Raw genomic sequence first — 57,671 nt, forward strand, 5'->3', positions numbered from 1 at the left:
CGGCGATGGCTTTATACGCAATCTCAACGGCATTTTCCACCCCATAGCAAAAGCCGAAGTGCCGGGCAATCAATATCCGGATTGGGCCAAAATCAAGCATTGTAGGCGTAAAATCCCGCTTTAGCTTGTCCCGCTTCCGCCGAAATTCTTTCAGTGGGGTAATAATGCTACTACGGTAGTATTCGGGGATGTCGAATGATTTCATAGATAAAGGTCGCGGGTCAGCCAGTCGGTGAGTTTATCAGTCAGATAAGCAACAATGTCTTTTTTACCTTTGTTCACTACTACCTTCCTGTCTCCCTAAACTCATTGATTCCCCACCTGATCAACTGCCCTATCATGGCTAAGAGACTGTTAAAGTACAAAAACTACGATGTTCACAGCATCACCACCCGAACAACTGATGGCCGGCAAAATGCTAATATCGCTACCTGGGTGATGCAAACGGCCATGGACAGCGCCCATCTCGTAGTGGCTCTCTACAAACCGGACTATACCATTGAACTGGCCCGGGAAAGTAGCCTCCTAAACGTCAACCTGCTGGCGATAGACCAGACCAGCCTGATTCGAAAACTGGGACAACAATCGGGCCGGACGAAGGACAAGTTCAAAAATCTGCCTTATGCGCTTGATGAGCGGGGTTGCCCCTACCTCACGGAAGCCGTTGGCTACGCTCAATGTCAGGTGTTACACACCACCGATGCCGGGGACCATGAGCTATTTATCTGTAAAGTTTTGAAGCAGGTCGTTTTGAATCCCGATAAAACCGTACTGACCAATGACTTCATCAGAGAAAAGAAACTGATTCGGGGATAAGACCACCATTTTACGGCCGTTGGTATCTGGTTAGTTGGGCCAGAATATCATCTACATATTCCCGCGTATTGGCCAGCCGGGGCACTTTATGCTGACCACCAACTTTGCCGCGCCGTTTCATCCAGGCATAAAATGTACCCACTGGTACAACATGAATACGAGGCCGTTTTAACACCATGTCGTTGTACCTTTTGGCGTCATAATCGGAGTTGATTTGCCGGAGCGTTTCGTCCAGAATCCGGTTGAATTGTTCCTGATCGTCGGGTCCCTGAGTAAACTCAATCACCCATTCGTGGGAACCGTTTGCTCCATTGCTCATATAAACCGGACCAGCCGTGTAATCTGAGATGACAGCACCGGTTGCTTCACAGGCGCGGGTAATGGCCGTTTCGGCATTTTCCACGATTACCTCCTCACCAAAGGCATTGATGAAGTGCTTGGTTCGTCCGCTCACCTTCAGCCGGTGCGGATATAACGACGTAAACCGAACCGTATCTCCCACCCTATACCGCCAAAGGCCGCCGTTGGTCGAAACAACCAGTGCGTAGTTTTTGTCCAGTTCAACGTCATCAACAGTCAACGTAGTTGGAAAAGGCTGTTCGACCTCCTGCAAGGGAACAAACTCGTAAAAAATGCCGTAGTCGAGCATAAGCAGCATTTCACCCACCCGGCTCAGGTCGTCCTGAATGGCAAAGAACCCTTCCGACGCATTATACACTTCCTGATACCGTACCTTTGCCGACGGGAAAACCTGCTGCTGGAACAACTCCCGGTAAGGCTGAAAATTGACCGCGCCGTGCATCATCACCTCAAAATTGGGCCATACCTCCAGGATATTCGATTTGCCGGTAGAGGACAGAATTTTATCAATAAGTACTATGCCCCAGGTGGGTGTACCCAGCATACTGGTTACGTTTTCCTGGGAAGTGATTTCGGCCATCCGTTCCAGTTTGGCTTCCCATTCATCCATCAGGGCAATATCGATGGATGGCGTACGGATGTACTGTGCCCAGCTGGGCAGGTTTTTCATCACCACGGCCGATACATCGCCAACTGCACTATTAGTGCTATAGGGGTTTTGGTGAAGGCTTCCACCTATAGATAGCCCTTTACCTTCAAAGGCCCGGCTATCGGGGTTGTTGGCTATGTAGAGGGCCATCATATCCTTACCCCCTTTGAAATGGCTTTCGTCCAGTGACTCGGTGGTAACGGGGATAAATTTGCTCCGGGCATTGGTAGTACCGGAAGATTTGGAGAACCAGCGGACGGGGGATGGCCACAGCACGTTGTTTTCCCCTTTCATGACCCGCTCAATGTACGGAAACAGATCTTCGTAACTCGATACGGGAACCTGCTGTTGAAATTCGCGAATAGTCTGGATTGATTTGTAACCGTATTTTCTCCCCCACTCCGTCCGTCGGCCAGCCCGAATCAGCTGGTTGAAAACGGTATGCTGTGTGGCACCAGGGTTTTGCATCATAGCCTCAATGCGGGGTATTCGCCGTTGCAGGAGCCATTTGAGCGTGGTGTTGAAGACAGTCATGGGGCTAAAATACAATAAACCAGCTAAATTGAAGTGGTCAACTATTAAAACTCAATCCAATGGTTTAGGTTTATAATCCAACAGCCCGGTTAGGGTAATCGGTAATCAGGCCATCGACGCCCCACTTCTTCAATCGGACCATATCATCCTGCTGATTCACTGTCCAGGGAATAACCCTGATGTTTTTTTCGTGTAGCCGGGCAATCTTATCCTGACTCAGCAACTTAAAATAAGGGCTATAGATGTCGGGTTTGAAACCCAGTTCTTCCAGATTCTTTTCCGGGCTACGCAGGTTTTCGACCAGAGCCGACAGGCGTACATCGGGGTATTTTCCGGCCTGAACGCCTTTTTTCCACTGCTTCAAAACGGCGAAGTCGAAACTTTGAATGACTACCCGTTCGGGCGGTAGCCGTTTGGCAATGATTTCCTGCACGAGGTCACAGAAAAGGGCTGGTTCAGGCTGGCTTTTGTTGTATCCCGACGGTTCACTTTTTAGCTCGATATTATACGAAAAGGCAGGCAAGTTTTTCGCTTTTCGATAGGTTTCTGCCTGCTCGATTACCTCACTCAGCAATGGCTTGTAGGTCTTTAATTTTTGCTGCTCCGGGTAGGTCGGGTTGCCGTTGGACCCTGTATCGTATTGTTTGATGTCGGCGTAGTTCATCTGGTATAACACCAGGTCTTTCTGTTCTTTTTTGTCGACGGGTGTCCCATTGGGTTTGATACTGAAAGCCGCGTTAAAGTACGGCTCGTGCGAAACAACTACCTGCCGGTCTTTACTGATAACCACGTCCATTTCGAGCGTCGTTACGCCAAGGTCCAATGCTTTCAGAAAAGCGGGGATGGTGTTTTCGGGCATTAGCCCCCGGCAGCCCCGATGACCTTCAATATCGAACGGTACGGGGGTTGATGAAAAAAAGGCAGTAGCAATCATGCAGATGAATAGTAGACTAAAGCGCATACACCTTACTGGAAGTGGGGCTTAAAAATACGCTTTCTTTTTAAGTTCAGCTTATCTCCGGACTTTGTCCCTTCCTGTACGCCCCATCGTGCCCCGTACAAACAGCGTTATCATCCGGCGCAACGACAAAAAACTTACTTTGCGAAAAGAATTGCTTTGGCGGTAATAAGAACACTTTTTATTTGCTGAATGCAATGGTAAACTTGCATACCGAAAGACCGGCCTCCATTTACTTCCTTATGCGTTACGCAAAAGCTATTCTCCTTCCTGCTTTCACGCTTTTACTAATTTGGGCATTAAATCGCTCCTGGGGCAGCATTCCCGCTTTTGGACCACTACTGAGTCCGTTCGTTGGGTTCTGGCAAAATGCGGAATCAGTCAACACATCGGATGAGGAAATAACCCTGAATGGCACTCAGGCACCCGTTACAGTGATAATAGATGACAAAGCCGTTCCGCACGTTTTCGCACAGAATGACCATGATGTCTACTTCGCACAGGGGTACCTGACTGCCCGCGACCGGCTCTGGCAGATGGAGTTTCAGACCCATGCCGCAGCCGGACGGGTGTCGGAACTGGTGGGGGAACGGGCACTGGAGCTGGACCGCTACAACCGACGTCTGGGCATGGGATTCGGGGCGGAGAAATCCGTAAAAGCGATGATGGATGACCCGCGTTCGCGCGAGTCGGTGGAAGCGTATACGGCTGGTGTCAACGCCTGGATTAGTCAGCTGAAACCGGCGCAATACCCGCTGGAGTACAAACTCCTCGGCTACGCTCCGGAACCCTGGCAACCTATAAAGTGCGCGTATTTCCTGAAATATATGTCCGGGGTGCTGGCGCTCGGAGCCGATGACCTCAACATGAGCAATGTTCTCCAGAAAGCGGGGCCTGCCGTAACAGCCAACCTGTTTCCCGATTATCCATTTCGGGAAGACCCCATCATTCCCGTTGGTACAAAATGGGATTTTAAACCGGTTAAAATTCCGGCAGTGCCCCCCGCTTCGGTGTCGGCTGTTGGCTCGCTCAGTATGAACTGGGCCGAGCATGACCCAGCCATTGGCAGTAATAACTGGGCTGTTGGTCCACAGAAATCGGCCACGGGTTATCCCATTCTGGCTAATGACCCCCACCTCACGCTTAGCCTCCCATCTATCTGGTATCAAATGCAGTTGGTAACGCCAACCATGAACGTGTACGGCGCTACGATGCCGGGGGCTCCGGGTGTTATAATCGGTTTCAACAAGCAGGTAGCATGGGGTGTCACCAATGTCGGAGCCGACGTACTGGATTTTTATCAGATTAAATTTCGGGACAACCGCCATCTGGACTACTGGCACGATAACCGCTGGAAACCCGTTACCCGCCGAATCGAGCGGATAAAAATAAAAGGGCAACCCGACAAAGTCGATACGGTATTATACACCCACCACGGACCGATAATGTACATGGAAGGTCAAAAACCTTTCGCCAGAAACGTGCCGGTAGGCTATGCTGCACGCTGGATTGGCCATGAGGAATCGAACGATTTCCTGACGTACTACCTGCTCGACCGGGCCGCTAATCACGCCGACTATCGCAAGGCGCTAAGTTATTACGGCGCCCCGGCGCAAAATTTTGTGTTTGCCGATGTAGCCAAAGACATCGCCATTTCACCAAATGGCCGTTTCCCCCTCAAATGGAAAGACCAGGGTAAGTTTTTGTTGGATGGTACGAATCCTGCCCACGATTGGCAGGGATGGATTCCGGCCGAGCAAAATCCACACGTTAAAAATCCACCCCGGGGGTTTGTCAGTTCGGCCAATCAGTCCTCTACTGATACAACGTATCCGTATTACATAAACTGGCAGTTTGCCCCCGCTGAGCGCGGCACGCGCATCAACCAGCGGCTGACAGCTATGCAGCAAGCGACCCCGGATAGCCTGCGCATGTTGCAGAACGATAATCTGAACCTACGTGCTCAGCAAGCCCTGCCCATTTTTTTACCTTATGTGCGGGTGGAGAAGCTCACTGCCGAACAGAAAAAAGCGGTTGATATCCTAAAAAAATGGCGTTATAACCACGACATTGCCGAGATAGGTCCGACCCTGTTTACCGAATGGATGCGCCAGTATATGGATGGCGTATGGCGCGACGATTTCCCCAATACTGACAGCACAACGTTACGATACCCCAGTTTCGACCGGACACTTCAGATGGCCGAGCAGGAACCCACCGCTCATTGGTTTGATGACGTGACAACCACCGCCCCCGAAACCATTGGCGACGTATTAACCCAGACCTTAAAGCTAGCGGTTGATTCACTCGCCCGGCAGCACGGTCCTCTGGGTGAATCGTGGCAATGGGGCAAACATAAAGCAACCCGCATTGCCCACCTGGCCCGACTCGATGCGCTCAGTGCGCTCAATGTGCAGATTGGCGGAGGGGCGGGCATTGTAAATGCCACTACTGAGCGAACAGGGCCATCCTGGCGCATGGTCGTTGCCCTCGGTCCGCAACCGAAAGCGTATGGTGTATATCCGGGCGGGCAATCGGGTAATCCGGGTAGTCCGTACTATCTGAACATGCTGGAAACCTGGCGGACCGGCCAACTGAATGAGTTACTGTATCTGCAATCCGCCCAGGATAAAAACCCGGCAATTAAACGGCGTATTATCCTGAAGTGACGTTAATTTCCCGTTGCAATGACAGCTCCCGGCAATCGTGTACAGCATAAAAATAAACCTTAAAGCGGCTTTTCATTCCCTCCTGAAACTATGATTCAACTTCTTCTGATTGCAATTTTAGGTCTATTAGCTCAGCTGATACTTCCCTGGTGGAGTTTAGCCCTTGTGGCATTTCTTGTGTGCCTTTGGCGGTCTCAAAGCGCAAGCCAGGCATTCCTGTACGGCTTTTTGGGTGCGGCACTGGTGTGGCTGGGCTACGCTTTACTTATTTACCTACGGACTGGCGGAGATTTTACCGGTCGGATGGGTGAACTACTCTTTAAGGTAAACAACGCGGCCCTTCCTATGCTGGCAACGGCTTTACTAGGTGGACTGGTAGGTGGACTAAGCGGTTTATCAGGATTCTTTATACGCCAGGCATTCGGAAATCAGGTTGCCAGTCATGCCGCTGGGCACACTCGCCCATAATTCAACAATTCCCCATACCTTTGTAAAATAAACTTGTAACTAACTGATTTATTTACTGTGAAGAATGCCTCGTTGATTCTAAATGTCATCCTGACTATTGCCGTAGCTGTACTGTACTACCTGCATTTTAAAGGCCCCCAAACGGAAACGTCCCCGGTCGCCAAAGCACCAGTTGAAGCCAAAGGGAAAGCGATTGTTTACGTGAATGTTGATTCGCTGTTAACCAAGTATGAGTTTTTTAAAGACACCCAGAAAGTACTGGAAAGTAAACGTTTTCAGTTGGAAAATGACCTGGCTAACAAAGGGAAAAACTTACAGAATAAAGTAGCTTTCTTTCAGCAAAAAGCCCCAACCATGACGCAGGAGCAGGGTCGTGCTACCGAAGCTTCACTCCAGAAAGAGCAGCAGGATATCATGGCCTACCGCGACCGGGCCGCGCAAAATCTGGCAACCGAGGAGCAAAACAAAAACCGGCAGTTGTACGACCAGATTTACGATTACCTGAAAAACATAAATGCTCAGAATAAATATGAGTTTGTTTTAGGCTACACAAAAGGAGGGGGCATCCTGTTTGCCGACCCATCTGCCGACCGGACAAGCGTGATTCTGGATGGGCTGAATAAAGAATATGAGGCTAAACAGACACCTAAAGCGAAAAAGTAACCTTGTCCTCTTTCGTTTCATGCAAAAACCCGGCTCACTGGTTAGCGAGCCGGGTTTTTGCATTCGGTCGTCTCCCCAGGTCCATTCGAGAAGGAACGGGGGTTTAGGGAATCGTCCAGTAATTGCTAACGTCTGCTTTCTCCCACGCGCCATAGGATGGTTGCCAACCCAACAAAGGCCAGCGCGCCCAGCAACATGTACCCACCCTCACCCAATACGCTAGCCAGAGCCGGTTCCAGCGTTAGGGATGCCAATCCGTTATAAACGGTTTCATTAACCGATAGCAAAGCGACCAGTACACCGGCCAATGCCCCCCCCGCTACCAGGCCAGTTGCGAACAGGTTACCTTTCCCAAGGTCGGGATCTTCCTCAACCGTTCCTTTCCGTTTGGCATTCCAGTCAACAATTGACTTCACCAGGCCACCCGCAAAAATAGGGAGGGTAGTAGAAAGGGGAAGGTACAGCCCCACGGCAAAGGCCAGCGCACTAACCCCACATAATTCAAAAACGAAAGCAATAAAAGCCCCCACCAGCACAAATTGCCAGTCGAGGTTGAACGACAGTAGGCCTTTGATGAGGGTGGCCATCAGCGTTCCCTGCGGAGCCGGAAACTTATCCGAACCAATAGCGTGCGTAATGCCCTGCGCCAGTAAATCGGGGGTGGGCGTATCCAGCACTTTCACCGTTGCCCCAATGACAAGGGAAGAAACGATAACACCGATAAACAGGGCTATCTGTTGGTATTTGGGGGTGGCTCCCACCAGATAACCGGTTTTTAGATCCTGCGAGGTAGCCCCGGCGTTGGCAGCTGCTACGCAAATCATACTACCCACTACCAGTACGGCAGGTTCGAACGCTTTACCGGTCAGCCCGAACGCGATGAAAATAAGCGACGTGCCCATGATGGTCGCAATGGTCATGCCCGACACCGGCGATGAACTGGACCCAATCAAGCCCACAATCCGGCTGGCTACGGTGACGAAGAAGAAGCCAAATACCAGCACCAGCACGGCAATTAGTAGCTTAGTCAGGATGGAGTCGCCGGGAATTTGGGGAAGCACAACCATCAGCAGGGTAAGTACTACGCTCCCAATAATAACAATCCGAACACTCAGATCCTGTTCGGTACGGGGGGTGTGGGTTCCAGTGCTTAATGCCTCTTCCTCTTCAATTGCCTTGACGGATGGCCGGCTAAAGCTTTGTTTGAATGAAGAAATAATGGTAGGAATCGTTTTAATCAAGGTCATAAAACCACCCGCCGTAACGGCTCCGGCCCCAATCTGCCGGATATACGCCCGATAGATGGCGGCAGCCGTATCGGCGAAGGTATGTGTTGTGGGATTCCAGCCGCCCGGTCCGCCCGCCACTTGCAAATCATCAAGGTAGCCCAGCTTCTGCAGTTGCAGAGCAATTGTATCGCCCGGCACAACCGATGCCAGCAGGGGAATCAATCCCAGCCAGGCCAGAATACCGCCACCAACCAGCACGGCCGAAATGCGAAAACCAATAATGTAACCGACACCCAAGTACTCCGGGGTTATTTCTCCCGCCACTTGTGCCGATGGGAAGTACCGATTCGTTTGGCGAGTAGCCCAAACTGGTACCTCGGCAACGACGTGCAGTACTTTTTGCAGAAGAGCATATAAGGCCGCAGCTCCCAGCCCCTGATAGGCGGTTTTGGCAAAATCGCCCCCGCGTTCACCAGCTATCAATACTGATGCACAGGCAGTTCCCTCGGGGTACGGCAGGGTACCATGCTCCTGCACAATCAATGGCCTCCGAAGCGGAATCATCATCAGCGTGCCAATCAGCCCGCCCAGAATGGCCAGTGTCAGAATAGTCCAGTAGTTGAAGAAGTCGGCACCGGTTCCGTTGGTCAGGAATAGAAAGCCCGGCATAGTGAACACCACGCCCGAAGCAATGCTCTCCCCAGCCGACCCGGTGGTCTGGATGATGTTATTTTCGAGAATGGTAGTGTTCAAAAACCGACGTCCAAGTGAAATAGCTAGTACCGCAATGGGGATGGACGCGGATACCGATAGACCGGCTTTTAGCGATAGATAAACCGTGGCGGCTCCAAACAGTACCCCGAATACCGCCCCGGTAATAATGGCTTTCAGGGTAAACTCAGCCGGTGATTCAGTGGCGGGTATAAATGGCTTATGGGCGGGTACGGGTTGAGACATAGTCTGGTACTTTGTGAAGTGCTGTACTTGAACGTCACAAAGTAAGACATTCCCCGCTTATACCCAATCCCGTTATATAGGCCGGGTTGTATACTGGTCCATTACGTCGCTGGGATGGATTTCGAGCACATTGGCCAACACCAGCAACACCAGTGTGCGGGACGCTATCCGGCGCGAAATACCAGCAATGGATGCAAATAAATCGACCGTAATGCTATTATGCTCACCCAGATGCTGCATGAGCCGGTGCTCTTTTTCTCCATATGTAAAGCGAATGTGCCGTTCGGCCTGTTCCCCTTTCAGGATTTCGCGCACCTCCCGGCTGGCTTGAACCGATTTGTCGGCTACGCGTACGTAAACCTTCTTGTCTTCGGGATTTGCCGGGTCAGGAATAAGGTAGTGAGGCCGGGTGGGGCTGCGGGGCACGCGAATAACGAGAACTTCCCGTTCATCGAGAAGCTGCACCCGGTCTATTGTGTAGGAAATGCGCGGAAAACAGAATTTGTTGATGGCCCGGACGAGCAGATATTCGTCCTCGTCGGCGTACTTCAGTCCCGGAATCCTTTTGTCGTCGGCGACGCCGATAAGCATGATGCCGCCGTTTGTATTAGCGAAGGCTACCACGCCCCGAATTATTTTCTCGGGATGATTTGTTTTCAGCTTAAACTCTAAACTACTACTCTCTCCCCGTCTGACCAGGTTTTTGAGCGCCTGATAGTCCATAACCGATGGGTTCATCTGGTTGAGCACTGACTTGCAATAAAGATACTACTTTCGAATAAACTTGCAACTCTTCTGTATATATCTCTATTTTTCGGTAAAAAGTTAACCAGTAAAAGCCAACTTCTCAACAAATCAATCTGTTAATAAAACGAATTATACTGCTCAAATAACACGAATATGCTGGTAAACATTGCGCTGGTTGCAGGTACTTTTCTTTTTGTGGAAGGTGTGGCTTAGTTTACGGATAAGTACGTCATGCATAGTTTCTTATAGAGTTGGCACCGCGATCACCATAATCACCACAATGGTTTTGACCTTTTTGCCGTCGTCCTCAAAATACAGTCAGAAGAAGGAGCCGAAGCGTTCGGGTTTCTTTACGCCCCCGAAAAATATGACCGGCCCGTAAAGGAAAAGAAAGCGGTGACGCAGGCAAGTAACTGATGGCAAACTACAGTCTGGCAGGTACCACGGGGTTTGGTCCCAGAAACACAAAACTTAAAAAGGCGTAATTCTTTCCGAATTACGCCTTTTTAAGTCGAATGATACCTGGATGCCTTAGTATTCGTCCTCGTTGAAGAAGAAATCGTCTTTGGTTGGATAATCAGGCCATATTTCTTCAATACTTTCATAAGGCTGACCATCGTCTTCAAGTTCCTGAAGATTTTCTACTACTTCGAGGGGGGCACCTGAGCGAATTGAATAGTCGATCAATTCGTCTTTTGTGGCGGGCCAGGGGGCATCTTCCAGGTAGGAAGCTAATTCGAGTGTCCAGTACATAGTATGTCTTTTAGTTAATAGCTATTTCCAATGAGGGTGCAAAAGTAAAAAAAACGGTAATATCCAAGCTATTTTTGCCAAAAATGTTTGACGTATCTGGTTTACCGGGATTTAGGCGATAAACGTGCTGAAAGTTTTTTTGTTTTACGTTTGAGTTTGACTGACGAAAAATGTTTCTATTATATTTTTCATAACCTGAAAATGATGTTTGTTGAAGTTTGTGTATACTCGCTAGAATCATGCCAGACGGCACAACGGGCTGGAGCCAGCAGGGTAGAATTATGCGGTGGAATGGGCGAGGGAGGTACTACACCCAGTGCCGGATTGATCCAACAGGCCCGGCAGCACCTATCCATTCCAATCCATGTGATGATTCGGCCCAGAGGAGGTGATTTTCATTATTCTGAAACCGAATTGACGGTTATGAAAGCAGATATTGAGGTGGCTAAAACATTGGGAGCGGACGGACTGGTGTTTGGTATATTGAATACTGATGGTACCGTAAATGAACCACAAACGAAGGAATTGGTCGACTTAGCAAATCCACTACCCGTAACGTTCCACCGCGCATTCGATATGACCCGCAACCCATTGGAAGCACTGGAAGCGGTAATCAGAACCGGAGCTACCTGTATTCTTACCTCTGGCCAGCACCAGACTGCCGAACAGGGGTTACCTGTGCTTAGACACCTAACCGGGAGAGCGGCTGGCCGTATCACCATTATGGCTGGGGCGGGGGTGAATGCGCACAATGCAGGTCAATTCATTAAAGCAGGTGTCGATGCGCTGCACCTGAGTGGCAGTCAGAAGGAAGATAGCTGGATGACGTACCGGCAACCAGCCGTATCCATGGCTTCGTCAATACCAGGTGAATATGAATACGTAGAGGCTAGTGAAGCTAAGATCAAAAGCCTGCTTCTCTCTTTATCGATGCCAAACCAGTAATTTCGTTCATGATGGAACCGAAAGAGATTGAGAAAACAACTGCCGCAATAGCAGATAAATACCAGCTCTCGATCCTACTCGAACTGGCAAAAAGGGGAGTATCACCGGAACGGTAGCACAGGAAATTACGGGACTATAACAATCATGCGTTCCTCATCACGTAAAACTACTGGTAGATAGCGGGTTAGTCGTTAGCCAAAAAAATGACCGCTGCCAAAACCTTTCGCTCAATAAAATAGCTTTCGATGAATTGGCCGGTTCTCTAAAAAAATTAGGCTAATAACCGAAAATACATTCAAACTCTTCGACATATCAACAGGTTCACATACCAAAATTTAACGAACCGTTTCGGTATGTCACAGCAATTATTATCCCCAGCCTCGCTGGGTAAATTACCCTATAAAATCATATTGTCATGGCTCCCATGACTCGTAACCGGGCTACGGTAGACCACATTCCGACGCCAATCATGGCGGAGTACTATTCCCAGCGTGCTTCGGCTAGTTTGATCATTACCGAAGGCACATCACCATCACATAATGGCGAAGGCTACGCCCGTATTCCGGGGCTTTACAACATAGAACAGGTGAAGGCCTGGAAACCGGTAACCAACGCTGTACACGAAAATGACGGCAAAATATTCGTTCAGCTTATGCACACCGGGCGCATCGGGCACCCGGCCAACCTGACCAATGGTGGCGAAGTAGTAGCCCCATCGGCCGTAGCAGCAAGCGGGAATATGTACACCGATACTAAAGGTATGCAACCCCACCCTACACCCCGCGTCCTGACGACCAAAGAGGTGAACGCTGCGGTTCAGGAACATGTAACGGCCGCAAAAAACGCTATTGAAGCTGGTTTTGACGGCGTGGAACTGCACGGAGCCGATGGGTATCTGTTAGAGCAGTTTTTGAATCCCGATACCAACCGACGAACCGACGAATACGGTAGCTCGGTTGAAACTAACCCCGATACGTTCTATACACCCGGCGAGGAAGGCTACACCGATTACCCTACCTTACAGAACGACCGTTCTGTTACTGTAGATGAAAACGCGGTCGTTGAACACTAACTTCAACGCTCTGGCCAGTACCTGCTTTTCTACTTCGTGGCCTTCCGTAGCCATGTCGGCAGCCGTATACCGGTGATTTACCTCTGTTACGCTCTGCGCAATAATGGGGCCTTCGTCCAATTCGTTATTCACGTAATGGGCGGTGGCCCCAATTATTTTTACTCCCCGTTCGTACGCCTGCCGGTATGGATTTACCCCTACGAAAGCGGGCAAAAAAGAGTGATGAATGTTGATAATCCGGTTCGGAAAGTAGTTGACAAAATTGGCGGTCAGCACACGCATATACTTCGCCAGTACCACATACTCCGGTTCGTAACAGGAAAGCGTTTTCAACATGGCATCCTCATGCTCTTCGCGGGTTTTACCTTCGTGCGAAATATGGTGAAACGGAATCCCAAACTTGTTAACCAACGGGTGCAACGTAGCGTAATTACTAACAACCGCCATAATATTAGCATCCAGCTCATCGAATGCGTAGCGGATTAGCAACTCGCTCAGGCAATGATGTTCTTTGGTGACCAGTACTACTATATTTTTCTTCTGTTTTGGATTCAACCGGAACGTAATGGCCGATGGGGTTGAGGAATCAGGCAAAGTGCTTCTTAACTCCTGCAGCAATACCTCACGCTCAAATGTCCCTTCAAACTCGGTGCGCATAAAGAACTGGCCAGCCGGAGTAACGTACTCATCGTTATGAATTACATTCAGGTTGTGTTTCAGCAATACACCCGTTACGTGATAAATCAGCCCTTTACTGTCGGGGCCGTCCATGAGTAGAATGTGTTTGTTCAAAACCATCCTTTGTACTTTTGATTAATTCCCTTAAAAGTAGTAATTGCCACCTGTTTATTCGTTTATTTTGAGCCAGAAGCAAACTACTTATGCTAGATCGTCGCCGTTTCCTTACGCTCAGTTCCCTGGCTGGGCTGATACCTCCTCTATCATTTGGCCTTGCGAAACCAGCTATTAGCACAAACAAGGGTAATGCCCCAACCCCTGTTCCATCAATTACTGAGCCCTCCGCTAATCGACCGTTCGTTATCTCTACTTGGAATCAGCCCAAAGCTAACGCAGCCGCGCAGGCCGCTTTAAATAAAGGAGGTAGTGCCCTGGATGCCGTTGAAGCAGGTGTTAAAGTACCCGAAGCCGACCCCGAAGACATGAGCGTTGGCTACGGTGGTCGACCCGACCGCGACGGTCATGTTACGCTTGATGCCTGTATTATGGATGAAAAGGGCAACGCTGGTTCCGTAACGTTTCTGGAACACATTAAGCACCCGATTTCTGTAGCGCGGGCCGTAATGGAGAAATCGCCCCACGTCATGCTAAGTGGCGAAGGTGCGCTGGCATTTGCGCTGGCGAATGGGTTTAAAAAAGAGAGCCTGCTCACACCAAAAGCCGAAAAAGAATGGCGCGAGTGGTTAAAAACAGCTAAGTACAAACCTGTTGCCAACATTGAACGGCACGACACAATTGGCATGCTGGCCATCGACAGTAAAGGTAATATCTCCGGGGCTTGTACTACCAGTGGATTAGCATACAAGATGCGGGGCCGGGTCGGTGATTCGCCCATTATTGGGGCGGGCTTGTTTGTCGATAATGAATTTGGCGGTGCCTGCGCTACCGGTTTAGGTGAGTTGGTTATGCGCACATGTGGTTCTTTCCTAGTAGTTGAGTTGATGCGACAGGGGCGCACACCCCAGCAGGCCTGCGAAGAGGCTGCCCTCCGAATTGTAAAAAAGCAGGATTTTACCGATATACAAGTAGGTTTTCTGGCAGTAAACAAGCAGGGGGAGTACGGCGCATTTAGCATTCAGACGGGTTTTAACTATACTATGACCTTAAACAAAGTCACACAGGTAATTGACGCAAAATCATATTTAAAATAAACAAATTTTTCTTTTATTGTTTATACTAGTTATTTGCGAAGTGAACGTGTACAGTACGTACCCACACTAACCTACTACTTTAAATCAGTAACTACTTTGGAATCAGTCTTTTCAACATCGAAGCGGAAACTCCTACTCGAAATAGCCTGGGAGGTATGTAATCAGGTAGGTGGAATTTATACGGTTATCCGGTCGAAAGTACCGGCAATGGTCGAAAAATGGGACGACAACTATGTAGCCCTGGGGCCTTACTTTCCACAGCGGTCAGCCGCCGAATTTGAACCGATTGTTGAACTGGACGAAACTGAAATTGGACAGACCGTTCGGAAAATGCGTCAATTGGGCTACGGAGTCGAGTATGGTTACTGGCTCGTTACAGGCCGCCCCAGGGTGGTGCTGTTCGATATTGACAGCATCAGTACAGAGCAATTGAATACGATAAAGACGCAGCTATGGATAAACCACCAGTTATCGACACTGAACGTTGAAGACCTCGTTAACCAGACGATTGCTTTTGGCGAAATGGTGCGTCGGTTTATCACCCTGCTGGCCGAAGGGCACTCAAAACGGGTTGATATTGTGGCCCATTTCCACGAATGGATGGCCAGCACTGGCGTACCTGACCTGCGTCGCGATAACGTTAAAGTCGCTACCGTTTTCACAACTCACGCTACTATGCTGGGCCGTTACCTGGCCCAAAATGAGCCGGGCTTCTACGGTAAATTACCCTTTTTCGACTGGAAACGGGAATCCCAGCATTATGGAATTGAAACACAGGCTACCATTGAGCGGTTAGCCGCACTGCAATCGAATGTATTTACAACGGTTAGCGACGTAACAGCGCGTGAATGTGAGGTTTTTCTGGGTCGAAGTCCCGATCTTGTCCTTCCTAATGGGCTTAATGTGACGCGTTTTGCTGCCGTTCACGAATTTCAGAACCTGCACGTCCAGTACAAGGAAAAAATTCATGAGTTCGTAATGGGCCACTTTTTCCAGAGTTACTCATTCGATCTGGAAAAAACGCTGTACTTCTTTACCTCGGGCCGTTTCGAGTTTTCCAATAAAGGGTACGACATCACGCTGGAAGCACTTGCCCGCCTGAATCATCGGATGCGGGAAAATAACATGGATACGACGGTAGTCATGTTTATGGTTACCAGGCAGCCATACACTTCCATAAACCCCGAAGTACTTCATTCGCGGGCACTACTCGAGGAAATTCAGGAAACCTGCGAAAGTATCGAAAAGCAGGTAGGTGACCGATTGTTTCATGCGGCAGCCTCGAACACGCAAAGTACGAAACTGCCCGATCTGAACAATTTTGTGGACGAGTACTGGCGGCTTCGCCTTCGGCGGACGGTGCAGAGTTGGAAAACACACCGGCTCCCGCCCTATGTAACCCACAATCTGGTTGCACCCGACGAGATGACCCGGTTTATCGAAAAAGCGAACCTGGTCAACAATGAATATGACCGGGTCAAAATCGTTTATCACCCCGATTTCATTGCCTCTACCAATCCATTGTTTGGCTTGGATTACAGCCAGTTTGTTCGGGGTTGCCACCTCGGTGTATTCCCGAGCTACTACGAACCATGGGGGTATACGCCCCTGGAATGTGTTGTACGAGGGATTCCGACCGTTACCAGTGACCAGTCGGGTTTCGGCGATTTTATCATGCAGATCATGCGTGATTACGAAAACCGGGGTATCTACGTCATCAACCGGCGAACCCAATCTTTTGATGAAGCCGCTGACCAGTTGACCGATGTGCTGTACCGATTTGTCAGAATGGCTCAGCGAGATCGTATCAAGCAGCGAAATCAAGTGGAAAGTATCGCCGATGTATTCGACTGGAGCAGTCTTCGCTCCTACTACGATACAGCGCACGATTTAGCCTTGAAACGGAAGAAGCCGTAACTTAGTTAGGTTGGTTAGGTTGACGTTTGTTGTTCGTAGTTTGACGTTAAACTGGTTCGTGAAACGTCAAACTACGAACAACAAACCGCACCGGCGGACCGGTCAACCTATTTTCCATGATTAAAATTGGTATTATTAACGTCTCAGATCGGGCGAGTGCGGGTGTTTACGAAGATATTCCCGGAAAGGCAGTCGTTGGCTTTTTGACCGAATGGCTCAGTTGCAACTGGCAACCCGTTTACCGCGTCATTCCCGACGAACAGGGCCAACTGGAAGCAACCCTGATTCAACTGGCCGATTCAGAAGGGTGCTGTTTAGTCGTTACAACCGGTGGTACCGGCCCTGCCGTGCGGGATGTAACACCCGAAGCTACAGAGGCCGTTTGCCAGAAAATGATGCCTGGTTTTGGCGAATTAATGCGGCAGGAAAGCCTCAGGTATGTACCAACAGCCATTTTATCCCGCCAGACAGCCGGAATTCGGAACCAGACACTCATACTGAATTTGCCGGGCAAGCCAAAGGCCATAGGGCAATGCCTGTCGGTCGTATTTCCCGCCATCCCTTATTGTATCGACCTCATTGGCGGTCCTTTCCTGACTACCCACGAAGACAAAATGGCCGTGTTCAGGCCGAAATAAGGTATCTACAGACTTCAGTCCATAATTTCATGCATTGGAGCGATACGGACTTCAGTCCGTATATACCTTATTTGGGAAAACTTACTTTCCCCATTGTTACACTGGGTACGCCCTCGCGTTCGCCGAAAGACGTACGACCACCAGTCAGGCTTTCGTTCGCTAACACAGCGAATAGAACGGCTTCTTTGGCATCACCGTTGATACCAAGCTCATTTGTTCGCCCGAAGGTACAGTTGGGCAGTAGTGTCTGGAGCATTCGGATGAGCACAGGATTGTGCACCCCTCCCCCACTCGTGTAAATTCGATACGTTTGGGGATCGGCACTTCTCCGGACTCCCTTTTCCTGTATAGTACGGCTAATTGCATCAACAATCGTTTCGGCGCTGAACTGCACCAGTGTAGCCATCAAATCGGCGTTTGACAGAGCCTGGGTCTCACTCCTATCCTGAGCATCGTTGACGTAATCCGTATTAAATACCTCCGGGCCAGTTGTTTTCGGAAAAGGTGACTCAAAGAACGGATTTGTTTTCATTGCCTGAAGCAAAGCATTATTAACATTTCCAGAAGCCGCCAACAGACCGTCCTCATCATATGGCTTATTCAGAAACTGGCGGGCGTAAGCATCTAATAACGTATTACCCGGCCCGGTGTCGGTGGTAAAAACGTTGGTGGCGTCGCCCCCGGCTGGCAGGTAGGTAAAATTGGCAATACCACCCATGTTCAGCAGAATCCGGTTCTCATTCGGGTCAGAAAACATGAAGTAATCGCCATAGACAGCTAAGGGTGCACCTTCGCCCCCGTGGGCTACGTGTTTCTGCCGAAAATCGCTAAAGGTGATTATACCCGTTACGGCCGCAATGTGGTCACCATCACCAATCTGGAGCGTAGCATTGGGAAACATCTCCTTTCGATGCTGGCTTTTAGGAGCGTGATAAACGGTTTGCCCGTGACTGGCCACGCAGTCAATTGTAGTCGGCTGGACACCCCAAGTCTGTAAACAATCGAGAATCATTCGCCCGTGTAGCCTACCAATGTACGAGTTTAGCAAACAGAGGTGTTCAAAACTGATCTGGTCTTTGGCAAAAATCAGGCGAATATCAGCTTTCAGCTCATCGGTGTAAGGTACCGTAGCAAACGCTTCGAGTATAACGCTGGTATCGGGACCGTTGCCTGAAATTCGGCATAGTGCTACGTCAAGCCCATCGAGCGAAGTGCCAGACATCAGACCAATGATTCGACGTTCTGGTTTTCGGGCGATATCGTATAAATGCTGAATTTGTGCGTTCATAGTAAAGACTTTGTTGACTGAGGTTTATTTTGGCGTTCATTGGCTCCTTTTCACATTGGTGAGCAAACAGTGCCGGAGAAAACGCCGAACAGCAAAGTAAAAATCTGAAATAGAATATGAATTTCTGGGGTGATGAGCAGTTTACGTTTTTTGAAAGCATCCTGTTTTCGGCATTGGGGAAATCAGTTGATGTAAATGACGTACAGTTTATATCCGGTGGCAATATTAATACTTCCGCGCAGGTATCTTCTTCGGCGGGTGTTTTCTTCATAAAATGGCATCAACTCGAACAGGATGTCTCGCCCGACATGTACGAAACGGAGGTTGAGGGGCTATCTCTATTACGTCATACCCATACCTTTTACATTCCGCAGGTCATCGGCCACGACCGTCACCTGGGCAAATCCTTCCTGATTCTGGAATTCATTGAGGGCGGTTCACCCAATAGAACCTACTGGGAAACGCTCGGTCGACAACTGGCGCAATTACACACACATACGCAACAGGAATTTGGTTTACGGTTCAACAATTACATTGGCACCTTACCACAAACCAACACGTTGACACCAAATGGGTATGATTTCTTTTTTGACCATCGCCTGCTCCCCCAGGCCGGCCAGGCTCTATATGAGGGTTTGCTACCTAAGAAGGCCTACGACGCCCTATTTCGTCTGCGTGATCGATTACCGGAACTGCTGCCGAATGAACCACCTGCGCTGCTTCACGGCGATTTATGGTCTGGTAATGTTCTGCCTACCCAGCAAAAACAGCCCGCCCTAATCGACCCTGCGGTTTATTATGGATTTCGGGAGGCTGAACTCGCCTTCACCAAATTATTTGCCGGATTTGACACCCGCTTTTATGACGCTTACAACGAGGCATCCCCACTAAACAGCGGTTTTGAAGAGCGCGTAGCTATCTATAACCTATATCCACTCCTGGTTCACGTGAATCTGTTTGGGTCAGGTTACGTTAGTGGCGTAGAACGGGTATTAAAACGGTTCTAGACCTAGTTGTGAGTCATAAAAGGCGAAGTGGCTGACCAAAGTGCTGGTTACCAATGCTGGCCGCTTATGAAATGTACAACTTGCAACTCCCACGACTATCTTCATTTATGGAAATTACTTCTTTCGAGCAATTCGACCTGAACCGGCAACTCTTAAACGCAGTGGCTGATTTAGGGTATACCGAACCCACGCCCATTCAGCAGCAAACCATCCCGCTGAGTCTGGGAAACCACGATGTGCTGGGCATTGCCCAGACGGGTACCGGCAAAACGGCGGCTTATCTGTTGCCGTTGCTCATGAAAATAAAATATGCACAGGGGCAAAACCCAAGGGCACTGATACTGGCACCAACGCGGGAACTGGTCATGCAAATAAACCAGGCCGTTAGTGAGTTGGGGAAATACACTGACCTGCGGCATCTTGCCCTTTTTGGAGGATTAGGCCCAAAAACCCAGATTGAGACCCTGCGTAAGGGTGTCGATTTGATTGTTGCTACGCCCGGTCGCTTTATGGATCTCTATCGGTTAGGGGAGATTGTAACGAAAGAGATTAAGACCATGGTGCTCGATGAAGCCGACAAGATGATGGATATGGGCTTTATGCCACAAATCCGGTCTATTCTGGAGGTAATTCCAACGAAGCGTCAGAACCTGTTGTTCTCAGCTACTTTTGGTGGTCGGGTAGAACGGCTCTCGTCTGAGTTTCTGGAAGCGCCCATCAAAATAGAGGCAACTCCGCAGGCATCCACTGCTGACATGGTTAATCAAATCATGTATGAGGTACCAAACTTTCGGACCAAAATTAATTTGCTGGACACATTAATTACGAACGACGCTTTTCACCGGGTTATCATCTTTGCCCGTACCAAGGGTACTGCCGAGAATATTTATAAGTTTCTGATCCGCAAAGTTGTTGAACCCGATAAAGTGCGGGTCATCCATGCCAACAAGGGCCAGAATACCCGCATCAACGCGATGGAAGCTTTTAAGGAAGGTAATGTGCAGGTACTGGTTGCTACTGACGTGGCCGCACGGGGCATCGATGTAGCCGAGGTTAGCCACGTCATCAACTTCGATTTGCCCCTGATTTATGAGGATTATGTACACCGTATCGGCCGGACCGGCCGCGCCATGCACACGGGCGAAGCGATAACGTTTCTGACAACGGCGGAGGAATACCATGTACAAAAAATTGAAAAGATCATTCGCATGACCATTCCGCGCCACCCCTTACCCGCTGGCGTTGTGGTTACCGAAACCCCCTTTGACGAGCAGCAGGCCATGCTCCGTGAAATTGATGAGCAACGCCGGAAAGAAAATCCAGACTTTTTGGGCGCCTTTCACGAGAAAAAGGCAAAAAACGCACACGGCCCCAAAGTACGCTCCAGTGACCGATCCGGGGCTACTGCGGGAGCGAAGTCAACGCCACGCACCGCAGGGCAAAAACCGGGTAGACCAGATCGTAGGACGTCTGGTTCAGCAAAGGGCAAATCGGGCGGACCAAAACGGGGCGGTAGTAGACGGTAATTTGCCGGTAATGTACTAACTTGGATTCCCCTTTCGTTGTATCGGGAGACAAACCGTATGCAGTACCGTCCTTCTATGAGTGTTCGCATAAAACTGATACAGTGGGCTTTAGTTGCTTTACCGCTTTTGTCGGCAGCGCAAACAAAGGAGTTCATCATATCAGCTCGTTCGGGCGATTCGGTTCGGCAGGCAAACGCCAGCCGTGACCGTTCGGAATCAGTTGCCCACTCAAAAGAAACCGTTCCGGCTGACGGATTGACGACTGAAGCCTCCATCAATACGCTGCCCCTTTTTGGCGAACGCGCCAAAACAACTGCCCAGATTGATGCAGACATTCACTTCCTGAATGACTGTGACCGAAACTTTGCCAGCCGACCCGAAGCCAGCAACTTTTTTGCTGCTCGTGGCTGGGATTATATTGCCGATGGGCAGCTGGATACGGCGACCCACCGCTTCAACCTATCCTGGTTGCTCAATCACAAAAATGTAGACGCCTATTGGGGACTAGGCGTTGTTTGTTACCAGAAAGACCAGTTACCCGATGCCATACGCATGATGCGCAAGGGACTTGCCGTTGATGATAGCAACACGGTGTTACTGACAGATTTAGCTACCGTGGAGATCAAGCAGTATCAGCAGAAGCCAGCCGATGAAATGCTGGCTCAGGCGGAGAACCATCTACACAGGGCAGTAGCAATAAATCCCTCCGCTTCGTCCTATCAAAAATTGTCGGTTGTTTATTATCTGAAAGCCAACTACGGCAAAGCGTGGGAGTACTACCATCAGGCCCGTACGCTTGATCTTTCATCCCTCGATATTGGGTATTTGAACGAGTTGCTGGCCAAGCAGCCTGATCCCCAAGGGGTATTCAAGTAGCATAGAGAGGAAGAGAAAGTAATCCTAGTTCTCTGCTTCTTCTTCCTCCACAACCTTTTCCTTCGACCGCTGGTACGTCACTTTCCCTTTCTGATCCCATTCCGTAATTACGTATGGGTCAAACTCGGAATCCCACTGGTTGGCTGGGTACTGCGTGAGCTTTCGACGCATCCGCCGACCGCTTGGGTTTATAGGGTAGAACTCAGTCCATCGCCCTATTTTTACTCCGTTGTCATACTTGCCCTCCTCGGCCACCAGCCCATTTTCATGAAAAGCCATGTAGGTCCCATTCAGTTTGCCATACTCTACAGGTATGACCTCCTTAATTTTTTGGTGGGTTGAGTCATAGTACGATAGTCTCGATCCGGACGGAACGCCCTGATGCCAATAGCTTTTGTCAAGCAGCATAAAATTAGCATCATACTTCTCCCAGCGTCCATCTTTCATACCGGCATAATAGTAGCCCTCTTCCAGCAAATCGCCGTTCTGGTAGCGTTTGTATGGCCCATGCAGCAGTAAGCCATCTCCCTCATTCCGAATAATGGAACTTGTCACCCGCCCCGAGCGCTGGTAGTACCGGACAATGTCCCGTACGTAAGGCAGTGGTTTAGTCGCATCGTTGTCGCGCAGTACATAAAACTCTTCCACAATGGTTCTGTCGCCACTACCAAACTTGGTATATGCTTTCACCATCGACAACCCTTCGTATTCCGTTTTAGACAGTTTATTTTTCGACTTGCGGTCGGCCTTCTGTTTTTTGAGCTGTTTCACCTTCAGACCCAAATCGGGCATGATACCCGCTACGTAATCATCCTTTTGCTTCTTTAGAGACGACATAGTTGGTATACCAAGTGTTGTCAGTGACGAAGGAACAGAGGAGAAACCTGATAACGGGGAAGCAGGTGCGCCGGAAGGAGCTAAAACGGGCTTTGATGACGTGGTAAGCGATGCAGGAGCCGATGGCGAAGGGACCGTTTGTGCACGTACTGAAACCATCAGTGCCATTGAAACCATTAAATAAGTTAATCTATATACAATAGCAAACATGGCTAGAGAACTGTTTGATGCCTGAAGTTTGTTAAGTTTGCAACTTCAATTTTGCAACGCTGTAAAAAGCCCTATTATTTTATCCATTCATTCGCCTGGCTTTCAGGCGGCTAAGCTTAGGTTCAATTTTCGTGGAAAAACAGGCTCGTATTTATGTTGCCGGACACCGGGGGATGGTCGGCTCAGCTATCGTTCGTAAGCTTCAGGACGAAGGGTATACTACCATTATTACCCGTACATCATCAGAACTGGATTTACGAAATCAGGCGGCAGTTGCTGATTTCTTTGACCAGGAAACTCCCGACTATGTTTTTCTGGCCGCGGCTAAAGTTGGCGGTATTTTAGCCAATAACACCTATCGTGCCGAATTTCTGTACGATAACCTGATGATTGAGTCAAATATTATTCATAGTGCCTATAAAACAGGTGTTAAGAAGCTGTTGTTCCTTGGCTCTTCCTGTATTTATCCCAAGCTGGCCCCTCAACCGCTCAAAGAGGAGTATCTGCTGAGTGGTTATCTTGAATCGACCAACGAGCCGTACGCCATCGCTAAAATTACGGGAATAAAACTGTGCGACGCTTACCGGAGTCAATATGGCTGTAACTTTATTTCGGCCATGCCTACCAACCTGTACGGACCAAACGACAATTACAACCTGCAGGGGTCTCACGTGTTACCCGCTCTCATCAGGAAGTTTCACGAAGCGAAGGTGAACGATGAGCCAACCGTTGAGGTTTGGGGTACTGGTTCGCCCATGCGCGAGTTTCTGCACGCCGATGACCTGGCCGATGCGTGTTTTTTCCTGATGGAAAATTACAACGATGAACTTTTCGTCAACATCGGCACGGGCGAAGATGTGACCATTCGTGAGACCGCTGAGCTTATAAAGGACATTGTAGGTTTTGAAGGCGAACTACGCTGGAACACCGAAAAACCGGATGGAACTCCACGCAAGTTAATGGATGTGTCCCGGCTGCACGAAATGGGCTGGAAACACAAAACTGAACTGCGGAAAGGCCTTGAAATGACCTATCAGGATTTTCTGGCGAACGAAGTGCTTTATATCGAGTAAATTGCTCTGCGACTCCTGTCAATCAGTAAGTTACAACATAGTATTTTGACGGTGACCTGCTCGCTACATTTTCTTTGCCGGGTTACCGAATACGGTATCCCCGGCCGCTACGTCTTCTACGACTACGGATCCTGCTCCAATGCGGGCATTTTTGCCGATTTTAACGCCGGCTATGATAGTGACGCCCGTGCCAATAAAAGCCCCGTCTTCCACTACAGCATCGCTATTTAGTATACTTCCAGTTCCTACCATAACATAATCACCCACTTTTGCCCGGCTTTCAATAATGGCTCCGGCCTGAATAATGCAATGTTGTCCTACCTCAGCAAAAGGATTAACAACTGCCCGGGCGGCTACCAAATTTCCATGTCCGATAATGGCAAGTGTCGAAACGGTTGCGGTATCATGAATCGCGTTGACCGGCTGTACTTTTCGCCGTTCATTCAGTAGTTTGACCAGACGTTTCCGGACGCGGATATCCCCAATGGCAACGAAGGCTTCGCATTTCTGCCCAATCAGCTTCAGGAAGCCGTCGTCATCCGTTTCGCCCAGTACCGATACAGCGCCAAACTCCTGGCCGTGCAATTCTTTGTTGTCATCTAACAGGCCGTAAACAACAACACTATTACGTTGAAACAGGTCTAAAGCCGTCAGGCCTAAACTTCCTGCTCCGAAAATGAGCACTGGATTTTCCATTTGTCGTGGTTTATTAAGTCAATATGAACAAGTGCTTCCTTAGCGCTATAACCTTGTCAATTTGGTAACATTTGAATAAATCTTACGTTACAATCAGCCTGTACTTTCGCCTATGCAATCAAACACGCAATTCCGGACGATCGTACTTTCTGATATACACCTTGGTACTGCCGGATCGAAAGCGAAAGAAGCTACTGAGTTTTTACGCTACTACTCGTGTCAGAAGCTTATTCTCAATGGTGATATAGTGGATGGCTGGCAATTGAAGCAATACGGTACCTGGAAAAGAAAGCATACTGCTTTTTTTAAAACAGTTTTGAAGCAAATCGTTCGTCATGACACGAAAGTTATTTACCTGCGGGGCAATCATGATGATTTTCTTGACCAGATAATGCCCCTGAAGGTAGGAAGGAATTTTTCTATCCGTAAAGAGTATACCCTGACTTCCGGCACCAAGAAATTCTATATTACACACGGCGATGTTTTCGACTCGATTACCTCGCAAATGAAATGGCTGGCCTACCTGGGAGATGTAGGCTACACATTTCTGCTTTGGGTAAATAAGTTTTATAACAACTACCGTAACTGGCGTGGCTTGCCCTATTACTCCCTTTCGCAACAGGTAAAATCCCGCATAAAAAAAGCCGTTAGCTACATCTCGGACTACGAACAAAAATTAACTGAACTGGCCCGCGCCCGCCAATGCGACGGCGTTATCTGTGGCCACATCCATCAACCTGCTATCCACACCATTGATGGTATCATCTACATGAATTCGGGCGATTGGATAGAGTCGTTGAGTGCGCTGGTTGAAGATCACGAAGGCAACTGGAGTCTGCTTTACTATACGCCGGAGTTGACGGGTAACGAGTCTGGCATTACGGAAAAATTAGTAGATGCCATCGAACAACTCACTGATAACACAGTCCCGGTTTAAACTCATAAGAACCTCCTTATTATGCGTATTCTATTTCTGGTACAAGGTGAAGGTCGGGGACATCTAACACAAGCACTATCACTGTCCCAAATTTTACAAACGGCAGGCCATGAAGTTACCGGTGCTATTGTTGGGGTGACGGCCGAGCGGGCCGTTCCTGCTTTTTTCAGTGAAAAATTTACGGCTCCGGTTATCCCCATTTTTAGCCCCGGTTTGGTGTATAATGCAGTAACAAACGCATTGGAACCTACTAAAACCACCATCCGTGCCCTCCGAACCATTCGACCCTTTTGGAAGAGTTTGAAGCAGGTACGGGCTATTATCAATGCACATCGGCCCAATGTAGTAATCAATTTCCACGAAATGCTGGGTGGTATGACGTATGCCTTGCTGCGCCCTCCGGTACCCATGATATGTATCGCCCACCAGTACATGGCCTTTCATCCCGATTTTCAGCGGCCTAAAGGACAATGGTTTTATCGGCAGACGTTTAAATTCAATACGCTGCTAACCTGTTTTGGGGCACATGAGCTGTTAGCTCTCTCATTCGATAAACAGGCAGATGCACCTGAACAGCGTGTGCGTATCGTCCCTCCCTTACTTCGTCGGGAGATCACCGAGATAAAACCAACGCAGGGCGATTCGCTGCTAGCCTACGTCACGCAGCCTGGCCTGAAAACCGAGCTACTCAAGGCACATGAGCAACACCCGGAAATCCGGATGGATGGCTTTCATTCGGGAGTGAGCGTACCGAATCAGATCATTGATGATACTCTGAGTTTCCACGCCATTGATGGTCAGCGTTTCCTAGAGTTTATGGCCCGGTGCAAAGCCATCGTTACAACGGCTGGGTTTGAGTCGGTTTGTGAAGCGGCTTATCTGGGTAAGCCTGCTATGATGATTCCACAACCGAACCACTACGAACAGGCGTGTAATGCCCTAGACGGACAGCGTGCCGGGGTTGGAACAGCTGCAGACCAATTCGATCTAAATCAACTACTAGCTTACTTACCTGAATACGATACGCAGTTAAGCGAACACTTCCGGGCCTGGCACGGGCAAGGACATTTTATGTTCCTGGCGGCCATAAACCGGGCAGCTGCGTCATCAAAAAGTTCATCGGGTGGATTTTTCTCAACGCGTATGCGTCATCTACTCCGTTCCTAGTCGGTAGAAAAATTGCAGCGGGTCAGGATAGCGAAATGCGTATTGTGTAGCTTGAAGTAGCTTTTCTACACTGACAACTTTGTACGGAACGGGTTGCTCAGGCTGTTCAAACGCTGGCTGTTCGTAACCAAAATCCGCACAGCTTTTTTGATAGATGTCTTTCCGAACCGGATGCTCGGGAGCTACAGCATTAAAGACTCCATCAGTACGCTGTTGAATCAGCGTGAGCAGAATGCCCACGGCATCATCCTGATGCAGGTAGTTAACGGGGACGTCTCCACTGTCTACTGTTTTACCGGCAACATATTTTCCCGGAATACGATCGTACCCCATCAGACCACCACACCGCAGCACCGTAAGAGTTTTTTTGGGTGCTAACGCCAACACGAGTTGTTCAGCCTTAACCAGAGCAGGCGCGGCTGATTCATCTGGCATTATAACATCATTTTCTACAACCATTCGATTTAGTTCTGGATAGACCGACGTAGAACTAACATAGATAACGTGCTTTACTTCTGATACGTCAATAGCATCCGTTAGATGCTGGATTTGTTTTGGATGAAAATCCTCGCCAAACTTCCCCGCTTTAGGAGGTACGTTGATGATAAGGGTGTCGGCATCAAGTAAATCGTTTAGATTACCCTCGGGTGCCGGATTCAATTGTAGCTGATAAGCGTCGATACCAGCCTGATTCAAATCAGTAACCTTGCTGGAGGTAGTACAACTACCTTTCACAGTACAGCCTACACGCTGTAGCTGTTTCGCTAGTGGCAATCCAAGCCATCCTAATCCAATGATAGAAACGGTTGTATGTGACATCAATTAGAATCCAATTCCAAACGTAATTGTGCGAACATCTGGCCCCTTGTCAGGCTGAAAAAGTGGATTTAGGTCGTATTTCACGAAAAAATTCAGGCTTTGAATCCCAATGTGCGTCATAACCCCATATCGTAAATCATTGAGGTAATAATCCGAATGCCGCCGGTCTTTACTGCCATCGGCCTCTTTTATTTTCCGATAGCTGTCAAGCCGGTAATTGGCATAGCCTCCTATACCAATGTGGCCCACTTTCCGACCATCGTCGTTGTAGAATACAACGCGTGGAACCACTGGAATGCCAATTGTACATACAGTCAATTTACTTTTTTGTAAATCACGGCCGGCGTCGGGAAAAGCAACAGCAGTTGCTCCTTTCTCTACCATCTTATTCCCTTCGAACATAAAATTGTTCCAGGCTACTTCAACACCATAATAGAGTTTTAATGATGCATGTTTCCCCCCAATTATAGTTGGCATGGCACCTATCGATAAAGCGATATAACGGGAACCGAGGGGCCGCAGATTATAACTCCCTTCAGGGTAAGTAGGATTGGCCGATTGCTGAATGAAATTATCCAGACCAATGCTTAGGCCATAATCAAAACTGTTCCCGTCACGTCTCCGGCGTTTTGCCTGCGCGTAAGCCCGATTGCTGCTATCCTGGCTGGCTGGTTTTGTTTTGACGGTGTCCCCCTTGCTATTGATGACGATAGTAAATCCATCCTTCTTTTTTGTTACGACAAGCACAGTATCTTTCAGAAAACGTTCACCATCCTGCGAAATAGCCGTTTGACCACCCGGCACGGAATCGAGTTTCATACCCATTTCCCGGACTATTTTATTCAAATCGTAATTCGACAATGCCTGAATACCGGCTTTGTCCGGGGCATAGATGACCAATCGGGTACGATTAGCAAATCGAATTACCAATGAATCTGTCGGGCTTACGGGTCCTGCGTTAGCTCCTGACGTGACGATTGTCAACAGCAGTACAGTTATCCCGGCTATGATGGTAAACAGCCTGTTCATTATTTTTCGGATTTATCCTTTTCAAAACTCTGTTTCAGCCCGCTGTAAGCACGGCCCAATAGCCCCTGGTCCTCATTACCGGGGTTATCGTGCCGGGCAAACACTTCGCCCTGTTTGATTCGTCGGACCTGCTGCCATAGATTACCTTTTGCCTCCTTTTGAGGCTCTTCCCCTGTTAAAGCCACAGTGCCAGATTCTCTCTTGGTAGCTTGTCGGGCAGCTAACAGTGATGCGGGTTCTTCGATTGTTACCGTTAACACGCGTTCGATAGGGGCAGCAGGTTTAACCGTATTTTCAGCTACGCGTTCCGTGTTTGTATCAACTGAATTAATGATTTTTACATCTGGCAGCGTTGTATCTGTCAATTTTGTCTTGTTGTTATATTGCGGTATTTGCGTCAGAACAGATTGCTCATTTTTGGATGTCAAGAGTTCCTTATTGCTATTTTCACTCTGCAGAGAAGGGGGGTTCGTTGACGAATTCTTTTCCTTCCGAATAACTTCAACAGGCTTACCAACGGTAGCTAAATGATTTTCCGTTTCTGCCGGAGCGGGTTGTCCATCTGGCTTTTTATTCATCGTGTTTTTATTAGCTGGACTTCCGACCTTGTCCACCTCCGGTCTTGGTGGTTTGCCAACGCTGTTCGCTACCTGTTCACCTACTTTTGTAAGCGTAGAACTGGACTGAAGATAGAGCCAGCCAAACAGGCAGACCAACGCTAGGCTAGCAGCTATCGCCATATACCGTTGCAGGGCTGGATTACGCCAGATTACAACTCGCTGTTCCGGTTGTGCCTTATTCATTCGTGCCTGCAAGCGCTCAAAGCCGTCAGGACTGGGCGATAGTGATGCGTGACCCAGTTTGCGGGCAAACAACTCATCAATCGGCGGACTTTCTTCCTGTTTTTTCATCGTATCTGTTTAACTGGCCCGCCGTTGTAAGGTGGGTGCCTGTTCTACTTTTTTCAGGTTAGCCTGTAACAATAATCTTGCACGGCTCAATTGGGATTTTGATGTTCCCTCCGAAATCCCCAACATATCGGCAATTTCTCCATGATTATACCCTTCAATGGCGTAAAGGTTAAACACGGTTCGGTAGCCATCGGGCAGTTGATTGATAACCCGCAACAGGTCATGCTCATTTAGGGATGTATCGGCCCAGGCATAATCTGGCTCTATCTGTATATCTTCAATAGGTATCTCCTGCCGCCATTGTTTATTCTTTCGCAGAAACATCAATGACTCTGTCACCATTACCCGTCGTATCCAGCCCTCAAAACTGCCATCTTCCCGAAATTGTTGAATCTTCTCAAAAACGCGCATGAAGCCATCCAGCATAACCTCCTCTGCGTCGTCCCTATTGGCACAGTAACGAATACAAACGGCCAGCATTTTGCCCGAAAATCGTTCATAAAGAACTTTATGGGCACGGCTTTCTCCCCGTTTCAAGGCAGCTATCAACTGGGCCTCAGTAGAAAAGAAAGGGATAAGTCGAAGCATAACGGTTTAGGTTCATTAGCAAGATGCACGTTATAGGTAGCATGGTTGCATGACCGAAAAAATAGTACACAAAAAAAGGGCTATTAAAGCCCTTTTACATAATTGATACCTGCCACATAATGCAACCAGACAACGCGTGATATTCGAAAATTAATGGGTGCAATCAGTACCATTACGGGAGCGATAACTGCGGCATACACCCAGCCCTGGGGGTCGTTTCCCAAATAAAAAAGCAGAAAGCCCAGCACCAGAGCAATTCCTCCAGAAACGGCATAGCTTACATACATAGCCCCAACGAAGTAACCTGGTTCGACTTCGTAACGCAATCCGCAGTGCGGACAGAGTTCGTACATGTCATCAAATTTCCTTAGGGAATAGAACGGGCTCTTAAATATTTTCCCTTTTCTACATCTGGGACATAGCCCGTTTGACACGGCCTGCAATTTCGAGACGTCTTCCATGCTCCTGTTTACTATTCCGATACCATAGGTAGCCAATGGTGGCAACAATAAGGTAGGGAGCCACAAATAAATATAAGATACCTAAGTTGAGATTCGATGCAACTCCGCTTCGACCGTTACTTACTGTGCTTTCTACCGTTCCCCGGCACATAGCGCACTGAGCCATTAAGTCCGGCATGATAATCAGTAGAGCACCTATCAACAACCACACTTTCCAACTTCTCATTTCGTCAATTAGGTTAATGAACGTAAAAAGGCTTAATCATCAAATACACGATTACTCCCGTAGTACTAACATAAAGCCAGATTGGAAAAGCATACTTCACCGTCTGCTTATGCCTAGCAATCTGACCACTCATCGCTAAATATACGGCTCTTAGTACAAACCATACAACAACAACCGATAGTACAATATGCGATACTAGTAGAAAATAATACACAGGACGAATCCAGCCCTGTCCACCATAAACAGTTGATTCGTTTGTCAGATGATACAACACGTAGCTAACCAGAAATAGAGACCCAAGTATGAATGCCATCAGCATCGTACGCTTGTGCGCTTCCACATTCTTTTGTCTGATGAAGTAGAACCCAGTCAACAGTAGCAGGGATGTAACGGAATTAAGAACGCCATTAATGTGCGGCAAGTACGTTGTCCAGCTACCTAAATCGACTTTCTGGCGAATGCCCAACAACACTGCCACCGCAATAGGAATTGCCAGAGCCAGGATATTGATTATCCGGTTCGCTTTCTGCTCCTTAACGGGTTGCAATGCTTCCATACTGCTTACTTATTCTTTGCTGTAAATGTCAAGTAAAACCCGAATTTCGAGCACTAATTTATCGACATCCTCTTTATCTGTACCATCGTAGAATCCACGCACAATACCTTCCTTATCTACTAATACCAACTTTTCGCTGTGGATAAAAGTTTCGTCCGGATTCCCTTCCTTTAAGCCCGCATCAACCGTAGGCAAATAATAACCGTGCATGGCCAAATCGTAAATCTGGGTTTTGCTACCCGTCAAAAAATACCACTTGCCGGGTATAGCATCGTATTTTTTAGCGTACGCTTTCAGTTGTTCCGGTCGGTCGTGCGCTGGATCAACTGTGTGCGATAGAAAAACGATAGTAGGATTGTTTATAAATATATCCTGTACCCTAGTAAGCTGCGAAGAAATACGGGGGCAGATCGTGGTACAACGGGTAAAGAAAAAATCGGCTACGTAAATTTTACCTTTTACGATCGATTGATTTACCGTGTCTCCGTCCTGATCGATGAGTTGAAAGGGGGGAATACGATTATAGATAGTATCGGTTATTACGCTACCGTCGGGTAAACGAACTTTCCCCATCAAGGGTTCTCCTCTAGCTGAGTCTATTTTGGGCAAATAACGGGACAACACATAATGATTTTGCGTGCTATACCGTAGAAAAAGATACAGCAAAGCCGGAACCAGCAGCGTAGCGAGCAGGATTCCGGCTTTCCTAAAAACCTTCATAATTTATCTTAACTGAAAAATTGAGCCGCCTTCCATAAGAAGTGCAGTCAGCAACCATACTATAAACGCTATTGGTACCACAATTGCCCAAATCAAGCTTTTCACTTCATGCTTAAGGTGCATGAACTCGCCAACAATGTAGAAGGCTTTCACAAGTGTCATGATGACAAAGAATGCGGTCCTGAGACCACCAGCTTTCATAACATAAGCAAGTGTAAACTCGACTACAGTAATACCTAGCAAAATCCAGAATGTACGCCAGATGGCTCCTGTATTAGCGGGTGGAATCTCGCCAACTTCGTGGGTTCCGTGTGTATGATCAGTCATCAGTATAAAAAATTTGTCAAACCAGATAGAAGAACGTAAATACAAACACCCAAACAAGATCAACAAAGTGCCAGTAAAGACCTACTTTCTCAACCATTTCATAGTGTCCCCGTTTTTGATACAAACCCGTTGCCGACCGGTAAAAAATTAGGATATTCAAAATAACACCACTCAATACGTGCGTTCCGTGGAAACCAGTGATGAAGAAAAACAAATCAGCAAAGGCAGGGGGACCGTATTGGTTTTCGACGAGGTTAGCACCGAATATAGTACGTTGTACATTCTGCCCGTTGATAATCTCCGTTATCGTCGTACCTGTTTCAGTTCCGTGAATAAAGTGCGACCACTCCCAAGCTTGACTACCGAGGAAAGCAAACCCACCCAAAATTGTCCACAGCATGTATTTCTCCACATCAGCCTGATCCATCCGGTGGCCTGCCTCAACGGCTAACACCATAGTAACACTGCTGAAAATAAGAATAAACGTCATAATGCCCACAAAAATTAGTGGAGCATTTACCCCATGCAAAAAAGGGAGAGAGGCATACACCATCTCAGGCGTTGGCCAGTACAAGTTCGAAAACTTGAATACCTCACCAAAAATAGCCGGATCCCAGGACGGGTAACTATACCGAATCAATCCGTACGTAACCAGCAGGGCCGAGAACGTAAATGTGTCGGAAATAAGGAAGAACCACATCATCAGTTTGCCGTAGCTCACTTTCATGGGTTCAACACCGCCCATCCAGGTTTTTTTGTCGAACACTTGGTCCGGCTCAGTGGTCAGGGTATCGTGGGTTACAGTAGCCGCCATGCGTCTAAGAAATTATCAATGAAAATAGACTAAAAAGAAAAACAAATACAACCACAAAATGTCTAAAAAATGCCAATATGCAACTGCAATCTCAATCTGATTCAAACTTTTGGCGTGTATACGCAATCTAAAACAGGCTATTAATGCCACCAGTAAAACTATCAGGCCAGATATTAGGTGAAAGCCATGTAGTCCCGTAAAGATGTACATGAACGATCCAGCTGGATTTCCAACAAAGAACACGTTTTGGTTAACCAGATCTATCCAGCCCTGAAACTGCATGTACAGAAAGATTACACCAAGCACAAAAGTAATAGTTATCGCTGTCTTCAGGGTGCCAAACTTATCTTTTTTTGCTGCTATATATGCCCAATGCATGGTAATGCTGCTTAACACCAATACAATAGAACTATACGAAAAAATTGGCGGGATGTCATATTCCAACCAGTTTCCCTCTGCCCTCCTTACTAAATACGCGCTGGTCATTGCCGCAAACAGCATGATAATGCTTACGATGAATAGCCAAAGGATAAACTTCCGGGGATTCATCGAGAGCGTTTCCTGTGGCTCTTCCAGTACTGAAATTTCACTAATTGCTTCGCTCATGGTTTTGTTGTTATACTTTATCGAAAAGATAAACAATCTGTACCAGCGGCAGGTAGAGCAACGATCCAAACATCATTTGCAGAGCTGCCTTATCAGTACATGTTCTCATTAAGTGAAACGTTTGGGCTAGAAACAAGATTCCGCCGACCATAGCAACCAAGGCTGAATTTATGCCGGTCATTCCCAATAAGTAGGGCAACCAGCCTACCGGAATTAGGAATAGGGTATATATCATTATTCTGAAAGCGGTTTCAGTTGTTTTCCCTTCACCCGGCATCATTTGAATGCCTGCTTTCTTGTACTCGTCGAATGCCAGCCAGCCTATTGCCCAAAAATGAGGAAACTGCCAGAAAAATTGGATGGCAAATAATATTCCGGGTGCCCAGCCGAAATGGTTAGTAGCGGCAACCCAGCCAATCATGGGTGGGAATGCTCCTGGTAAAGCACCTACGAATACGGCTATCTGCCCCTTACGCTTCAGGGGAGTGTAAACAAATCCATATAGCAACAGGGACAGTACTGCCAGTGCAGCCGCCCTAATGTTAAACACGTCTACGAACAAATAACAACCAATGCCAAAAAGTAAAAACGCAAATACAGTAGCCTCTTTTACTGAGAGTCTTCCGGTGGGTAACGGCCGAACGGCTGTCCGTTTCATTACTTTGTCCGAGTCCTTTTCAATAATTTGATTAATAATGTTAGCCGCTCCCGTGATACTGATTGAAGCAACGACCAGTGCAAGTATTTTCCACCAATTAACCGTATCAATTGCTAGACAATAGCCAAATACCCCAGAGAATACAACGGCAAGTGTCAGCTTCAGTTTTATCAGTTCAACGTATGCCCTGATTTTATCACTTATATCAGTTAATGCTATTGATTTTTGCATGCTATATTTTTACTAACCGGGATTGCTCCGGTACTCGCCTAACATTCGCCCTTACCTCCTTTAACAACAAAGCCACAAATTGTAATCCGACGACGGCAATGGACAGTAGTAGATGAATGGGTTGTAGCAACGCTGGTACACTTAAATAAGCCATTAGAACACCAGTCATTATTTCCAGCATTATGAACGCTATCAACACGCTTGGTATCCACCTAAACCAATCTACTTTGCCAATTTTCCGCAGTTGATAAAACAGTATAAGGTTGATCACTAAAATTGCCAGAGAGAAAGAGCGATGGATATAAAATTCCAGACCTAACTGGCTAATCCAAGTTTCACGTTGCGTGTAACCAACTCCTCTTATTACAGCATCGAGTGCCGTTCTTACCTGAGTGCCTAATAGTATCTGTGTGAGAGTTAAACTAATCGCAATAATCAATAACCATCGAACTCCGTTTCCTACACTGTATTGGCCTTTTATAGGTAAATAACCTTTCCTAGAACGCACTAGTACAAACAGAAGTGCGAATACAACTAAAACAGCTAAGAGTAGGTGTGCGGTTATCATGTATTGCGCTAACTCTGTAGCTACTACACGTGAACCAAGCCATCCGTTGGCACCGACCAGGAAAAAGGAGACTAAGCTCCCCAAAACGACAGCTTTTTTGCTCTTCCAGTATGTCAAGGATGCTAATAGGGTGCCGAAAACAGAGAAACCAACTAGTACACCCAGCAGTCGATTGGCGTACTCTATCCAGGTTTTTACAGCGTTGAATTCAACTTCGCCTTTGAGTTTGGCTCCGTAAATCTCCTGATAATTCGGTGGTAATTGAGAAAACTCGGTTGGTGGAATCCAACGTCCGAAACACTTTGGCCAATCAGGGCAGCCCATCCCAGATCCTGTTGCCCTAACAATACCACCCGCCAGTATCAGCAGATAGACTAAAATTATCGTCAGTAGCAACAAGTTCTGGAATCGCTGTTCCCGCTTATCAGTGAGGCTGGCTAAACTGGTCATTCAGGTTTTGGGCCTCTATTTCTTTTTCCAGACTAATCAACTCATTCTCGTGAGGCAGATTAGACTCTGGTGTTTGTGAGTAGGGTACATTCTGTGGAATAAAATCATCCTTTGCTCCAGGCTTGCTATAATCGTAAGGCCAGCGATAAACAGCAGGAATTTCACCCGGCCAGTTACCATGTCCAGGCTTTATAGGAGTAGTCCACTCAAGCGTATTGGATTTCCACGGATTCTGTGGCGATTTCTTACCTCTGATAAGGCTATTCACAAAATTGTAGATGAATACCCACTGGGCTGTGAAGGTAAAAATGGCCGCCAGACTTATGAAGCTATTCATATCAGCGAAGATATTTTTCGTAAAGTCGTAACTCGTGAATGCGTAGTATCTACGGGGGAAACCCGCTATGCCAATATAGTGCATTGGGAAAAATACCAGATAGATACCAATGAATGTCAGCCAAAAGTGGATATAGCCCAGTTTCTCATCCATCAATTTACCAAACATCTTGGGGAACCAATGGTATACACCTGCCAATAAACCAAAAGCTGATGCGGCTCCCATCACTAAGTGGAAGTGAGCTACTACAAAGTACGTATCGTGCAACTGGATGTCAAGCGCTGAGTTACCCAGAATAATACCCGTCAAACCACCCGAAATAAAGAACGATACCAGACCAATGGAGAATAGCATGGCTGGCGTAAACCGGATGTTACCCCGCCAAAGCGTCGTGATGTAATTGAATGCTTTTACGGCCGATGGAACAGCGATAATAAGCGTCAGGAACATAAATATCGAACCCAGGAATGGATTCATTCCCGTTACAAACATGTGGTGAGCCCATACGATAAACGCCAGGAACGCTATCCCAATCATAGATGCAATCATAGCCCGATAGCCAAAAATTGGCTTTCTGGAATTAGTTGCAATGATTTCGGAAGTCATTCCCAATGCAGGCAACAATACAATATACACCTCAGGGTGACCCAGGAACCAAAACAAGTGTTGGAACAAAATTGGGCTACCTCCTACGTTAGGCAATGCTTCACCTTTGATATAAATCTCCGACAGGTAAAAGCTTGTCCCGAAGCTACGGTCAAAAATCAGTAACAACGCTGCCGATAGTAATACGGGAAATGAAATTAGACCCAGTATAGCCGTTAGTAGAAATGCCCAGATTGTTAGTGGTAGCTTGCTGAAAGACATCCCACGGGTCCGTAAGTTGATTACAGTTGTGATATAGTTTATACCCCCCAAAAGTTGCGATACAATGAAGAGAGCCATACTGATTAGCCACAACGTCATTCCCAGCTCCGATCCTTTGTGTGCCTGTGGTAACGCACTAAGTGGTGGGTAAATTACCCATCCTCCCGCAGCAGGACCAGTTTCAATCAACAGGGAAGAAAACATGATAACGCTGGCTACGAAAAAGAACCAGTAGGATAACATGTTTAAAAAGCCTGAAGCCATGTCTCGCGCTCCAACCTGTAATGGTATAAGAAAGTTGGAGAACGTACCACTCAAACCGGCGGTCAATACAAAGAATACCATGATGGTTCCGTGCATAGTGACCAGTGCCAGGTAAAAATCAGGGTCAAGCTTACCTGTTTCATTAATCCAGGAGCCTAAAATTGGCCGCAAAAACTCCATCTTCATTCCTGGAAAGCCCAGTTGAAGACGAAATATAACTGACATACTAATACCAATGATTGACCAAAAGATACCTGAGATCAAATACTGCTTGGCAATAGTCTTGTGGTCTTCCGAGAAAATGTATGTACGCCAAAAACTTTGCGGTTCATGGTGGTCCTGCTCTACTGCATGAGCCACAGTTGCCGAGTTAGTTGATACAGTCGACATAGTATTTTGTTGTTGTAAAGTAGGTTTTTAAATTAACGAAGTGTTGAACTTGCAATTGCTGCTCCACTTACGCTTAAAGATGCTGTAGAACTATCGGCAGGAGCCGCCGTTACATCAGCAGGTAAGTATTTAGCTGCCTTTGCCTTCAGGTTTGCCGGAATACGAGCTGCCAATTCAGGGGTTGAAGTCAGCAATGGTTTTTGTTCTCTGCACCAGGCAAGCCATGAGGCCTCGTCTTCTACGATTAACCGAATACGCATTGAAAAATGCCCCTGACCACAGACTTCAGTACAAGCAATTTCGTATGTAAAGTCGGGGTTACCGGTAATATTCCGCATTTCGTCCGTTGTCTTATCAGCTGTAAACTGAAAACGAGTTGGCATGCCAGGTACAGCATCCATCTTTACCCGTAAATGTGGGATAAAAACGCTATGCAAGACGTCACGGGCACGAATCTTTAGCAGTATTGGCTTATTGGCTGGAATATGTAATTCAGATGTTGAAACGAAATCATCAAATGACGCTTCATCTGCGTAGTCTATACCTGTATCATTATTACTATCAATCAGTTTGTAATTGTATGCACCCAGTTTGTTGTTATCAACACCTGGGTAGCGGACAATCCAGTTAAACTGTTTTCCAACTATCTCAAAAACCTGTGCATTTTCTGGGGCTTCGGCCATAATATCGCGCCATGCCCTCCATCCTGTAAAGACTAACAAGGCCATTATAACTGCCGGAATAACGGTCCAGATCAATTCCAGTTTGTGGTTTTCCGGGTAATACGAAGCCTTACGTCCTTCCTTGTATTGATACCGCCAGGCAAAAATGAACAATAAGGCATTTGTAACAACAAAAGCTATTGTAATGATACTCATGCCCAGCCAAAACAGAAAGTCGGTATGACGACCATGTGGTGATGCAGCTTCTGGCAGGAAATATTGTTTTGCATGAAGAAATGACCACGTAGCAGCAATCAAACCTAACACAAAGAAGACAGGGAAAAGTATACCGTTAATACGATTACTTAATCCAATACGCACCTCTCCTGTTTCTTTAGCATCACCATTACTTACGTTCTTTATGACGCTTGCCATTCGTGATGCAAGCACCGAACCAATACCCAGAAATACTATTATCAAAAAAGCGACTATAAAAACCATTGTCTTTCACGGTTATTGTTAGATATCATGATGCAGGCTTTCTTCCAGCATCGGATGGTTTTTCGGGACTAAATTGGCTTTCGCCAACTGAGAATAAATTACCCAGATAAAACCACAGGCAAAGATCAAAATCATTCCGAACTCCATTGGCCCAAACCCACCATGCTCACCTACTGTTCCCGGCATTATGTTGACATAAAAATCAAAGTAATGGCCAATCAGGATACACCAGGCAGCTAACTTCAAAATACTGTAGGTGCGTTTTGCATCTCTCGTCATTAAAATCAGGAAGGGAGCAACGAAACACAGGAATATATTTACCAAAAACGGAGTTTTGTAAATCCCCCCATAACCACTAAAGCGTTCGCGATAGTAAATAGTTTCCTCTGGCAAGTTGGCATAGTAAATAAGCATAAATTGCGCAAACCATACATAAGTCCAGAAAATTGTAAAGGCAAACATGAACTTACCGAGGTCATGCAGATGGCTTTCATTTACCCACTGCATATAGCCCCGTTCTTTAAGCGTAACTACTGTTAGGGTAATTACAGCTAGTCCTGTAACGTGCCAGCTAGCCAGTGTATACCAACCAAACATAGTACTAAACCAGTGTGTATCGATAGACATAACAAAGTCCCATGCTGACGTAGACGAAGTCACACCAAAAACTAACAAAAAAGCTGTTCCGAACTTTACGCTCTTTTCATAGTATTCAGTTCCACCGTGTAAATCCTCCTGCAGGGAGAAATTACGGATCATTCTCCACAGGCCATACCATAAAGCAAAGTATAGGATTATGCGAGCTACGTAGAATGGTGTGTTCAAAAAGCCTGACTTTCCTGCAATGATTGGATCGTACTCAGAACTTGCTTTATCATACAATCCCGGGTTTGTCCAATGAAACAAGTCATGGCCTGCAATGAAAAACGTTGCTACTATAACAAGACCCATAATTGGGAGATAAGCAGGTAAGGCCTCAGAAACACGTTTGAAGGCAACAGACCAGCCTGCTTGCGCCAAATAGTTATACGACATAAAGAACATTCCAATAACGGATGCCCCCGTGAAATAAATACCGTTTAACCATACATTGGCCCACAAGCGGTTTGTCCATTTGTATGCATGATGCCCTGCTTCGATGGTACCACCCTCATGAGCAGCTAATGTCGTTTCGTGAGAACCAACACCTGATGCTAACAGGAAAGCTCCTATTGCTACCAGAGCAACCCCAGTGCCAATGCCAATTAAAAGTCGGCGCTTGGTTTCTGCGGTAAATTCAAATTCTTCGTCTAAAGAAGCTATTGCGTGAGCCGATGCCATTCTTAACAGTTTTCAGTTAGTGGTTATCAGTTTGGGTTCGATACGTATCTATCGAAGACCTTCAACTAAAAACTAAATTTATCCTTGTTGTAATTTATGTACGTACTGCACAATTTTCCACCGGTCGTCTGGTGTAATTTGTGAACCATGAGGCCACATACGCCCTTTACCATGCGTTATCACATGGAAAATATGCCCGTCGTTCATCGTTTTGTAGGCATCCGTCGAGTAGTTAGGAACACCTTTATACTGCTTGGCAACTGGACCATCTCCTTTACCGGTAGTTCCATGACAGTGGCTGCAATAACGGGTATATAGAATCTGCCCTTCCGCCAATGCCTTCTCAGAATCTGGTATAGGATTAGTTAGAACGCGCTCTGCAATGCCTATACTATCCGCTGGGATATTATACATCATCATGTCGGTTGTTTCAAATGCACCTTCACCAAATGTTGTGCGGTAGTTTGGACGGCTAACTGTTCCCTTAGCAGGAAGGCGCATATTTAGGCCTTCCGGATTTATTGGATTAGGGCGAATCTGCCGATAAGGCTCATAGCCTACAGATTCATACATCTGAGGGGCATACACAAGACCAGTGTCATTATGACCTTTCTCACAGGAGCTTCCTCCGAGTATCAGTCCAGCCAATGCCAGTATTGTTATGCCTGTATGTTTAGTAATCATCACTATCCTTGCTATTAAAACTGCTTAACGTTTACTTCTGCGGCTCCTGAATCTTTCAATATCTGTTCAATGTCGCCTTCAACGATACTATTTTTACTTAAGTCAATGGCCATCGCGAATTTGTTATCAGTCGTCCGCAAATCATACATGAGTGGCTTTACGGTTGGTCCCATTCCGTTTGATATCAAGAAAGTTCCTACCATTCCAAGCGCACAAAACAGGACGGTCAATTCGAATATAATCGGTACGTAAATAATTGGCGAGTATGGGTCCTTGCCCCCTACTATCATTGGCCAGTCAAAACCCTCGGTATAGTATGTAAAAGCTAGTGCAGTGAGTGTTCCTGACAAAGCAAACATGAATGCAGCTATCCCCAGGCGACTACGGGGATGACCAAGCGCAATGTCAAGGCCGTGAATTGGGAACGGTGTGTACACTTCATGAATTCGTACGCCTGCATTTTTCACCTCTTTAACGGCCTGTAACACTACGTCATCGTCATCGAAAATGCCGACTAGAAATTTACCGCTACCATGTACGTCTGACATACTATTTTTATCTCAGTGTTTACCTAAAATTCTCGTTATTCTATTCTACGTCTTTATTGAACGTTGGATTAGCCACACGCTCTCCTTTTGCAACGCCCGAAACTGATACTGGTAATCGTTCTGACGATGACTTTATAACCGCTTTGACTTCAGCCATATTTACTACAGGCAGAAATTTAGAAAACAGCAGGAACAACGTGAAGAAAAAGCCAAAGGAAAAAATATAATCACTTATATCGAACAAGGTTGGGTGAAACATCGCCCAGCTTGATGGCAGATAATCCCGATGCAACGATGTTACGATAATAACAAACCGCTCAAACCACATACCTATATTCACAACAACAGACAACACAAATGTCCAGACGATACTCCGTCGGATTGCCCGCGACCAGAAAAGCTGGGGTGTAATCACATTACAAGTCATCATTGTCCAGTAAGCCCACCAGTAAGGACCCGTTGCGCGGTTAATGAACGCATAACTTTCAAACTCCACCCCTGAATACCAGGCAATAAAAAACTCGGTTAAATAAGCGACACCTACAATTGAGCCCGTCAACGTGATAACTTTATTCATCGACTCAATGTGCTCAATGGTTATATAGTCTTCAAGCTTGAATACAACCCGGATAATCAGAACCAAATTCTGTACCATGGCAAAGCCAGAGAAAATAGCTCCTGCTACAAAGTAAGGCGGGAAGATAGTCGTATGCCAGCCAGGAATAACCGATGTGGCAAAGTCCATACTCACAATAGTATGTACAGAAAGTACCAGTGGGGTCGACAGACCAGCCAGAATCAGGCTCATGTATTCATAACGGGCCCACGTCTTGGCAGAACCATTCCAGCCCATGGCAAAAGCACCATAAATGTATCTTGATACTTTACTTCTGGCCCGGTCTCTAATCGTAGCTAAATCAGGGATAAGACCCATGTACCAGAACACAAGTGATACCGTAAAATAAGTACTAATGGCAAACACGTCCCAAACAAGCGGGGACTTGAAATTTACCCAGAGTGAACCAAAGGTGTTCGGTAGAGGCAGTGCCCAATAAGCCAACCAGGGCCGCCCCATGTGCATCAGGATAAAGCTGGCAGCACATAAGACCGCAAAGATAGTCATGGCCTCAGCTGCCCGGTTGACAGCGGTCCGCCACTTTTGACGGAATAGAAGCAAAATGGCGGAAATAAGCGTACCGGCGTGACCGATACCAACCCACCAAACGAAGTTTGTGATATCCCATGCCCAACCAACGGTTTTGTTTAATCCCCAAACACCCAGCCCTTCCCACCACGTCCAGAAGACGCAGGCAGTTCCGTAGATGAGCACAACCACCGCAATGGTAAAAGCTATAGTCCACTCGCGAGTGGGAGCGCCTTCAACCTGTCGGCTAATATCCTCCGTAACGTCGGCATAAGTCTTGCCACCGGTAACGAGAGGAGGTCTTACGGCTGATGTAACATGCGACATATATCTACAATAGTTATTATTTGAAACTTACGATTTGTGGAAAAATAATGTTTCAGTCATTACAGTTCCTGATTCGTACACTTCGATTGATTTATGCGTGTACTTCTTTATTCGCTTCCTTTGATAGCTCTTCGTCCTTATTGCGAATCTTCGTCAGGTACGAGATTTGTGGCCTAACGTTGATTTCTTCTAGTACATGGAATGCCCTGCCTTCCCGCTCCTCCATTAATATTTTAGAAATGGTACTTATCGGGTTGTTCATGTCCCCAAAAATAATGGCATTTGTTGGACATGCCTGCGAGCAAGCAGTTTGTACTTCATCTGGCTCCAACCGGCGACGCTCTTTTTTAGCCGTTAATTTACCCTCCTGAATACGTTGTACACAAAATGAGCATTTTTCAATTACCCCACGCGACCGGACAGTTACATCAGGATTGATGCTCATTTTACCCAAATCGTTATTGTATTGATAATCGAAGTTGTCGTTATCGGTGTATTTGAACCAGTTGAATCGGCGAACTTTGTAAGGACAGTTGTTAGCACAGTAGCGCGTACCGACGCAACGGTTGTATGTCATCTGGTTCAACCCTTCTGTACTGTGGGTAGTGGCTAGAACCGGACATACTGTTTCACAAGGAGCATTGCTACAGTGTTGACATAGCATTGGCTGAAACGTAACCTCCGGGTTAGCCGAAGCTACTTCGAGCGCGGAGAAATCTTCGGCCTCTGCATCACTGCTGTAATAGCGGTCAATCCGCATCCAGTGCATCTCGCGCCGGTTGATTACTTCCTGGCGACCTACAACCTGGATGTTATTTTCTGCATTACACGCAACGACACAGGTACCGCAACCGATACATGAGTTGAGGTCGATGATCATGCCCCATGAATGGTTCGGTTTTCCATAACCATCCCAAAGGGTAATGTCGGTAGCGTCGGTTTCTCCTTTCGATGTTTGTACTTTAGGCTCATGCCGGCCCGCCTTGGGATTCTTCTGGTACGATGCCAGACGCGACTCCTGCAACACAGCCGTACGACCCATTACAGTATCGTGTGTCTGCGTCTGAGCAATGACATGGGAACCACTGGCTTTTTCGACTTTCACATTGAAAGCCGTATACATAACAAACCCATTGGCTATCATAGCAAGCGGATAGGCATTCTTACCAACACCATTGGCCGACTTGCCTCCTTTTTCGCGCCCATACCCGATAGCTACAGAAACAGTATTGTCTGCCTGACCAGGTTGAATCAGCACCGGCAAATCAATAGACTTTCCGTTCACAGATACCGTAACCATGTCATTTTGCGCAAGCCCCATATCATGAGCTGTCTTCTGCGAAAGAGCTGCGTAATTATCCCAGCAGGCTTTCGAGACGGGATCGGGCAATTCCTGAAGAAAAGGGTTGTTGGCCATTGCACCCGTGCCGATACCAACTGATTCGTATAAAGCTAACTCCATACCCGTGGTTGGCTTATACCGTTGAGCAATGGCAGCACCGGCAGCAGCAACATTACCAGCAAAAGCAGCCCCGCCCCCTGAGACCTGACCGCTGTTCGGTTCAAATACACCAGCATTCAAACTCTGTACCCAAAACTTTTCGAAGGAACTAAACTCTTCCGTTTCGGGAAAATAGTTGGTCTCCCAGTAATTTTTCAGGTATACCTGATAATCGTTTGGTTTACCGGCCCAAGTCAATAAGCTGGACTGGAACTGTCGTGTCTTGTAGATATTCGTGATGGCTGGCTGGGTAAGGCTATAATAGCCCTGTTTTGGCTCAGCGTCGTTCCAGCATTCCAGGTAGTGGGGGGCAGGTGTAATGTATTTCGTTAAAGATGCCGTTTCATCAGCTCTATCAGCAAAAGAAACAGATAAGGCTATTTTAGGGAGAGCCTCAGCTAACTCAGCACCGCGGGGATGATCATAGATGGGATTAGCTCCAAAGAACAGGGCAGCACCAACCCGACCTGCTTTAGCCTCATTAATGAAGGCATTCATTTGCTGGTCATTACCCTGGCGGTAATTAACCGGCGTATCAATATCAATCGTTGTTCCGTAATTACCCAACAGGCCATTCAGGGCGTTAACAACGGTCTGTACATTTGGATCATTCGAGCCGGATATAACTAACGCTTTACCGCGTGAATTAGCCAGATCAGCAGCAGCTTTATCCAGATTTGCAACCTCAACAGATGCTGTACCAATACTGGTACCACCTAACTTAGCTGCTACTTTGTTGTACAGAGCCGCAACAACTAGTCCTTCCTGAGATGGCTTGATAGCAGTACGATAATCAGCATTGGAACCAGTCATTGAAAGACCCGTCTCAAATTGATAATGCCGAGACATCGTTTTTTTACCGCCACCGATAGCACCAATCTTACGCCCTTTAGCATAGGCATTCATAAATTCGATGGGGGCAATCCAAGAACCCAGAAAATCAGCATTGATACTTACAATAGTATCTGCCTTGCTGAAATCGTAAGAAGGAATAACTGCTTTACCAAAGGAACTCTGGTTAGCCTGTATCAGACCAGCAACTGAGTAAGCATCATACGTAATATGACGGGCTGTTGGATACTTAGTTATAAAGTCAGCCACAACTGCTTTCGTAGTCGGACTCAAAATAGTTGACGTAATAATACGAATCGCACCATTTTTTCCAGCAACTGAGTTGAGCTGGTTAACGATTTCCCGATCTGCTGTTGCCCAATCAATGTCAGCATCTCCCCGCTTAGGACCTTTCAGCTTATCGATGTCATAAAGCGAAAGAACGGATGCCTGAACACGAGCAGTTGTCCCCCCTTTCGATACACTTGATTGCTGATTGCCTTCAATCTTTATAGGCCTTCCTTCTCGGGTTTCCACAAGAACCGCAGCGTAATCGCCCCCTTCACTGAAAGTTGATGCGTAATAATCAGAAATCGTCGGGAACGTAAATTCTGGTTTATTAATATAGGGTATTGCCTTGTGAACGGGTGCTTCGCAGGCGGCCAATGTAACGGCTGCCATACCGAAGCCCATTACTTTCAGAAAGTCACGGCGTTGAGTATCTGAACCTCCAAGCAAACCATTTAGGTCCTTCGAGGATTCAATTGAGTCAGGATTAGCAAATTCGCTATTGGCGTTTTTAACAAACGTTGCATCATTACGTAATTCCTCAACCCCTTTCCAATACCGTTTAGATGTATTTTCCATGCTTGTTGTATGCGGCAATGGTTAAAATGAAATGTATAGTTTACGATAAGTATTATTCAATGACTGACTTATTCGCCATTATACATTGCTTATTATCAGATTGATTAATAGTGACACTTGGAACACTCCAGACCACCAATATTGGCCACTTTAAGCGGTTCGCTGCTTTCCTTCCGATGAATAGCTACTAACTTATCGTAGTATGCATTGTCTTTGGTGTTTACCTCCGTACGACGGTGACAGTCAATACACCAGCCCATTGTCAGCGATGAGCGTTGCTCTACTACTTCCATGTTTTGAATTTCGCCATGGCAAGTCTGGCACTGCACATTACCCACGTTTACATGCTGAGCGTGGTTGAAGTAAGCCAAGTCGGGCAGGTTGTGAACTCGGACCCATTCAATCGGCCGGTTGGTTTCGATAGCCGCGTAAATCTTCTGAATTTCTGGCGATTCTTTTTTAATCACGCCATGGCAGTTCATACAAATGTTTGCCGCCGGAATAGTAGCGCTTTTCCCTTTCTGAGCACCTGTATGACAGTAGTTACAATCAATTTTGTACTGCCCTGCGTGTAGTTTATGCGAGTAGGCAATTGGCTGCTTTGGCGCATATCCCTTTTGAATACCAATACTATACGCACCATCAATTGTTTCTTTCGTTGCCACTAATAAAAACAGGATGATAACGATTGAACGAAGTGTCGGGTTATTAAAGGCATCTGACATACCCGTTTTAAGCCGTTGACCAAATGACGACGTCTGTATATTTTCCGTTGTAACCGGCGATACGGCTTTAGACAGTATAGTCACGATAACCAGTAAAACACCCAGCACCAGCAGCATAACAATCAGCAACGCCACCAGAACGAACGTGAACAATTCGGAAGGCCCGCCACTTGATATTGAAGTTCCACCTGAATTACCCACACCACCTGCATTTTTAGTGTCTTTTCCTGCCTCCAAGGAAGCCTCTTGTGCTGGTTTACTCGCCTGATCAATGTAAGCGAGCATACCATCAATGTCTGCATCCGACAAACCGGGGAAGCTCGGCATTTGCACTTTACCGTTTGCATTAAATACCTGATTGGCATACGCATCACCACTAGCAATAACGGCCGATGAGTTCCGGATCCACTTATGCAACCAATCCCGGCTAGGTGCCCGCTCTTCAATTCCTTTAAGACCTGGTCCTACAACCTTCTCTCCCGTTACCGCGTGACACTGGGCACAGTTATTGGTAAACAGGGTCTTTCCTTTCTCAGCATCGCCACCGCCCGCTGGAGCAGCAGCGGCAGGTGCGCCACCAGCAGTTGAGTCCTGCGCTTTCACATGATTGCTGAAAACCAGCAACATTAAAGACAGAAAGACAACACTGCTGAGTTTATATACATAACTCATTTTACGAACTACATTAATTGAGTGAATCAACATAATCACTACTGCTTTTTTATTGACCCCAAAAGTACGACACGATTGCTGTATAGGCAAAAATTGGTGTTTAGTTATTTTTCACGCTTTTTTATTTATATTGTTTCTAATTAACTCAATAATTATGCGCTACAAACGCAGATAGCATTGCATAATCGAACTACTTTCACACCATAAAAAATGCCATTTTGCTAACCCCAGCGTGAGTATCAGCAAAATGGCAAATAGCTATATAATATGTCTTCGAAGAGGTTCCGAGCGGATTCGAACCGCTGTACGAGGTTTTGCAGACCACTGCCTAGCCACTCGGCCACGGAACCTTATTCAACCCCAAATGCATGGCTTCCCGTGCATTTGGGAGTGCAAACATACGATTTTATCCGGTATTGGTAAAAGGTATAGCCAAAAAAAGCCCCTGTACTTGAAAAGTCAGGGGCTTTCGGTATAAATGGATGAACGCTCTAGTTACGTCCTTCCAGTTGCTCTTTCAATGCGGCTAATGCATCAATGTCACCTAAGGTAGCACCACGCTCAGGAGCCGAAGGAGTAGCCTTGGCAGTTGCAGCTTTTGCGGCCTTCTGCTCTTTCACAGGCTCATTCTGCTCCTGCCACGTCTTCGAGTGCGACAGCATGATACGCTTCTCGTCTTTCGAGAATTCAGTTACGCGGAAGTCGAGGGATTCACCAACTTCAGCAAACGTACCGTCTTCTTTGGACAGATTCTTCAGGGAAGAGAAACCTTCAATACCGTACGGTAACTCAAGGGTAGCCATCTTATCATTCTTGCTCAGGATAGTACACTTGTGTACTGTACCCACGGCAAACACGGTTTCAAAGGTATCCCATGGATTTTCTTCAAGCTGCTTGTGACCCAATGCCAGACGACGGTTGTCCACGTCCAGTTCCAGAACAACAACTTCCAGTTCGTCGCCAACTTTTATAAAATCCGAAGGGTGCTTGATTTTCTTCGTCCAGGAAAGGTCAGACACGTGTACCAGACCGTCAATCCCTTCTTCCAGTTCCAGGAACAAGCCGAAGTTGGTCAGGTTACGTACCGTACCTTTATGTTTAGTACTGACGGCGTACTTAGCCCGCAGTTCTGGACGAGTCCATGGGTCCTCAGTCAGTTGTTTGATGCCGAGCGACATTTTACGGTCGTTCCGGTCAAGCGTGAGTACCTGAGCCTCTACTTCATCACCTACTTTCAGGAATTCCTGTGGGTTACGCAGATGCTGCGACCACGACATTTCCGATACGTGAATAAGGCCTTCAACACCAGGCTGAATTTCGAGGAATGCGCCGTAATCAGCCACATTAACGATTTTACCTTTCACTTTCGAACCGACCTGGATTTCTTCAGCCAAAGCATCCCAGGGGTGAGCCTGTAGTTGCTTCATGCCCAGCGAAATCCGCTTCTTGTCTTCGTCGAAATCAAGTACAACAACGTTGACTTTCTGGTCGAGATTAAGGACTTCGGAGGGGTGACTGATACGACCCCACGAGATATCCGTGATGTGCAACAGACCATCTACACCGCCAAGGTCGATGAACACTCCGAAGTTGGTCATATTCTTGATAACGCCTTCCAGTACCTGACCTTTCTCAAGGTTATTCAGGATTTGAGCGCGCTGTGCTTCAAGATCTTTCTCGATCAGGACTTTATGCGAAACGACGACGTTGTCGTTAGCATAATTGATCTTAACCACTTTCACTTCCATTTTCTTACCAACGAAGATATCGAAATCTCGAATTGGCTTCACATCGATTTGTGAACCAGGCAAGAACGCTTCAACACTATAAATATCAACGATCAGACCACCTTTCGTCCGGCGTTTTACGAATCCATCAATAACGAGGTCTTCGTCCAGTGCCTTCTGAATTTTCTGCCAGGCAGTGATTACTTTCGCTTTCTTGCGCGATAGAACCAACTGGCCGTTGGGGTCTTCCTGATTCTCTACATACACTTCCACTTCGTCACCCATCTTCAGATCCGGAATATCCCGAAATTCAGAAGCAGGCACCAAGCCATCCGACTTAAAGCCGATATTAAGTAATACTTCCCGATCTGTTATCCCAACGACGGTACCCATTACTACTTCCTTCTCCTTAACCTCCGACAATGTATTGTCGTACAGTTCTAACATCCGGTTGCGCTCGTCATCCGAATACCCAGTCCCAAATCCTTTGTTGTCTGCCCGATCCCAGTCGAATGCCGGCAGTTCGCGTTGCTGCGTTTTGCTCATAAAAAAGTTTCCTGACCCACTCAGTACATCAGCCCGTAGGTCAATGGCAGGCTGACTTTTAGTTGTAAAAAATGATCCTCTCGAAAAAGGACTGCAAAGATAGTAATTGCTATCCGAAAAAAGTTTAGGAATAGAGAATACTCTTTGAAATTGAGGGAGTAAGGTATCAAAACACGCAAAAAGTCGGGGTGGCATACCAGTTGGTATGCCACCCCGACTTTTTGTGGTTTACGCGTTCAATTGAAGGCTTTTTCTTTCTTTGCCAGAAAAGGCATCCAACTTTGCTCAATAGTACCGGAAAATTCGCGCAAAAAAACCAGAAACGTAGGTTTAAACGGTTTCTGGCGCAGTTTTATATTGGCTTCTTCGGGGGTGAAGTCTCCTTTCCTGGAATTACACCTTTTACAGGCTGTTGACAGATTATCCCAACTGGTTTTTCCACCCCTCGACTTTGGCATTACATGATCGAGCGTCAGATCGTCGGCAGTACCGCAGTACTGACAATGGTAGCCGTCACGTTTGAAGATATTTTGCCGGGTAAGCATTACACCTTTGTACGGCAAATTAATGTAGCGGTGAAGCCGGATGACCGTTGGCATTGGAAACTCGGCGGATACGGTTCGAAGCATAAACTGCTCTGATTCGGCCACGAGTTCAGCTTTGTTCAAATAAACCAGCAGGAATGCTTTTGGAACGGAGCATATGCTGAGCGCACTGTAATCTTGATTTAAGACTAATACTTTCCTGCCCATGTTACGTTTAGATGCCACTGTACGGTAGCAAGTTACAGAGTTATCCACATAAGGTCAAGAATTGTGAAAAATTTATCAGTACCGCTCGCGCTGCATATCCCGCTCTACTTCACGCTCTTTAATACTGTCGCGTTTGTCGTATAATTTCTTTCCTTTAGCCAGCGCAATATCGACTTTGGCAAATCCACGTTCATTGGTAAATAAACGGGTTGGCACAATGGTAAGACCCTGGTCTTTTAGTTTTTCATTCAGCTTTCGTATCTCCCGTTTGGTAAGCAGAAGTTTACGGTCCCGCAGGGGTTCGTGGTTGTAATGCGTTCCTTCCGTATACACGGCAATACTCATTTGCCGGATAAACAACTCATCGTTGAGAATGAGACAGTAGGCGTCCTGCAAATTCACTTTTCCCTGCCGAATGGATTTAATTTCGGTACCGGTTAGTACAATACCAGCCGTAAACGTTTCCAGAAACGCGTATTCAAACGAAGCTCTTCGGTTTCGAATTTCGACTTGCTTAACAATAGAGGCAGAAGCCATAAACTTATTTTTTTAGTAAGCAGTGGGTTGCAGTCTGTTAAATGCCTAACGTAATCGCCTTAGTAAACTCTCCCCTAATACTAGCACAACTAATCCTGGCAACAGGATGGCTCCAGCCCGAAACCCCGCCCCGGTTAGTTTATAAATGCCCGTATTATACTGTGTAAAGCTCTGAAATAGATAGTAAATCGCCCCGGCCAGTAAGGCAATGGTAATGCCAATACACAACGGTTGGCTCAATTGCCGGATTCCCCAAGCCATTAGCGCTGCTACAACCACAACCAGCGAAACGGTACCCAGTGCCTTTGGAAAGGTCTCAATAGCACCGTAATCAAAAAAGAATATGCCCGCTTTACCGACGATATTTGGGTGTGCCAGAAGCCAGGCGTCAAGGACAATGAGTACTATAAGGAAGATATAAAGGGAAGGATTACGCATGTAATTACGATTCGGGTTGTGGCTAAACCAACGCCATGTGGTATTTACGTATTGTTACCCCTCCAATTCTGCCTTCAAAAACTTTCCCGTATAGCTTCCTTTTACTCCAGCCACTTTTTCCGGCGTTCCTTCGGCAATAATGTATCCGCCTTTATTGCCGCCTTCGGGCCCCAAGTCAATGAGGTAATCAGAGACTTTGATCACATCCAGATTATGTTCGATAATAAGGACCGTATTACCTTTATTGGTCAGCTTGTTCAACACGTCGAGTAGATGGGCGATGTCCTGAAAGTGAAGCCCTGTGGTCGGCTCATCGAGGATATAAAGCGTTTTTCCCGTGTCTTTTTTCGAAAGTTCTTCGGCTAGTTTCACCCGCTGCGCTTCTCCGCCAGACAGCGTAGTGGCGTGTTGCCCCAAGGTGATATAGCCCAGTCCTACATCGTTTAGAGTCGTCACTTTACGCAGAATTTTTGGCTGACTGGCGAAAAATTCCAGTGCCTGCTCAACGGTCATATCCAGCACATCGGCAATGGATTTTCCTTTGAAGCGCACCTCCAGCGTTTCCCGGTTGAATCGTTTACCCTTGCAGGTTTCGCACAATACATGGACATCGGGCAGAAATTCCATTTCTATCTTTTTCATGCCCGCGCCCTCACAGTCTTCACAACGGCCACCCTTTACGTTGAACGAGAAACGACCGGGTTTATATCCCCTTATTTTGGCTTCGGGAAGTTCAGAAAAAAGTGCCCTTATTTCCGAAAACATACCCGTATATGTTGCAGGGTTCGAGCGGGGCGTCCGGCCAATGGGCGACTGATCCACCTCAATTACCTTGTCCAAAAACTCCAGACCCTCCACCGTTTTGAACGGCAATGACTCCCGCTTCGACTTATAAAAATGTCGATTCAGGACCGGAAATAGGGTTTCATGGATGAGTGATGATTTACCGCTACCCGATACTCCCGTAATAGTGACCATCCGACCAAGCGGAAGTTTTAGCGTTACATTTTTCAGGTTATTGCCCGTGGCATTCTTTATAACCAGGAATTTGCCGTTGCCTTTTCGTCGTTCGGCGGGTACGTCTATTGCCCGCCGGCCACTTAAGTAATCGGCGGTTGTACCGCCGTTGCGGATGAACTCTTCCGGTGTTCCAATCCCAACCAACTGCCCCCCGTGCCGACCCGCTCCGGGACCAATATCCAGAATAAAGTCCGACTCGAGCATCATGTCTTTATCGTGCTCAACCACCAGAACCGTATTGCCTAAATCACGCAGGTTCTTTAATGAATCAATCAACTTGACGTTATCGCGCTGGTGCAGGCCAATGCTTGGCTCATCCATAATGTACAGGACTCCTACAAGCTGCGTTCCAATCTGGGTCGCTAGCCGAATCCGCTGGGCTTCCCCACCCGATAAGGTCCGCAAAGGGCGGTCGAGGGTGAGGTAGTCGAGACCGATATCCATCAGGAAACCGATGCGCTTGCGGATTTCTTTCAGGATTTCTTTGGCAATTATATTTTGCCGATCCGTCAGGCGACTTTCCAGTTCATTGAACCAGTCGGCCAGTTCCGATATGTCCATTCGGGCAAGTTCGGATATGTTTTTCTGGGCGATTTTGAAATAGAGAGACTCTTTCTTAAGGCGGGCACCTTCACATTCAGGACAGGTTTTCACGACCATAAAGTCTTTCAGCCATTCCTGAATTTTATCCGTGCTATTTTCCTGCTGCCGCTTCAGGAAGTGAACAATACCCTCAAACTTGAAGCTGTAGGTGTCAGCAGCTGCTTTTTCCGACGACTTGGCAACTGCCCCGTCCGATGGTTCTTCCGTGCCGTACATGAGTGCGTACAGTAAATCGGCCGGGAATTTAACGACGGGCGTAGTGAGGTTGAGTTTATACTTTTTCAGGATGGCCTCAATCTCCTTGAAAATCCACAGTTCCCGGTACTCACCTAGGGGAGCAATGGCGCCCCGACTTATACTCAGGGATTTATCTGGAATAACCGATTCCTCTGTTATCTCTTCTACAACGCCCAACCCGTTACAAACAGGGCAGGCACCGTAAGGCGAGTTGAACGAAAACGAATTGGGCGATGGCTCATCATAACTAATACCTGATTCGGGGTCCATCAGGTTTTGAGAAAAGTAAATTAGTGTCGGAGTCGCGTTCGACCCTGAACCATCGAGCATCTGCATTGCCCCTTTTCCCTGCTTCAACGCTGTTTGTACTGACTGGCTTAACCGATACCGGTCTTCGGTTTTAGGTATGAGCCGGTCAATCACGATTTCGATGTCGTGAATTTTGTAGCGGTCCAACTGCATTTTGGGTACAATATCCTGCACTACCCCATCTACCCGAACTTTTGTATACCCGGTTTTAGCAATCTGCACGAACAGTTCCCGGTAATGGCCTTTCCGGCTTTTAATTATCGGAGCCAATAACGTCAGCTTTTGCCCGGCATATTGCTCCAGAATGGTATCGATAATCTGGTCCTGCGACTGACGTTCCATTTTACGGCCTGTCAGGTAGGAAAAGGCCTCACCAGAGCGAGCGTAGAGCAGGCGCAGGAAGTCATATATCTCGGTTGTCGTGCCTACTGTAGAGCGGGGGTTTTTTGACGTCGTTTTCTGCTCGATAGAAATTACCGGGCTAAGGCCGTTAATTTTGTCCACATCAGGACGCTCCATATTGCCGATGAACGAGCGGGCGTAGGCCGAGAAACTCTCCATGTAACGCCGTTGTCCTTCCGCATAAATTGTATCGAAGGCCAGCGACGATTTTCCGCTACCGCTAATACCCGTTATCACCACCAGTTTATTGCGGGGAATGGTAACGTCAATGTTTTTGAGATTGTGTTCGCGGGCACCCAGCACTTCAATCTGGTCATGGCCCGTTAGGTCTATATCAGTAAGGCCGGATTGCCGGGTTGTAGGCTTTTCTTCTGTCGTCACGCAGCGTTGGATTATTCTTAACAACAACGAAAAGGGAAGGGGGAGAGTTTCCCGAAAGCAGAATGGATTTGTGCATACAGCACCTTTACCACTATTTAACGAAAACATGAGTCATCCCGAATTTTAGGGTCTGACTAAAAAAGCGAAAACCTCCTGAACTTTGTGGTCGCCAAACTACAAAACAGGAGGTTTTCTCATGGGTACTGCTACAAAACAAACAAATTCTGAGCAGGAATGGCCCCAATCGGTGGGCCTTTTTTATCAACAGCGCTTAACCCCGTTCACTCAAAGCATTGTTCTGGAGTTAACGGCCTTGATTGATGTCCGCCTGGTTCGCACCTTTAGCCAGCTTCTGATTACCTTATTAGGCTTCCGACACCGAAATAATGGCCTGCTTTTGAGTGAATTAGGGGAACATCTGCTCTCCGCTCGTCAAGCCCCAGCGGGCACCAAACGAATCTCTAACCTACTCAGATGCCCCCATTGGAGTCATACCCTGATTCAGAAAGGCATCCGCGCCAAAGCCCAAACCTTTTATGAGCAACTCCATCAGCAAGGGCAACGCGTATTGGTTCTCTGGGATGAGAGTGTAATGGAAAAGCCTGAAACACTGACCAGTGATGATCTGGGGGCCGTTCGCAGTAGTAAAGCCCGCCGGCTCAAACGCATTCGACCCGGCTATTTCAATCCACCAGATGGCAAACCTGTTTGTGTGCCTGGCCTGGAATGGGTAGGCATCTTATTGGCGGGTGCGAGTGGAGCTCCTTGCCTGTATCAGTTTGAGTGGTGGACTAGGTGGGGTGAACACGCTCGTCAACGGGCAGATGTACTTCAAGATACTTTAACCGAGTTGAGTCAACGGTTTGGTCAGGCTATCTTACATGTCTTCGATAGAGGCTATGCTTCCCAGGCTTGGCTAGGAAAGTTAGTGAATGCCAGGCTGAAAGGTCTGATTCGATGGCAAACTCACTATCATCTCCTTAATCAGGCGGGTGACTCAATAAAGACTTGGGAGATAACCCGCGGCAAACGGTCCGTCGATCATCGGTTAGTCTACGATGCGGTCCACAAGTGTCATCGAAAAATGGGCATCATCTACCAGGCGGTACGGCATCCAACTTACCCCGATGTGCCGCTGTATTTGATTGTATCGCGCCCTGGCAAGGGGCATACGCCCTGGTATTTACTCACTAACGAGGTCATTGACTCCGTGGAATCAGCCTGGCAAATGGTGTTTGCCTATGCTCGTCGGTGGCAGATTGAGACAGCCTTCCGCTATACTAAATCGGAACTGGCTTTAGAATCTCCTCGCTTATGGTTCTGGCAAAACCGACTCAAGTTGATGATGATAGTCGCTTTGTTATACGCCTTTTTACTCTCCTTACTCCGGGCTGAGCTTAGCCACTGGCAGCAACTACCCTTGCGACTGGGTTGTCATCGAACGGGAAAGCGGTGCCGAGAAGCCTCAGCACCGCTTTATCGTATCCGAATTGCCTTCACCCACTTATGGACTCAAAATTCGGGATGACTCATGTTTTTCAACCTGTATTCCCTTATCTGAGCTTGTCTAAAAGAACGATAAGCGAAGAACAAACGGACTACCATAAATGGTACGGGCCAGGCTGTTGTCATTATAATTCAGATTATACAGCGCAGTTAGGTTGACTCCGAACCTCCGCGAGATAGGCTGCGAGTAGGTCACGCCAACCAGTGGAGAAGTCAGCGCATCGCTTGCTGTACGACCCGACTGATTGTCCGTTTGCTGAACGGTTGTACTCTCTAATTCGCCGTGCAAGTATAGGTTAGGCAGAATAGACGGAATGAATTCGTACATGATGAATCCACGGCCTCCATACTGGTTATAAGTAAGTAAAGGAACAGCGGCCCCCGTATTCGTGTAGCCTTTGTACCTGGTATAAGTATAACTACCACCAATACCAATAATCATCCGCTCAGTAGCCTGATAAGCAATAACAGGTGAAATACCCAGACTGAATGGATTACCGAAACGGAATCCATTGATACCACCGCCAAAACGGAGTCGTTGGCCAAATGGTAACGGACGCCCTTCGGGAGTTTGGGTTTTTAGTGGATCGCGGCCCTGGTCCCGACGGTCTTCGGGATCTTCGGTTAGCTGTCCAAACGCCAGACTACTGCTCAATAAAGCCGTGATAAACAGCACCTTTCGAATATAATTCATGGTCTTTTTTTACAGAAAATTAACGTATACTCCTTAACGAAATCAAAATGTAAATTCTTTTACATCGGGGTCATTCAACAGACGTTTTATGCATTTTTCATGGTTTCTCTCTGACCCGTTGACGCGCCAATGCCCGATTATTTCCGAACCAATTCGCTGCTGCTGGTTGCGGGTTGGCGATAAGCCGCATTCGTCAAAGAATTCTTCGTACCGTTTCAGGGTCTTGTTATGAAAAGCCGTCACAATTTTGTAGTCACGGGTTTGATTCAACCGTTGAATTCGATTGGACAACCGAACCAGTAGCAACAGAGAACCCAACACAAATACAAACCCAATGAGGGCAATTTCATATTGACCGGCCCCTATACACATACCTAACGCAGATACGACCCAAACCGTTGCGGCCGTTGTCAGCCCTTTAACCCGGCTCTCCTCCCGAAAGATAATACCCGCCCCTAAAAAACCGATACCGTTAACAATATTGGCCGCAATCCGGTCGCCTGACCCGCCAATACGGTCAGACAGCATCGTAAACAGGGCCGATCCTACGCAAATCATAATCATGGTGCGTAAGCCGGCTGCCTTGCTGTGGTATTCACGTTCGGCCCCAATAAGACCACCTATCACTAAAGCGGCACTCAATCGAATAATATCTTCTTCTGCAAATACCATAGCCGTGAAGTACATGTGTCCGATGACGGAATAGGCCCTAAAACCTTATCGTTTTTGAGAAACCATATCCCGGAATAAACCGTTAAATTCCAGATAGAGTTTACCCTCATTACCAACGAATGATTCAGACCACGGAAACCGGCCATGCCGGTACAATACCTTCTGTTGACAATCTAGACCCCAGGCAGTTTATCATTATTAAAGGGGCGAAAGTACATAATCTGAAAGGAATTGACGTTGCTATACCCCGGAACAAACTGGTTGTGCTCACGGGCCTGTCAGGTTCCGGCAAATCATCACTGGCATTCGATACCCTGTTTGCCGAAGGGCAGCGCATGTATGTCGAAAGTCTCAGTAGTTAC

55 protein-coding genes and 1 tRNA gene (2 of these 56 cut by a window edge) are annotated in these 57,671 nt (G+C 47.2%); 17 read left to right on the forward strand and 39 right to left on the reverse strand.

Translation table 11 applies throughout. The features are described from left to right. Positions 1-205, reverse strand: partial view of a 4-hydroxy-3-methylbut-2-enyl diphosphate reductase gene (locus tag B156_RS0105970; protein ID WP_018618749.1) — the 5' portion only. It extends 1,043 nt beyond the left edge of the window; 205 of the gene's 1,248 nt are visible here — the first part of the coding sequence; it begins with the start codon at positions 203-205; its stop codon lies off the left edge, out of view. 134 nt (positions 206-339) lie between these two features. Here B156_RS0105970 and B156_RS0105980 point away from each other — a divergent pair, with 134 nt between their 5' ends. After that, positions 340-816 carry a flavin reductase family protein gene (locus B156_RS0105980; RefSeq protein ID WP_018618750.1) on the forward strand — a complete coding sequence of 159 codons (477 nt, stop codon included), beginning with the start codon at positions 340-342 and terminating at the stop codon, positions 814-816. Positions 817-826: 10 nt separating this feature from the next. Here B156_RS0105980 and B156_RS0105985 read toward each other — a convergent pair whose 3' ends face one another. Then, the gene (locus B156_RS0105985) at positions 827-2,359 is read right to left on the reverse strand and encodes a GH3 auxin-responsive promoter family protein (protein WP_040585150.1); all 1,533 of its coding nucleotides are present in this window, start codon (positions 2,357-2,359) and stop codon (positions 827-829) included. Between the two features lie 70 nt (positions 2,360-2,429). Next, entirely contained in the window at positions 2,430-3,293 is an 864-nt protein-coding gene (locus B156_RS0105990) for a glycerophosphodiester phosphodiesterase family protein (protein WP_018618752.1), read from the reverse strand. Between the two features lie 266 nt (positions 3,294-3,559). On the opposite strand from B156_RS0105990, the gene B156_RS0105995 reads away from it, so the two are divergent. The 3 genes from B156_RS0105995 to B156_RS0106005 all read left to right on the forward strand — a co-directional run bounded on the left by B156_RS0105995 (position 3,560) and on the right by B156_RS0106005 (position 7,117). Then, on the forward strand, positions 3,560-5,986 hold the full coding sequence (locus tag B156_RS0105995) for a penicillin acylase family protein (RefSeq protein ID WP_026260632.1): 2,427 nt from the start codon (positions 3,560-3,562) through the stop codon (positions 5,984-5,986). Positions 5,987-6,076: 90 nt separating this feature from the next. Then, positions 6,077-6,454, forward strand: coding sequence for a hypothetical protein (locus B156_RS28830; RefSeq protein WP_018618754.1), 378 nt, complete (start codon positions 6,077-6,079; stop codon positions 6,452-6,454). Positions 6,455-6,511: 57 nt separating this feature from the next. After that, positions 6,512-7,117, forward strand: coding sequence for an OmpH/Skp family outer membrane protein (locus tag B156_RS0106005; RefSeq protein WP_018618755.1), 606 nt, complete (start codon positions 6,512-6,514; stop codon positions 7,115-7,117). A gap of 125 nt (positions 7,118-7,242) precedes the next feature. Here B156_RS0106005 and B156_RS0106010 read toward each other — a convergent pair whose 3' ends face one another. The 3 genes from B156_RS0106010 to B156_RS0106020 all read right to left on the reverse strand — a co-directional run bounded on the left by B156_RS0106010 (position 7,243) and on the right by B156_RS0106020 (position 10,803). Next, positions 7,243-9,303 carry an OPT family oligopeptide transporter gene (locus tag B156_RS0106010; protein WP_018618756.1) on the reverse strand — a complete coding sequence of 687 codons (2,061 nt, stop codon included), beginning with the start codon at positions 9,301-9,303 and terminating at the stop codon, positions 7,243-7,245. Between the two features lie 72 nt (positions 9,304-9,375). Continuing rightward, positions 9,376-10,041 (reverse strand): AlbA family DNA-binding domain-containing protein, encoded by a 666-nt coding sequence (locus B156_RS0106015; protein ID WP_018618757.1) that lies wholly within the window; start codon positions 10,039-10,041, stop codon positions 9,376-9,378. A gap of 540 nt (positions 10,042-10,581) precedes the next feature. Beyond that, positions 10,582-10,803, reverse strand: coding sequence for a DUF2795 domain-containing protein (locus B156_RS0106020; RefSeq protein ID WP_009284883.1), 222 nt, complete (start codon positions 10,801-10,803; stop codon positions 10,582-10,584). Positions 10,804-11,007: 204 nt separating this feature from the next. Here B156_RS0106020 and B156_RS0106025 point away from each other — a divergent pair, with 204 nt between their 5' ends. Both B156_RS0106025 and B156_RS28840 read left to right on the forward strand, forming a co-directional pair. Then, positions 11,008-11,748 carry a copper homeostasis protein CutC gene (locus tag B156_RS0106025; RefSeq protein ID WP_040585217.1) on the forward strand — a complete coding sequence of 247 codons (741 nt, stop codon included), beginning with the start codon at positions 11,008-11,010 and terminating at the stop codon, positions 11,746-11,748. 415 nt (positions 11,749-12,163) lie between these two features. Beyond that, the gene (locus B156_RS28840) at positions 12,164-12,820 is read left to right on the forward strand and encodes an oxidoreductase (protein WP_018618761.1); all 657 of its coding nucleotides are present in this window, start codon (positions 12,164-12,166) and stop codon (positions 12,818-12,820) included. On the opposite strand, the gene purU is transcribed toward B156_RS28840, so the two are convergent. Further along, a complete protein-coding gene (purU, locus tag B156_RS0106040; RefSeq protein WP_026260634.1) occupies positions 12,767-13,591 on the reverse strand; it encodes a formyltetrahydrofolate deformylase in 825 nt (274 codons plus the stop codon). The two genes, B156_RS28840 and purU, sit on opposite strands and share 54 nt — an antisense overlap. A gap of 110 nt (positions 13,592-13,701) precedes the next feature. Between purU and B156_RS0106045 the strand changes: the two genes are divergently transcribed. The 3 genes from B156_RS0106045 (at position 13,702) to mog (ending at position 17,264) form a co-directional block, all read left to right on the forward strand. Further along, positions 13,702-14,709, forward strand: coding sequence for an isoaspartyl peptidase/L-asparaginase family protein (locus B156_RS0106045; RefSeq protein ID WP_018618763.1), 1,008 nt, complete (start codon positions 13,702-13,704; stop codon positions 14,707-14,709). Positions 14,710-14,805: 96 nt separating this feature from the next. Continuing rightward, positions 14,806-16,626 (forward strand): glycosyltransferase, encoded by a 1,821-nt coding sequence (locus B156_RS0106050; protein WP_018618764.1) that lies wholly within the window; start codon positions 14,806-14,808, stop codon positions 16,624-16,626. Between the two features lie 116 nt (positions 16,627-16,742). Further along, positions 16,743-17,264 carry a molybdopterin adenylyltransferase gene (gene mog, locus B156_RS0106055; RefSeq protein WP_018618765.1) on the forward strand — a complete coding sequence of 174 codons (522 nt, stop codon included), beginning with the start codon at positions 16,743-16,745 and terminating at the stop codon, positions 17,262-17,264. A 67-nt stretch (positions 17,265-17,331) separates the two neighbouring features. On the opposite strand, the gene B156_RS0106060 is transcribed toward mog, so the two are convergent. Continuing rightward, positions 17,332-18,552: an anhydro-N-acetylmuramic acid kinase gene (locus tag B156_RS0106060; protein WP_018618766.1), complete on the reverse strand. Its 1,221-nt coding sequence runs from the start codon at positions 18,550-18,552 to the stop codon at positions 17,332-17,334. A 116-nt stretch (positions 18,553-18,668) separates the two neighbouring features. On the opposite strand from B156_RS0106060, the gene B156_RS0106065 reads away from it, so the two are divergent. The 3 genes from B156_RS0106065 (at position 18,669) to B156_RS0106075 (ending at position 21,961) form a co-directional block, all read left to right on the forward strand. Further along, positions 18,669-19,559, forward strand: a complete 891-nt coding sequence (locus B156_RS0106065; protein WP_018618767.1) for a fructosamine kinase family protein — start codon at positions 18,669-18,671, stop codon at positions 19,557-19,559. 107 nt (positions 19,560-19,666) lie between these two features. Continuing rightward, complete coding sequence (locus tag B156_RS0106070) at positions 19,667-21,085, forward strand: DEAD/DEAH box helicase (protein ID WP_040585219.1); 1,419 nt, start codon at positions 19,667-19,669, stop codon at positions 21,083-21,085. Positions 21,086-21,160: 75 nt separating this feature from the next. Next, entirely contained in the window at positions 21,161-21,961 is an 801-nt protein-coding gene (locus tag B156_RS0106075; protein WP_018618769.1) for a tetratricopeptide repeat protein, read from the forward strand. A gap of 24 nt (positions 21,962-21,985) precedes the next feature. On the opposite strand, the gene B156_RS0106080 is transcribed toward B156_RS0106075, so the two are convergent. Then, entirely contained in the window at positions 21,986-22,798 is an 813-nt protein-coding gene (locus tag B156_RS0106080; protein WP_018618770.1) for a toxin-antitoxin system YwqK family antitoxin, read from the reverse strand. A gap of 341 nt (positions 22,799-23,139) precedes the next feature. Here B156_RS0106080 and fcl point away from each other — a divergent pair, with 341 nt between their 5' ends. Then, a complete protein-coding gene (fcl, locus tag B156_RS0106085; RefSeq protein WP_018618771.1) occupies positions 23,140-24,081 on the forward strand; it encodes a GDP-L-fucose synthase in 942 nt (313 codons plus the stop codon). A 63-nt stretch (positions 24,082-24,144) separates the two neighbouring features. Here the strand turns inward: fcl and B156_RS0106090 are convergent, their stop codons facing one another. After that, positions 24,145-24,777 (reverse strand): acetyltransferase, encoded by a 633-nt coding sequence (locus B156_RS0106090; protein ID WP_018618772.1) that lies wholly within the window; start codon positions 24,775-24,777, stop codon positions 24,145-24,147. 112 nt (positions 24,778-24,889) lie between these two features. Between B156_RS0106090 and B156_RS0106095 the strand changes: the two genes are divergently transcribed. Both B156_RS0106095 and B156_RS0106100 read left to right on the forward strand, forming a co-directional pair. Then, positions 24,890-25,714 carry a UDP-2,3-diacylglucosamine diphosphatase gene (locus B156_RS0106095; RefSeq protein ID WP_018618773.1) on the forward strand — a complete coding sequence of 275 codons (825 nt, stop codon included), beginning with the start codon at positions 24,890-24,892 and terminating at the stop codon, positions 25,712-25,714. Positions 25,715-25,735: 21 nt separating this feature from the next. Continuing rightward, positions 25,736-26,881: a glycosyltransferase family protein gene (locus tag B156_RS0106100; protein WP_018618774.1), complete on the forward strand. Its 1,146-nt coding sequence runs from the start codon at positions 25,736-25,738 to the stop codon at positions 26,879-26,881. On the opposite strand, the gene B156_RS0106105 is transcribed toward B156_RS0106100, so the two are convergent. From B156_RS0106105 to uvrA (B156_RS0106235), 27 genes are all read right to left on the reverse strand, one after another. Next, a complete protein-coding gene (locus B156_RS0106105; protein ID WP_026260636.1) occupies positions 26,867-27,700 on the reverse strand; it encodes a Rossmann-fold NAD(P)-binding domain-containing protein in 834 nt (277 codons plus the stop codon). The genes B156_RS0106100 and B156_RS0106105 overlap by 15 nt on opposite strands. Before the next feature lie 3 nt (positions 27,701-27,703). Beyond that, complete coding sequence (locus B156_RS0106110; protein ID WP_018618776.1) at positions 27,704-28,729, reverse strand: outer membrane beta-barrel protein; 1,026 nt, start codon at positions 28,727-28,729, stop codon at positions 27,704-27,706. Then, a complete protein-coding gene (locus tag B156_RS0106115) occupies positions 28,729-29,640 on the reverse strand; it encodes a hypothetical protein (protein WP_018618777.1) in 912 nt (303 codons plus the stop codon). Before B156_RS0106115 ends, B156_RS0106110 begins: the two co-directional genes overlap by 1 nt. A gap of 9 nt (positions 29,641-29,649) precedes the next feature. Continuing rightward, positions 29,650-30,228 (reverse strand): RNA polymerase sigma factor, encoded by a 579-nt coding sequence (locus tag B156_RS0106120; protein WP_018618778.1) that lies wholly within the window; start codon positions 30,226-30,228, stop codon positions 29,650-29,652. Between the two features lie 83 nt (positions 30,229-30,311). After that, positions 30,312-30,581, reverse strand: a complete 270-nt coding sequence (locus tag B156_RS28845; protein ID WP_040585159.1) for a DUF983 domain-containing protein — start codon at positions 30,579-30,581, stop codon at positions 30,312-30,314. A 52-nt stretch (positions 30,582-30,633) separates the two neighbouring features. Next, positions 30,634-30,915, reverse strand: a complete 282-nt coding sequence (locus B156_RS32085) for a hypothetical protein (protein WP_018618780.1) — start codon at positions 30,913-30,915, stop codon at positions 30,634-30,636. Between the two features lie 13 nt (positions 30,916-30,928). Beyond that, positions 30,929-31,471 (reverse strand): DUF420 domain-containing protein, encoded by a 543-nt coding sequence (locus tag B156_RS0106135; RefSeq protein ID WP_018618781.1) that lies wholly within the window; start codon positions 31,469-31,471, stop codon positions 30,929-30,931. 9 nt (positions 31,472-31,480) lie between these two features. Then, entirely contained in the window at positions 31,481-32,191 is a 711-nt protein-coding gene (locus B156_RS0106140; protein WP_026260638.1) for an SCO family protein, read from the reverse strand. 3 nt (positions 32,192-32,194) lie between these two features. Continuing rightward, entirely contained in the window at positions 32,195-32,518 is a 324-nt protein-coding gene (locus B156_RS0106145; protein ID WP_018618783.1) for a cytochrome C oxidase subunit IV family protein, read from the reverse strand. A gap of 16 nt (positions 32,519-32,534) precedes the next feature. Then, positions 32,535-33,332: a cytochrome c oxidase subunit 3 gene (locus B156_RS0106150; protein WP_018618784.1), complete on the reverse strand. Its 798-nt coding sequence runs from the start codon at positions 33,330-33,332 to the stop codon at positions 32,535-32,537. A gap of 15 nt (positions 33,333-33,347) precedes the next feature. Then, the gene (locus B156_RS0106155) at positions 33,348-33,938 is read right to left on the reverse strand and encodes a cytochrome c oxidase subunit 3 (RefSeq protein WP_018618785.1); all 591 of its coding nucleotides are present in this window, start codon (positions 33,936-33,938) and stop codon (positions 33,348-33,350) included. A gap of 10 nt (positions 33,939-33,948) precedes the next feature. Next, positions 33,949-34,827 carry a heme o synthase gene (gene cyoE / locus B156_RS0106160; protein ID WP_018618786.1) on the reverse strand — a complete coding sequence of 293 codons (879 nt, stop codon included), beginning with the start codon at positions 34,825-34,827 and terminating at the stop codon, positions 33,949-33,951. 1 nt (position 34,828) lies between these two features. Beyond that, entirely contained in the window at positions 34,829-35,845 is a 1,017-nt protein-coding gene (locus B156_RS0106165) for a COX15/CtaA family protein (RefSeq protein WP_018618787.1), read from the reverse strand. After that, positions 35,820-37,703 carry a cytochrome c oxidase subunit I gene (locus B156_RS0106170; RefSeq protein WP_018618788.1) on the reverse strand — a complete coding sequence of 628 codons (1,884 nt, stop codon included), beginning with the start codon at positions 37,701-37,703 and terminating at the stop codon, positions 35,820-35,822. The genes B156_RS0106165 and B156_RS0106170 overlap by 26 nt, the downstream gene beginning before the upstream one ends. A 32-nt stretch (positions 37,704-37,735) precedes the next feature. Then, positions 37,736-38,866, reverse strand: coding sequence for a cytochrome c oxidase subunit II (locus B156_RS0106175; RefSeq protein ID WP_018618789.1), 1,131 nt, complete (start codon positions 38,864-38,866; stop codon positions 37,736-37,738). A gap of 18 nt (positions 38,867-38,884) precedes the next feature. Beyond that, entirely contained in the window at positions 38,885-40,186 is a 1,302-nt protein-coding gene (locus B156_RS0106180) for an LTA synthase family protein (RefSeq protein WP_018618790.1), read from the reverse strand. 78 nt (positions 40,187-40,264) lie between these two features. Beyond that, a complete protein-coding gene (locus tag B156_RS0106185) occupies positions 40,265-40,870 on the reverse strand; it encodes a c-type cytochrome (protein WP_018618791.1) in 606 nt (201 codons plus the stop codon). 14 nt (positions 40,871-40,884) lie between these two features. Beyond that, complete coding sequence (locus tag B156_RS0106190) at positions 40,885-41,418, reverse strand: DUF3341 domain-containing protein (RefSeq protein ID WP_018618792.1); 534 nt, start codon at positions 41,416-41,418, stop codon at positions 40,885-40,887. Positions 41,419-41,458: 40 nt separating this feature from the next. Further along, positions 41,459-42,889 carry an NrfD/PsrC family molybdoenzyme membrane anchor subunit gene (gene nrfD / locus B156_RS0106195; RefSeq protein ID WP_018618793.1) on the reverse strand — a complete coding sequence of 477 codons (1,431 nt, stop codon included), beginning with the start codon at positions 42,887-42,889 and terminating at the stop codon, positions 41,459-41,461. A gap of 91 nt (positions 42,890-42,980) precedes the next feature. Next, positions 42,981-46,088: a TAT-variant-translocated molybdopterin oxidoreductase gene (locus B156_RS0106200; protein ID WP_018618794.1), complete on the reverse strand. Its 3,108-nt coding sequence runs from the start codon at positions 46,086-46,088 to the stop codon at positions 42,981-42,983. A 104-nt stretch (positions 46,089-46,192) separates the two neighbouring features. Continuing rightward, positions 46,193-47,518, reverse strand: coding sequence for a c-type cytochrome (locus B156_RS0106205; RefSeq protein ID WP_018618795.1), 1,326 nt, complete (start codon positions 47,516-47,518; stop codon positions 46,193-46,195). A 246-nt stretch (positions 47,519-47,764) separates the two neighbouring features. Then, positions 47,765-47,835, reverse strand: a tRNA-Cys gene (locus tag B156_RS0106210). 141 nt (positions 47,836-47,976) lie between these two features. Beyond that, positions 47,977-49,758 carry a 30S ribosomal protein S1 gene (gene rpsA / locus B156_RS0106215; RefSeq protein ID WP_018618796.1) on the reverse strand — a complete coding sequence of 594 codons (1,782 nt, stop codon included), beginning with the start codon at positions 49,756-49,758 and terminating at the stop codon, positions 47,977-47,979. Between the two features lie 236 nt (positions 49,759-49,994). After that, positions 49,995-50,510, reverse strand: coding sequence for an HNH endonuclease (locus B156_RS0106220; protein WP_018618797.1), 516 nt, complete (start codon positions 50,508-50,510; stop codon positions 49,995-49,997). A 75-nt stretch (positions 50,511-50,585) separates the two neighbouring features. Beyond that, positions 50,586-51,047, reverse strand: coding sequence for an SsrA-binding protein SmpB (gene smpB / locus B156_RS0106225; protein ID WP_018618798.1), 462 nt, complete (start codon positions 51,045-51,047; stop codon positions 50,586-50,588). A gap of 45 nt (positions 51,048-51,092) precedes the next feature. Continuing rightward, entirely contained in the window at positions 51,093-51,485 is a 393-nt protein-coding gene (locus B156_RS0106230) for a hypothetical protein (RefSeq protein ID WP_018618799.1), read from the reverse strand. A gap of 54 nt (positions 51,486-51,539) precedes the next feature. Beyond that, complete coding sequence (uvrA, locus tag B156_RS0106235; RefSeq protein WP_018618800.1) at positions 51,540-54,437, reverse strand: excinuclease ABC subunit UvrA; 2,898 nt, start codon at positions 54,435-54,437, stop codon at positions 51,540-51,542. A gap of 196 nt (positions 54,438-54,633) precedes the next feature. Between uvrA (B156_RS0106235) and B156_RS28850 the strand changes: the two genes are divergently transcribed. Next, the gene (locus tag B156_RS28850) at positions 54,634-55,965 is read left to right on the forward strand and encodes a transposase (RefSeq protein WP_018618801.1); all 1,332 of its coding nucleotides are present in this window, start codon (positions 54,634-54,636) and stop codon (positions 55,963-55,965) included. A gap of 39 nt (positions 55,966-56,004) precedes the next feature. Here the strand turns inward: B156_RS28850 and B156_RS0106245 are convergent, their stop codons facing one another. Both B156_RS0106245 and B156_RS0106250 read right to left on the reverse strand, forming a co-directional pair. Continuing rightward, on the reverse strand, positions 56,005-56,637 hold the full coding sequence (locus B156_RS0106245) for a hypothetical protein (protein WP_018618802.1): 633 nt from the start codon (positions 56,635-56,637) through the stop codon (positions 56,005-56,007). A 42-nt stretch (positions 56,638-56,679) separates the two neighbouring features. Then, positions 56,680-57,309 (reverse strand): MgtC/SapB family protein, encoded by a 630-nt coding sequence (locus B156_RS0106250; protein WP_026260639.1) that lies wholly within the window; start codon positions 57,307-57,309, stop codon positions 56,680-56,682. 119 nt (positions 57,310-57,428) lie between these two features. On the opposite strand from B156_RS0106250, the gene uvrA (B156_RS0106255) reads away from it, so the two are divergent. Continuing rightward, positions 57,429-57,671: the 5' end (the start) of an excinuclease ABC subunit UvrA gene (gene uvrA, locus B156_RS0106255; RefSeq protein WP_018618804.1), read on the forward strand. Its footprint extends 2,679 nt past the window's final position; only the first 243 of its 2,922 coding nucleotides appear in the window; its start codon is at positions 57,429-57,431; its stop codon lies off the right edge, out of view.

The sequence above is a fragment of the Spirosoma luteum DSM 19990 genome, assembly GCF_000374065.1.
Classification (GTDB): domain Bacteria; phylum Bacteroidota; class Bacteroidia; order Cytophagales; family Spirosomataceae; genus Spirosoma; species Spirosoma luteum.

What these genes read in the sequence shown, in the direction of transcription:
- B156_RS0105980 (WP_018618750.1), top strand. Translation starts at nt 340, where the DNA reads ATGGCTAAGAGACTGTTAAAGTACAAAAACTACGATGTTCACAGCATC.
- B156_RS0105985 (WP_040585150.1), bottom strand. Translation starts at nt 2,359, where the DNA reads ATGACTGTCTTCAACACCACGCTCAAATGGCTCCTGCAACGGCGAATA.
- B156_RS0105990 (WP_018618752.1), bottom strand. Translation starts at nt 3,293, where the DNA reads ATGATTGCTACTGCCTTTTTTTCATCAACCCCCGTACCGTTCGATATT.
- B156_RS0105995 (WP_026260632.1), top strand. Translation starts at nt 3,560, where the DNA reads ATGCGTTACGCAAAAGCTATTCTCCTTCCTGCTTTCACGCTTTTACTA.
- B156_RS28830 (WP_018618754.1), top strand. Translation starts at nt 6,077, where the DNA reads ATGATTCAACTTCTTCTGATTGCAATTTTAGGTCTATTAGCTCAGCTG.
- B156_RS0106010 (WP_018618756.1), bottom strand. Translation starts at nt 9,303, where the DNA reads ATGTCTCAACCCGTACCCGCCCATAAGCCATTTATACCCGCCACTGAA.
- B156_RS0106015 (WP_018618757.1), bottom strand. Translation starts at nt 10,041, where the DNA reads ATGAACCCATCGGTTATGGACTATCAGGCGCTCAAAAACCTGGTCAGA.
- B156_RS0106020 (WP_009284883.1), bottom strand. Translation starts at nt 10,803, where the DNA reads ATGTACTGGACACTCGAATTAGCTTCCTACCTGGAAGATGCCCCCTGG.
- B156_RS0106025 (WP_040585217.1), top strand. Translation starts at nt 11,008, where the DNA reads ATGTTTGTTGAAGTTTGTGTATACTCGCTAGAATCATGCCAGACGGCA.
- B156_RS28840 (WP_018618761.1), top strand. Translation starts at nt 12,164, where the DNA reads ATGGCTCCCATGACTCGTAACCGGGCTACGGTAGACCACATTCCGACG.
- purU (WP_026260634.1), bottom strand. Translation starts at nt 13,591, where the DNA reads ATGGACGGCCCCGACAGTAAAGGGCTGATTTATCACGTAACGGGTGTA.
- B156_RS0106045 (WP_018618763.1), top strand. Translation starts at nt 13,702, where the DNA reads ATGCTAGATCGTCGCCGTTTCCTTACGCTCAGTTCCCTGGCTGGGCTG.
- mog (WP_018618765.1), top strand. Translation starts at nt 16,743, where the DNA reads ATGATTAAAATTGGTATTATTAACGTCTCAGATCGGGCGAGTGCGGGT.
- B156_RS0106060 (WP_018618766.1), bottom strand. Translation starts at nt 18,552, where the DNA reads ATGAACGCACAAATTCAGCATTTATACGATATCGCCCGAAAACCAGAA.
- B156_RS0106065 (WP_018618767.1), top strand. Translation starts at nt 18,669, where the DNA reads ATGAATTTCTGGGGTGATGAGCAGTTTACGTTTTTTGAAAGCATCCTG.
- B156_RS0106070 (WP_040585219.1), top strand. Translation starts at nt 19,667, where the DNA reads ATGGAAATTACTTCTTTCGAGCAATTCGACCTGAACCGGCAACTCTTA.
- B156_RS0106075 (WP_018618769.1), top strand. Translation starts at nt 21,161, where the DNA reads ATGAGTGTTCGCATAAAACTGATACAGTGGGCTTTAGTTGCTTTACCG.
- B156_RS0106080 (WP_018618770.1), bottom strand. Translation starts at nt 22,798, where the DNA reads ATGTCGTCTCTAAAGAAGCAAAAGGATGATTACGTAGCGGGTATCATG.
- B156_RS0106090 (WP_018618772.1), bottom strand. Translation starts at nt 24,777, where the DNA reads ATGGAAAATCCAGTGCTCATTTTCGGAGCAGGAAGTTTAGGCCTGACG.
- B156_RS0106095 (WP_018618773.1), top strand. Translation starts at nt 24,890, where the DNA reads ATGCAATCAAACACGCAATTCCGGACGATCGTACTTTCTGATATACAC.
- B156_RS0106100 (WP_018618774.1), top strand. Translation starts at nt 25,736, where the DNA reads ATGCGTATTCTATTTCTGGTACAAGGTGAAGGTCGGGGACATCTAACA.
- B156_RS0106105 (WP_026260636.1), bottom strand. Translation starts at nt 27,700, where the DNA reads ATGTCACATACAACCGTTTCTATCATTGGATTAGGATGGCTTGGATTG.
- B156_RS0106110 (WP_018618776.1), bottom strand. Translation starts at nt 28,729, where the DNA reads ATGAACAGGCTGTTTACCATCATAGCCGGGATAACTGTACTGCTGTTG.
- B156_RS0106115 (WP_018618777.1), bottom strand. Translation starts at nt 29,640, where the DNA reads ATGAAAAAACAGGAAGAAAGTCCGCCGATTGATGAGTTGTTTGCCCGC.
- B156_RS0106120 (WP_018618778.1), bottom strand. Translation starts at nt 30,228, where the DNA reads ATGCTTCGACTTATCCCTTTCTTTTCTACTGAGGCCCAGTTGATAGCT.
- B156_RS28845 (WP_040585159.1), bottom strand. Translation starts at nt 30,581, where the DNA reads ATGTACGAACTCTGTCCGCACTGCGGATTGCGTTACGAAGTCGAACCA.
- B156_RS32085 (WP_018618780.1), bottom strand. Translation starts at nt 30,915, where the DNA reads ATGAGAAGTTGGAAAGTGTGGTTGTTGATAGGTGCTCTACTGATTATC.
- B156_RS0106135 (WP_018618781.1), bottom strand. Translation starts at nt 31,471, where the DNA reads ATGGAAGCATTGCAACCCGTTAAGGAGCAGAAAGCGAACCGGATAATC.
- B156_RS0106140 (WP_026260638.1), bottom strand. Translation starts at nt 32,191, where the DNA reads ATGAAGGTTTTTAGGAAAGCCGGAATCCTGCTCGCTACGCTGCTGGTT.
- B156_RS0106145 (WP_018618783.1), bottom strand. Translation starts at nt 32,518, where the DNA reads ATGACTGATCATACACACGGAACCCACGAAGTTGGCGAGATTCCACCC.
- B156_RS0106150 (WP_018618784.1), bottom strand. Translation starts at nt 33,332, where the DNA reads ATGGCGGCTACTGTAACCCACGATACCCTGACCACTGAGCCGGACCAA.
- B156_RS0106155 (WP_018618785.1), bottom strand. Translation starts at nt 33,938, where the DNA reads ATGAGCGAAGCAATTAGTGAAATTTCAGTACTGGAAGAGCCACAGGAA.
- cyoE (WP_018618786.1), bottom strand. Translation starts at nt 34,827, where the DNA reads ATGCAAAAATCAATAGCATTAACTGATATAAGTGATAAAATCAGGGCA.
- B156_RS0106165 (WP_018618787.1), bottom strand. Translation starts at nt 35,845, where the DNA reads ATGACCAGTTTAGCCAGCCTCACTGATAAGCGGGAACAGCGATTCCAG.
- B156_RS0106170 (WP_018618788.1), bottom strand. Translation starts at nt 37,703, where the DNA reads ATGTCGACTGTATCAACTAACTCGGCAACTGTGGCTCATGCAGTAGAG.
- B156_RS0106175 (WP_018618789.1), bottom strand. Translation starts at nt 38,866, where the DNA reads ATGGTTTTTATAGTCGCTTTTTTGATAATAGTATTTCTGGGTATTGGT.
- B156_RS0106180 (WP_018618790.1), bottom strand. Translation starts at nt 40,186, where the DNA reads ATGGCATCGGCTCACGCAATAGCTTCTTTAGACGAAGAATTTGAATTT.
- B156_RS0106185 (WP_018618791.1), bottom strand. Translation starts at nt 40,870, where the DNA reads ATGATTACTAAACATACAGGCATAACAATACTGGCATTGGCTGGACTG.
- B156_RS0106190 (WP_018618792.1), bottom strand. Translation starts at nt 41,418, where the DNA reads ATGTCAGACGTACATGGTAGCGGTAAATTTCTAGTCGGCATTTTCGAT.
- nrfD (WP_018618793.1), bottom strand. Translation starts at nt 42,889, where the DNA reads ATGTCGCATGTTACATCAGCCGTAAGACCTCCTCTCGTTACCGGTGGC.
- B156_RS0106200 (WP_018618794.1), bottom strand. Translation starts at nt 46,088, where the DNA reads ATGGAAAATACATCTAAACGGTATTGGAAAGGGGTTGAGGAATTACGT.
- B156_RS0106205 (WP_018618795.1), bottom strand. Translation starts at nt 47,518, where the DNA reads ATGTTGATTCACTCAATTAATGTAGTTCGTAAAATGAGTTATGTATAT.
- rpsA (WP_018618796.1), bottom strand. Translation starts at nt 49,758, where the DNA reads ATGAGCAAAACGCAGCAACGCGAACTGCCGGCATTCGACTGGGATCGG.
- B156_RS0106220 (WP_018618797.1), bottom strand. Translation starts at nt 50,510, where the DNA reads ATGGGCAGGAAAGTATTAGTCTTAAATCAAGATTACAGTGCGCTCAGC.
- smpB (WP_018618798.1), bottom strand. Translation starts at nt 51,047, where the DNA reads ATGGCTTCTGCCTCTATTGTTAAGCAAGTCGAAATTCGAAACCGAAGA.
- B156_RS0106230 (WP_018618799.1), bottom strand. Translation starts at nt 51,485, where the DNA reads ATGCGTAATCCTTCCCTTTATATCTTCCTTATAGTACTCATTGTCCTT.
- B156_RS28850 (WP_018618801.1), top strand. Translation starts at nt 54,634, where the DNA reads ATGGGTACTGCTACAAAACAAACAAATTCTGAGCAGGAATGGCCCCAA.
- B156_RS0106245 (WP_018618802.1), bottom strand. Translation starts at nt 56,637, where the DNA reads ATGAATTATATTCGAAAGGTGCTGTTTATCACGGCTTTATTGAGCAGT.
- B156_RS0106250 (WP_026260639.1), bottom strand. Translation starts at nt 57,309, where the DNA reads ATGGTATTTGCAGAAGAAGATATTATTCGATTGAGTGCCGCTTTAGTG.